Source organism: Burkholderia sp. AU32262 (genome assembly GCF_020419985.1).
GTDB lineage: Bacteria > Pseudomonadota > Gammaproteobacteria > Burkholderiales > Burkholderiaceae > Burkholderia > Burkholderia semiarida.
In genome coordinates this window covers 1-57,671 of record NZ_JAIZRS010000028.1, presented here as the reverse complement: position 1 = coordinate 57,671, position 57,671 = coordinate 1, and the positions used below count along the sequence as shown (strand labels likewise).

Below are 57,671 nucleotides of genomic sequence, written 5' to 3'. Positions count from 1 at the left end.
TGCCGGCGGCCGCTCGTCGCGTACGAGGCCGTCGCGGTATCGACGGTGGCGACGATGCTGATCGGCTTCGAGGTGTGGGTCCACCACATGTTCGCCACCGGCATCGCGCCGCTCGCGCTCGCGTTCTTCGGCGCCGCGAGCATGCTGATCTCGATCCCGAGCGCGGTCGCGGTGTTTGCGTGGATCGCGACGATCTGGACCGGCCGCCCGGTCTTTCGCACGCCGTTCCTGTATTTCGCGGGCTTCGTGCTGATGTTCGTGATCGGCGGTGTGTCGGGCGTGATGACGGCGGCCGTGCCGCTCGACTGGCAGCTCACCGATACGTACTTCGTCGTCGCGCACCTGCATTACGTACTGCTCGGCATCAACGTGTTCCCGGTGCTCGGCGGCGTCGCGTACTGGTTCCCGAAGTTCACCGGGCGGATGATGAACGAGCGGTTCGGCCGCTGGACCTTCTGGGTCGTGCTGATCGGCTTCAACCTCGGCTTCTTCCCGATGCACGTTTCCGGGTTGCTCGGAATGCCGCGCCGCATCTATACGTATCCATCTGGAATGGGCTGGGACACGTCGAACCTGCTGACGACGATCGGCTCGTTCGTGTTCGGGATCGGCATCGTGATGTTCGTCGTCAACGCGCTGGTGAGCGCACGGCGCGGCGTGCGCGCCGGCGACAATCCGTGGGGCGCGGCGGGCCTCGAGTGGTCGGTCGCGTCGCCGACGCCCGTGTACAACTTCGCGGTGCTGCCGCTCGTCGCGTCGCGGCATCCGCTGTGGGAAACGCGCGACGATCCGACGCGCACCAGCCTGCGGATCGGCTACCGGCTCGCACACGGGCGCGAGGCGCTCGCGGTCACGCCGCTCGCCGCGGCGCCGAGCGCGATCCTGAAGATGCCCGACGACAGTTGCGTGCCGTTCGTGCTCGCGCTGCTCGCGACCGCCGTGTTCGCGGCGATGCTCGCGCGCTCGCCAACGCTCGTGTGCGTGGCCGCGGCCGGTTGCGCGGTCGCCACCGCCGTGTGGCTGTGGCCGCGCCGCGCGCTCGGGCAACGTGCTCAACTGCCCGCTCGCGCGAACACGCAGGCACCTGCCGCGGCCGCCGGGGCGCGCCCGGCCGAACCGCCGTCGGCCACGGTGCCGGCCGGCGCGCCGGCCGCCTGCATCGACCCGCTGCCGGTCGGCAGTTGCGGCGAACGTGCGGGCGGCTGGTGGGGCGTGCTCACGCTGATCGTGACCGAGGCCGGGCTGTTCGGCTATCTGCTGTTCTGCTACTTCTACCTGCAGTCGCAATGGTCCGCGCCGTGGCCGCCCGAAGGGATGCCGAAGATCGGGCTCGCGGCCGTCAACACGGTCGTGCTGCTGTCGAGCAGCGTGTTCGTGTGGCTCGCCGAGCGCGCGGTGCGGGCCGAGCGGCAGGCCCGCGCGGTCGCGATGCTCGTCGTCGCGCTGGTGCTCGGCACCGCGTTCGCGCTGGTCCAGCTTCACGAATGGCGCGACCATCCGTATGGCCCGACCGCGCACCTGTACGGCAGCCTCTATTTCACGATCACCGGGTTCCACCTCGCGCACGTCGTGGCCGGCCTCGCGATCCTCGCGCTGCTCGCGGGGTGGACGGCCGCCGGTTTCTTCAGCCGCGAGCGACGCGTCGCGCTGACGGTCGGCGGGCTCTACTGGCACTTCGTCGACATCGTGTGGCTGTTCATCTTCACCGCGCTGTACGTATCGCCGTTCTGGCTGAGGAGCACGGGATGAGCGACGCCCGACGCGCGTGGACCCCGCTGCTCGCGATCGCGGCCGGCCTCGTCGGCGCGCCCGCGCTGTGGTTTGCGCAGATGCTCGTGTCCGAAACGCTCGCGTCCACCGCATGCTATCCGCTCGGCGTCGCGCAGGCCGCGCCGCGCTGGACGCATGTCGGCGTGTGGCTCGCACTGATCGCCGCGGGCGCGTTCGCACTGGCCGCGGCCTGCGCGACGTGGCTCGCGCGGGCGTGGCGGCACCGATATCGACGCGATGCCGATGCGCCCGCCGTGACGCGCGACGACAGTACGCGCTTTCTCGCGCGCTGCGGAATGCTCGCCGCGCTCGGCTTCGTGATCGGTCTCGTGTTCACGGGAATCGTCACGGCTTTCGTGGGGCCTTGCAGTCCATGGCGCTGATCTCGTTCGCTTCGTGCTGCGTGCCCGGCCGCCGTGCGGGTGTCGCGCTCGCGCTGTGTGTCATGCTCGGCGCGTGCGACATGCAGCCCGACGACAACGCAGCGGCAGCCGGCGATACGGCCGGCGCCGCGTCGGCGGCCGAAGCGCCCGAGCCCGCGTCGGGCTGGCGGTTCGTGCGGATTCACGCGTCGGCGGCCGATGCCGGTGCGTCGATGTCCGCTCGTGCGAGAGAGGATCCGCGGCTTTCACGCCAGCGGGAGGCGAGTGTCGCCAATTCGGCAGCGTCCGGCGCTTCCGCCCCGCCGCCGGACTCCGCTTCCGCGTCGACCGCCCGCCGCCCGGTCATTGCCGCGGCGGCGGCGAGCGCCGACGCCGCGACGATCGCGCGCGGCCGCTATCTCGCGCTGGCCGGCGATTGCGCCGCGTGCCACGACGCGGCCGACCATACGCCGTACGCGGGCGGCCAGCCGGTGAATTCGCCGTTCGGGCCGATCTATGCGCCGAACATCACGCCGGACCCGACGCACGGGATCGGCCACTACACGCTGCGCCAGTTCGACGACGCGTTGCGGCGCGGCGTGCGCGCGGACGGCAGCCGGCTGTATCCGGCGATGCCGTACCCGTCGCTCGCGCACCTGACCGACGACGACGTGCGCGCGCTGTACGCGTATTTCATGCGCGGCGTCGCGCCGTCCCCGAACGCGGCGAAGCTCACGCAACTGCCGTTTCCGTTCAACCAGCGCTGGGCCCTCGGGCTGTGGAGCCTCGCGTTCGCGAACCGCGACCGGTTCACGCCCCAGCCGTCGCAATCAGCGCAATGGAATCGCGGCGCGTATCTTGTGCAGGGGCTCGGCCATTGCGGCGCATGCCATACGCCGCGCGGGCCGGCCTACAACGAACGCGGCTACGACGAACGCAGCCCCGCGTTCCTGACTGGCGGTATCAACGATCACTGGTTCGCGCCGAACCTGACCGGCGCGGACCCGGACGGCCTCGGCCGCTGGTCGACCGACGACATCGCCGCGTTCCTGCGCAGCGGCCATGCGGCGCGCGGCTCGGTGTTCGGCGCGATGGCCCCGGTCGTCGGCGAAAGCACTGCGTTGCTGACGGAGGACGATCGTCGGGCGATCGCCGTGTACCTCAAATCGTTGCCCGCGCAACCGACCGCCGCGACGAATCCGCTGGGCGTCGGCGTGCCGCGGTTGACGCCCGCCGGCCCGCGCCCGGAAAGCGGCCAGCAAGCGCCCGGGGCCGGTGTGTATGCGGGGTTCTGTGCGCGTTACCACGGTGCGGACGGCACGGGCGTGCGCGATCACGGGCCGGCGCTCGCGAGCAGTTCGGTCGTGCTGGCCGCCGATCCGACGAGCACGATCCGGATCGTCGTCGAAGGTGCTCGGCCGGCGCCGGGTGAAAACGGCCCCGTGCAGCGGATGCCGGCGATGCGCGGCACGTTGACGAGCGGAGAAATCGCGGCGGTGGTCAGTTACGTGCGCGGCGCGTGGGGGAATCGGGCGGCGCCGGTGTCGGAGCAGGATGTGAGGCGGTTGCGGCGAGCGATCCATCGGTAGTCGCGTGCCGCATGCAGGGCTTCCCGAACGATGCCGATCAGAGGCTCCGGCGCTACCGCTACCGGCTCGCAACGGCCTCGGCCTCCGGCGCCTGCCATCCTCCACCGAGCGCCTTGAACGCCGCGACCGCCGCACGCGCCGATTCGGTTCGCGCCTGCACGCGTTCGTCGGACGCGCGCAGCAAGCTTTCGTCGGCCTGCAACACTTCGATCAGGCTGACGACGCCTTTCTGGTAAGCCGCGAACGACGCGGCCCGCGCGCGGCCGAGCGAATCGACGCCGCTGGCCAGCACGGCCGCCTGTTCGTCGCGCTTGACGAGCGCAGAGAACGCATTTTCGACATCCTCGGTGGCGTGCAGCGCCGCGAGCCGATACGCGGCCAGCATTTCGGCTTCCTTTCCTTTGGCGTCGGCGATCTGCGCATTGATCCGGCCGAAGTCGAACAGGCGCCAGCGCAGGCCGAGCACGCCGGCCGCCTGGTTCGCGCCGCCGGCAAACAGGTTGCCCGCGCCCATCGTCGTCGCGCTGCCGAGCAATCCGCTCAGCGAAAACTTCGGGTAATACTCGGCAATCGCCACGCCGATGCGCGCGTTCGACGCCGCAAGCCGTCGCTCGGCGACCATCAGGTCGGGCCGCCGTCTGAGCAATTCGCCCGGCGTGCCCGTCGCCGCGATCCGCGGCGCCACCGGCACGTCGCCGCCGTCGAGCAGTTCCGCGCGATGCGTGCCGGGCTGCGCGCCGAGCATCACGTCGAGCGCATTCATCGCCGTGTCCAGCGCCGCTTCGAGCACCGGCACCGTCGCACGAACCTGCGCGAGCGCACCTTCGGCCTGCCTGACCTGAAGCTCCGCCGCGAGCCCCTTCCCGTACAGCAGATTGATCGTCGACAACAGATCCTGCTCGGTCCGCACCTGATGCCGCGCGACCTTCAGCCGGCCCTGCAACCCGCGAATCGTGATGTAGATGTCGGCCGTCTGCGCGGCGACGGCCAGGCGCGTGGCGACCGCCGCCGCTTCGGACGCCTGATAGTCGGCAAGGGCGGCTTGCCGCCCGCGGCGCAGCCCGCCGAACACATCCAGTTCCCAGCTCGCGTTGAAATCGGCTTCGTAGGCGCTCCCGTGACGGTCGAAACCGGGCGTCGAATCCAGAACGCGCCCCAACGGCGTTTCGACCGACTGATAGACGCGCGCGGCCTGGCCCGTCACATTGCCAGACGGCAACAGCGCCGCATTGGCCGCCCCGAGCCCGGCACGCGCTTGCGTGACGCGGGCCGCGGCCTGCGCGAGATCGAGGTTCCGTGCAAGCGCGAGCGTGACGAACCGGGTCAACTGCGGATCGCCGAAGCCCGTCCACCACGTCGCGAGTTCGGCGTCGGCCGCCGCGCGCCGCTGCTCCACGGCGCTCTGGCCCTGGAAGCGCTGCGGCATGGCGACGTCCGGCCGCACGTAGTCGGGACCGACGGCGCATCCGGCAGACAGGAGCGCGGCGAGCAGCGCGGCAACGATGGGTTTCGGTAGCATGACGGTTTCAGTCAAGATCAGGCGGTGACTATAATACCAAATAGTCACTCGTTGTCCATCCCTGCCAGCCGCAACCCATGAAAGAAAACACCGCTTCCCCCGCGCCCGCACGCGGCCCGGCCGATCACGACGTGCGCGACCAGATCGTGGCCGCCGCCACCGAGCACTTCAGCCGGTACGGCTACGAGAAGACGACCGTGTCCGACCTCGCGAAGTCCATCGGCTTCTCGAAGGCCTATATCTACAAGTTCTTCGAGTCGAAACAGGCGATCGGCGAGATGATCTGCTCGAACTGCCTGCATGAAATCGAGACCGACGTGCGCGCCGCCGTCGCCGAAGCGGAACGGCCCACCGAAAAGCTGCGGCGCATGTTCAAGGTCTCTACTGAAGCGAGCCTGCGGCTGTTCTTCCGCGACCGCAAGCTGTACGACATCGCCGCGTCGGCCGCCACCGGCAACTGGCAGTCGGTGCAGGCCTATGAGGCCCGCGTGCAGAAGCTGCTGCGCGAGGTGCTGCAGGCAGGCAGGCAAAGCGGCGAGTTCGAGCGCAAGACGCCGCTGGACGAAACCGCGACGGCGATCTACCTCGTGATGCGACCGTACCTGAATCCGCTGCTGCTGCAGTACAACCTCGACACGACCGACGCCGCGCCGGCGCAGTTGTCGAGCCTGGTGCTCCGCAGCCTCGCCCCATGAACCGACACCGTTTGTGACCATTGACTATTTTGGTCACTAGATACACAATGAAAGCCCCGATCACCTCGTCAGTGGGTCTTTCATGGTCCGGCGTCGCCTCGCTCTCCTTGCAGTCGCTTCCGCGCTGCCCCTCGCGCTAGCCGCCTGCAGCGGAAAAGCGCCTTCCGATCCGCGCACGGAAGCGCCGCTCGTGCGTACCGCCATCGTGCACGCAGCCGCGCCCGCGTCGCGGTCGTTTACCGGCACCGTCGCCGCCCGCGTGCAGAGCGACCTCGGGTTCCGGGTGTCCGGCAAGGTGCTGGAGCGGCTCGTCGATACCGGGCAAACCGTCCGCCGCGGCCAGCCGCTGATGCGCATCGACCCCGTCGACCTGAAGCTCGCGGCGCGCGCACGCGATGAAGCGGTGGCCGCGGCACGGGCACGCGCGCGGCAGACCGCCGAAGACGAAGCGCGCTACCGCGACCTGCGCGGCACCGGCGCGATATCGGCATCGGCCTATGACCAGGTCAAGGCCGCGGCCGACGCCGCGAAAGCCCAGTTGAGCGCCGCCGAGGCCGACGCCGACGTCGCGCGCAATGCGACCGGCTACGCGGAACTGGTCGCGGACGGCGACGGCGTCGTGATGGAAACGCTCGCGGAGCCCGGCCAGGTCGTCAGCGCCGGCCAGCCGGTCGTGCGGCTCGCGCACGCCGGCAGCCGGGAAGCGGTGATCCAGCTGCCGGAAACGCTGCGCCCCGCGGTCGGATCCATCGCGCAGGCAGAGCTGTTCGGCAAGCCGGGCGCGAGTGTCCCCGCGACGCTGCGCCAGTTGTCCGACACCGCGGATGCGCGAACGCGCACGTTCGAAGCGCGCTACGTGTTGCAGGGCGCGCTGGCCGCCGCACCGCTGGGCGCGACCGTCACGATCCGCATGCCGGACGACGCGCGCGCGGCGCCGCAAGCCGGCCTGCAGGTACCGATCGGCGCGCTGCTGGATGCAGGCAAAGGGCCCGGCGTGTGGGTCGTCGCGGGCGATCCGGCCAAGGTGGGATGGCGGCCCGTCACGGTCGAGCATCTGGACGACGACAGCGCACGCGTGTCCGGCGCACTGAAGCAAGGCGAGCGGGTCGTCGCGCTCGGCGCGCAGTTGCTGCGCGACGGCGAAGCGGTTCGCGTGGCCGCCACGGCCGCACACGAAGGAGCACGGCCGTGAGCGAACGCCGCTTCAACCTGTCGGCGCTCGCGGTGCGCGAGCGCGCGATCACGCTGTTCCTGATCTGCCTGATTTCGCTCGCGGGGCTCGTATCGTTCTTCAAGCTGGGGCGCGCGGAAGACCCGGCCTTCACCGTCAAGGTGATGACCATCGTCACCGCATGGCCGGGCGCGACCGCGCAGGAAATGCACGACCAGGTGGCCGAAAAGATCGAAAAGCGCATGCAGGCGTTACGCTGGTACGACCGCACCGAAACCTACACGCGCCCCGGCCTCGCGTTCACGACGCTGACGTTGCTCGACAGCACGCCGCCGTCCGAGGTGCAGGAGCAGTTCTATCAGGCGCGCAAGAAAATCGGCGACGTCGCGAACGATCTGCCGGCCGGCGTGATCGGCCCGCTGGTCAACGACGAATACGCGGACGTCACGTTCGCGCTGTTCGCGCTGAAGGCCAAGGGCGAACCGCAGCGCCTGCTGGTTCGCGATGCGGAGACGCAGCGCCAGCGGCTGCTGCATGTGCCGGGCGTGAAGAAGGTCGACATCATCGGCGAACAGGCGGAGCGCATCTACGTGCAGCTGTCGCACGACCGGCTCGCGACGCTCGGCGTGAGCCCGCAGGACGTATTCGCCGCGCTCAATGGCCAGAACGCACTGACGCCGGCCGGCTCCGTCGAGACGCGCGGGCCGGAGATCTTCATTCGCATGGATGGCGCGTTCGACAAGCTGCAGAAGATTCGCGACACGCCGATCGTCGCGCAGGGCCGCACGTTGAAACTGTCGGACATCGCCACCGTCGAGCGCGGCTACGAAGACCCGTCCACCTTCATGATCCGCAACAACGGCGAACCCGCGCTGCTGCTCGGCGTCGTGATGCGCGACGGCTGGAACGGGCTCGACCTCGGCCGCGCGCTGGACCGGGAAGTCGGCGCGATCAACGCGGAGTTGCCGCTCGGCATGAGCCTGACCAAGGTCACCGACCAGTCCGTGAACATCAGCTCGGCCGTCGACGAGTTCATGGTCAAGTTCTTCGCCGCGCTGCTCGTCGTGATGCTGGTGAGCTTCGTCAGCATGGGCTGGCGCGTCGGCCTCGTCGTCGCCGCGGCCGTGCCGCTGACGCTCGCCGTGGTGTTCGTCGTGATGGCCGCCACCGGCAAGAACTTCGATCGCATCACGCTCGGTTCGCTGATCCTCGCGCTCGGTCTGCTCGTCGACGACGCGATCATCGCGATCGAAATGATGGTCGTGAAGATGGAGGAAGGCTACGACCGTGTGGCCGCGTCGGCTTACGCGTGGAGCCATACGGCCGCGCCGATGCTGGCCGGCACGCTGGTCACCGCGGTCGGCTTCATGCCGAACGGCTTCGCGCGCTCGACCGCCGGCGAATACACGAGCAACATGTTCTGGATCGTCGGGATCGCGCTGATCGCATCGTGGGCCGTCGCCGTCGCGTTCACGCCGTACCTCGGCGTGAAGATGCTGCCGAACCTCAAGAAGTTCGAAGGCGGTCACGATGCGATCTACGACACGCCGCGCTACAACCGTTTCCGACAGGTGCTGACGCGCGTGATTGCGCGTAAATGGCTGGTTGCGGCGTCCGTCGTCGGCCTGTTCGTACTCGCCATTCTCGGCATGGCCGTCGTCAAGAAGCAGTTCTTCCCGATCTCCGATCGCCCCGAGGTCCTCGTCGAGGTGCAGATGCCGTACGGCACGTCGATTTCGCAAACGAGCGCGGCCACGTCGAAGGTCGAAGCGTGGCTCGCGAAGCAGAAGGAAGCGAGGATCGTCACCGCGTACGTCGGCCAGGGCGCGCCGCGCTTTTATCTGGCGATGGGGCCGGAGCTGCCCGATCCGTCGTTCGCGAAGATCGTCGTGCGCACCGACAGCCAGGACGAGCGCGACGCGTTGAAGGCACGCCTGCGACGGGCCATCGCCGACGGCCTCGCGCCCGACGCGCGCGTGCGTGTGACGCAGCTCGTGTTCGGCCCGTATTCGCCGTTCCCGGTCGCGTATCGGGTCACGGGCCCCGATCCGGACACGCTGCGCGGCATCGCGGCCGACGTCGAGCGCGTGATGGCCGGCAGCCCGATGATGCGCACGGTCAATGCCGATTGGGGCACGCGCGCGCCGGCGCTGCATTTCACGTTGGAGCAGGACCGCCTGCAGGCCGTCGGGTTGACGTCCAGCGCGGTCGCGCAGCAGCTGCAGTTTCTGTTGACCGGAGTGCCCGTCACCGAGGTGCGCGAGGATATCCGGACCGTGCAGGTGGTCGCCCGCTCGGGCGGCGATGCACGGCTCGACCCGGCGCGGCTCGACGACTTCACGCTCGCCGGCGCGAACGGGCAGCGCATTCCGCTGTCGCAGGTCGGCAAGGTCGACGTGCGCATGGAAGAGCCGATCATGCGCTGGCGCGATCGCGTGCCGACGCTCACGGTGCGCGGCGACATCGCCGACGGCCTGCAGCCGCCGGACGTGTCGGCCGCGATCACGAAGCAGCTTCAGCCGATCGTCGCCGCGCTGCCGAGCGGCTATCGAATCGAGGAAGCCGGCTCGATCGAGGAATCGGGCAAGGCCACGAAGGTGATGCTGCCGCTGTTCCCGATCATGCTGGCGGTGACGCTGATCATCATCATCTTCCAGGTGCGCTCGATCTCCGCGATGGTGATGGTGTTCCTGACGAGCCCGCTCGGCCTGATCGGCGTGGTGCCGACGCTGATCCTGTTCCGGCAGCCGTTCGGCATCAATGCGCTGGTGGGCCTTATCGCGCTGTCGGGGATCCTGATGCGCAACACGCTGATCCTGATCGGCCAGATTCACCAGAACGAACAGGCGGGGCTGGATCCGTTCCACGCGGTCGTCGAAGCGACCGTGCAGCGGGCGCGCCCGGTGGTTCTCACCGCGATGGCGGCCGTGCTCGCCTTCATTCCGCTCACGCATTCGGTGTTCTGGGGCACGCTCGCGTACACGCTGATCGGCGGCACGTTCGCCGGGACGATCCTCACGCTGATGTTCCTGCCGGCGATGTATGCGATCTGGTTCAGGATCCGGCCCGGTCATTCCGCCGCCGCCCGCCACGGCGGCCATGAACCGGCAGCGCCTGCCACGACCGCACTTCAGCCCGCGCTGGATGCGCGCGATTGATATTCCCCATTCCCCGTATCGAAGGAAACAGCCATGTCGAATTCCACCGTTGTCGTCGTGACCGGCGTGTCGTCGGGCATCGGCCGCGTCGCCGCAGAACGATTCGCCAAACGGGGCTGCCGCGTGTTCGGCACCGTGCGCAGCATCGCGCGAACGGCGCCCGTCGCCGGCGTCGAGCTGATCGAGATGGACGTGCGTGACGACGCGTCCGTTCGATCCGGCATCCGGACGATCATCGACCGCGCCGCGCGTATCGACGTGCTCGTGAACAATGCGGGCATGAGCCTGATCGGCGCGGTGGAGGAGACGTCGGTGGACGAAGCCGAGGCGTTGTTCGACACCAATGTATTCGGCATCCTGCGTACGACCCGTGCGGTACTTCCGCACATGCGGGCGCAACGGCGTGGCCGGATCGTCAATGTCAGCTCGGTGCTCGGCTTTCTGCCGGCGCCGTACATGGGGCTTTATTCGGCGTCCAAACATGCGGTGGAAGGTTTGACCGAATCGCTCGATCACGAGCTGCGCCAGTTCGGCATTCGCGCGACGCTGGTCGAGCCGTCGTTTACGCGGACCAACCTGGACGTCAACGCGCCGCAGGCGAGCGCGCCGATCGCCGATTACGACCGCGAGCGCACGCTCGCGGCGCGCGCCGTCGGCGACAGCGTGAAAGCCGCGCCGCACCCCGAGGGCGTGGCCGCCACCGTCGTCGACGCGGCGCTCGGCGCATGGCGGATGCGGCGCACGCCCAACGGCGAGGCGTCGCTGCTGCGCAGGTTGCGGCGCTTCATGCCGGCCGGCCCGGTCGATGCGAGCCTGCGGAAAAAATTCCGGCTCGCGTGACGCGGCCAGCCGACGAAACGTCCGTGGACGAGGCACCCGCCATGGGAATCGGCATCATCGGAACCGGCAATATCGGCCGCACGCTTGCGCGCCGGCTGAGGGCGGCAGCCGGAACGCCGGGGCGCCTCGCGATGACGGCCGCCGGGGACGAAGGCGATGCGAAGCAAGCCGCGACGCCGACACTCACCGCTGCAACACCGCCACCGCCTTGATCTCGACGAGATAGCCGGGCGCGCCGCCCAGCATGTGCGCGCCGACCGCCGTCCACGCCGGCTTCGGATGCGCGCGGAGGTAGCGGTCGCGCACCTGCATGAACAGCGGCAGGTCGCGCATGTCGGTGTGGAAGGTCGTGAGATCCACGACGTCGTCGAGCGACGCACCGCCCGCTTCGAGCACGCGCTTCAGGTTCTCGAACGCCTGCACGATCTGTGCTTCACGGCCTTCGACCAGTTGCATCGCCGCGTCGCGGCCGATCTGGCCGGACACGTACAACGTATCGCCCACCTTGACCGCCGGCGCATAGCCGATTTTTTCGTACACGGCTTCCATGCCGGCCGGGATGATCGCTTCGCGTTGTTGCATGAGTGTCTCCGTGGCCGGACTCGCAGCGCCGGCCGATTGTTCGTGTGAGGATCGGTGCGCGCCGCGCCCTGTCGCGCGCGCATGCCGGAAGCGGCACGCGTGCCGCTCAACCCGTATCGCCGCCCGCCACCGGCAGCACCGTCCCGGTGATATAGCTCGCTTCGTCCGATGCGAGAAAGAGAATCGGCGCGATCTGTTCGTCGAGCGTGCCGTAGCGCTTGAAGTACGTCGAGTCGGTCACCTGCCGCACCGCTTCCCCCATCCACGCCTGTTCCTGCTCGGTGTCGCCGGCCGCATTGCGCGGCACGCGGCGCGGCGGCGCGCTGGTGCCGCCCGGCGCGGTAGCGACGACGCGGATGTTGTGTTCCGCGTACTCCATCGCGAGCGCCGACGTCAGCGCGTTTACACCGCCCTTCGCGGCCGAATACGGCACGCGGCGAATCCCGCGCGTCGCGTTCGACGAGATGTTGACGATCGTGCCGCCGCCACGCGCGACCAGGTGCGGCAGCACGGCGTGGCAGGTATAGAGCGTCGGCATCAGCGAACGGCGGATTTCCGCGTCGATCTGCGCGGGCTCGAACTCGGCGAACGGCCGCATGCGAATCGCGCCGCCGACGCCGTTGATCAGGATGTCGATGCCGCCGAACGTCCGCACCGCGTGCGCAATCGCCGCATGCGCGCCTTCGTACGTTTCGAGATCGGCGACGAAGCCCGCCGTGTCGCCACCCCTCGCTTCGGCCGCCACCTCGGCGACGAAATCCGCGCGATCGACGAACAGCACCCTGCCGCCCTCGGCCGCCGCCCGCAGCGCGACGCCGCGGCCGATGCCCTGCGCCGCGCCGGTGACGACGACGACCTTGCCGGAGAATCGTTGCATGATCATGCCGCCTTTGCCGTGACGTTGGGGGTGAACTTCTCGTAGTGGAAGCTGGCCGGCTTCACGCCCGCTTCGTCGAAGTACTGGCGCACCGCATCCACCATCGGCGGCGGCCCGCACAGGTAGACGTCGACGTCGCCGTCGTTCAGCGCGTCGGCCGGGATGTGCTGCGTGACCCAACCCTTGCGCGGATGGCTCGACGCGGCGTCCGCGACGACGGTGGCAAAGCTGAAGTTCGGCAGCTTCGCCGCAACCGCCTCGATCGCGTCGACCAGCACGAGATCGAGATCGCGCGTCACGCCGTAGACGAGGTGCACCTTCTGCCGCGACCCGCTGCGCGCGAGCACGTCGAGCATCGACAGGAACGGCGCGAGGCCCGTGCCTCCGGCGAGGAACAGCAGCGGCCGCTGCACGTCGCGCAGGTAGAAGCTGCCGAGCGGCCCGTTCAGTTCGAGCGTGTCGCCGGGTTTCGCCGATTCGAGCCACGTGCTCATCACGCCGCCCGGAATCTTCTTGATCAGGAATCCGACCTTCGTATCGCCCGGCGCGGACGAGAACGAATACGAGCGATGCTGGCCGCTGCCCGGCACACCGATGTTCACGTACTGGCCCGGCAGGAACGCCGGTGCGCTCGCGCCGACATCGAGCTCGAGCACGACGGCCGCATCGTTGTGCTGCTCGACCTTCGTGACCGTCGCGGCGAAGCTGCTCTGCCCGGTCTTGCACGCGACCGACGACGTCGGCACCGCGATCACGCAGTCGCTTTGCGGCACCATCTGGCACGTCAGCACGACGCCACCGTCCTTTTCGTCCTCGGTGAGCGCATCGTCGATGTAGTCGTCGCCGAGGTCGTAGCGGCCGCTTTCGGCGCGGCACTTGCAGGTGCCGCACACGCCGTCGGAACAATCCATCGGCAGGTTGATCTTCGCGCGGAAAGCCGCATCGAGCACCTTCTCGCCGGCCTTGCAGTCGATGAAGCGGGTTACCCCGTCCTCGAAATTCAATGCAATCTTGTAGCCGGACATCGCGTCACCTCCACTTCCTTTCATGGCAAACAACGGGCGTCAGACGTGATAGACGTCGAGCACCTGCCGGATGTAGTCGTTCTTCAGCACGATCTTCTTGTGCGAGATCAGCAGCGCGTCGCCCGCCTGCCGCAGCGTGACGAACACCGTGCCGAAGAAGTGGTCGGTGACGCGGTAGCGGTGATTCAGCGTATGAAAGTTGTAGCGCACGTCGACCTCGCCGTCGCGTTCGGCCAGCACCTCGACGTTCGTCACGTTGTGGCTGGTACGCGGTTCGGGCGTCGATGCGCCGCTGCGCTCGGTCTTGATCCGGAACACGCGATCCTCGAGCCCGCCGCGATCCGGGTAGTACATCAGCGAAATCTGGCGCTGCGGATCGTCGGTCGGCCGATCGTCGTCGTCCCACGCGGGCATCCAGTACGTGACGTCCTCCGTGTAGCAGGTCAGCCATGCGTCCCACTCGCGATCGTCGAGCAGACGCGCCTCGCGATACAGCGTCGCGCAAATCGTCCGGTAATCGAAGCTCATGCCGCCACCTCCCCGCGTTCCTTCTTCAGCGCATCGCGCATCACGTGCACCCAGTGTTCGTGCTGGCACACGAACAGCCCTTCGTCCTCGCTGCGCTCGCCCGAAATGCGCGGGTTCAGCCCCATCTTCCTCGCGTTCTCGTCGGGTCCGTCGATCCACAGCGGCGCACCGCGCGACAGGTCGTTCCACATCGCCGTGATGCCCGCATAGCCGGCCTGGCACGCGCGGAATTCCTCGAGATCGTCGGCCGTGCCCATGCCGGTCACGTTGAAGAAATCCTCGTACTGGCGGATGCGCGTCGTGCGGTCGGCTTCGCTCTCGCCCTTCGGCGCGAAGCAGAAGATGCTGACTTCGGTCTTGTCGACCGCGAGCGGACGCACCACGCGGATCTGCGTGCTGAACTGGTCCATCAGGAACACGTTCGGATACACGCACAGGTTGCGCGTCTGGTTCACGATGAAATCGGCCTGCACGTCGCCGACGCGCGCACGGATCTCGTCGCGGTGCCGGTACACGGGCCGCACTTCCGGGTTCATCGTCTTGGTCCACAGCAGGATGTGGCCGTGGTCGAAGCCGTACACGCCCGCGACCGACTTGCTCCAGCTGTTCGCGTCGACCGCCTTGGTGCCCTCTTCCTTGCGGCGGCCCATCGTCGCCGCATAGTTCCAGTGCACGGTGCTGACGTGATAGCCGTCGCAGCCGTTCTCCATCTGCATCTTCCAGTTGCCTTCGTAGATGTAGGACGAGTTGCCGCGCAGCACTTCGAGACCGTTCGGCGCCTGATCGACGATCTGGTCGATGATCACGCGCGCTTCGCCGAGGTAGTCCTCGAGCGGCAGCACGTCGGCGTTGAGGCTGCCGAACAGGAAGCCGCGATAGTTCGCGAAGCGCGCGACCTTCTTCAGGTCGTGCGAGCCGTGCGTGTTGAACTGCACCGGATACTCGGTCGTCTTCTCGTCCTTCACCTTCAGCAGCTTGCCGGTGTTCGAGAAGGTCCAGCCGTGGAACGGGCACGTGAAGCTGCCCTTGTTGCCGTGCTTGCGGCGGCACAGCATCGCGCCCTTGTGCGCACACGCATTGATCACCGCATGCAGCTCGCCGGTCTTGTCGCGCGTGATGACGATCGGCTGGCGGCCGATCCACGTCGTGTAGTAATCGTTGTTGTCGGGAATCTGGCTTTCGTGCGCCAGATACACCCAGTTGCCCTCGAAGATATGCTTCATCTCGAGCTCGTACAGCGCCGCGTTCGTGAAGATGTCGCGGCGGCAGCGGAAAATGCCGGCCTCCTTGTCATCCTGCACGGCGGTTTCCAGCAGGTTATCCAGTTCGTTCGTAGCGTCGATCTTGACGGACATGATGGCTCCTTCCATGCGCGTGCCGCGTCCTGCAAGCACGCTCGCATCGGTATCGGTTGAGTCTCGGGGGAACCGGCCGGCAGCGGCGGCGCATTTCGCGCCGCCGTGCCGCCGGCGGTCAGGCCGTGGCGGACGCGCGCAGGCGTTCGACGATCTGGTTGTCCTTGCCCTGTACGAGCGGCGTCAGCACGAAGTCGAATTCGATGTCCTGGTACGCGTCGGCCTTGAGCCCGAGCGCCGTGCCGCCGGTCTTCTGCGTGACGGGCGGAATCAATTCCTCGCGCGTCGCATACGCGAAGTCGTCCCAGATCAGCGGATCACCGTCGATGTTGAACTGCGTCGTGAGCTTGCGGTGGTCGTCGCTCGTCACGAAGAAGTGCACGTGCGCGGGACGGTTGCCGTGACGGCCGAGACGGTTCAGCAGTTGCTGCGTCGCGCCCTGCGGCGGGCAGCCGTAGCCGACCGGCATCAGCGTGCGGAATTCGTATTTGCCGTCCGCGCCCGTCCTCACCGCGCCGCGCAGGTTGAAGTCGGTCTGCGCGCCGGTCGGATCGAAGTGCGAATAGAAGCCGTGCGAATTCGCATGCCAGCATTCGACCAGCGCGCCGGCCACCGGCTTGCCGTCGAGATCCTTCACCGTGCCGTGGATCACGAGCGGGCCCGCGCCTTCGTCCGCGTCGAGGTCGATCTTCGCGACGCCGTCGCGCACCGGAGCGCCAGCCACGTACAGCGGCCCCTCGATCGTGCGCGGCGTGCCGCCGTCGAGGCCGACCGCCTCGTCCTCGGCGTCCATCCGGATGTCGAGATACTTCTCGAGACCGAGGCCGGCCGCGAGCAGCGCCGCTTCGCCATCCTGACCAAGCTTGTTCAGGTAGTTCACGCCGGCCCACACTTCGTCCGGCGTGATGTCGAGATCGTCGATCGCCTTGAACAGGTCGCCGAGCAGGCGCAGCACGATCTGCTGCGTACGTGCGTCGCCCTTCGCGCCATTTCCGCCATGCCCGCTCGCGTTCGATGCGGCCTTCAGCAGGTCCTGCACTTCCTTCGTGTCGAAAACCTTGACGCTCATGATGCTGTCTCCATGTGTATTGGGGGATGACGGTCTTGGCCTGACTCGATTACCGCACGACTTTCGTCAGCCCGTCGCGGGTGAAGCGCCTGACCTTGTCCTCGTCGAGCGCGATGCCGAGACCGGGGCCGTCCGGCACGGTCAGTTCGAAGTCGCTGTAGTCCAGCGGCTGCGTCAGGATTTCCTCGGTGATCAACAGCGGACCGAACAGTTCGGTGCCCCACTGCAGGTTCGCGACGCTCGCGAACAGGTGCGCGGACGCCACCGTGCCGAACGCGCCTTCGAGCATCGTGCCGCCGTACAGCTCGATGCCGGCCGCGTCCGCGATCGCCGCGACGCGTTGCGCGGCGAACAGGCCGCCACTCTGTTCGATCTTGATCGCGAACACGTCGGCGCCGTGATGCTTCGCGATCTCGAATGCGCTGTCCGGGCCTTGCAGGATTTCGTCGGCCATCAGCGCGACCGGGAAGCGGCGCATCAGGCGCGCGAGCGCCGCGGCCGACGCCACAGGCTGCTCGACCAGTTCACAGCCCGCATCGGCGAGCGCCGGGATCGCGCGCGCGGCCTGCGTTTCGCTCCACGCCATGTTCACGTCGACGCGCACCGACGCGCGCTCGCCGAGCGCCTGCTTGATCTCGGCCACGTGGCGGATGTCCGTTTCCGGCGCTCTCGCGCCGATCTTCAGCTTGAATACGTTGTGGCGGCGCAGGTCGAGCATGCGTTCGGCTTCGGCGATGTCGGCGGCCGTATCGCCCGACGCGAGCGTCCATGCAACCGGCAGGCGGTCGCGGCGGCGGCCGCCGAGCAGTTCGCTGACCGGCACGCCGAGACGCTTGCCGTGCGCGTCAAGCAGCGCGGTTTCGAGCGCGCTCTTCGCGAAGTGATTGACCTTCGCGAGCTTGCCGACATGCGCCATCAGCGCCTGGACGCGCGTCGCGTCACGGCCGACGATCGCCGGCGCGAGGTACGCGTCGATCGCGAGCTTCATCGCTTCCGGGCTTTCCGGGCCGTAGGCCATTCCGGCGATCGTCGTGCCTTCGCCGATACCGGTCACGCCGTCGCTGCAGAACACCTTCACGAGCATCAGCGTCTGGCCGTGCATCGTGGCCACCGACAGCTTGTGCGGGCGGATCGTCGGCAGATCGACGAGGCGGGTTTCGATGCGTTCGATGGTCGCGGAGGACATGGGGTGCGCTGCGTGGGGGTGGTTCATGGGACGGATTTATACGCGGCGGGGAAACGGGGCGTCCAATACTTTTAGGCGGGATTTTCGATACCTGGCAGGTATTGAAATCGCACTAGCATCGCGAAATATTGCGGTGCGCCATACCTGTTTTGGATAGGTATGCTGGCTGGGAGGCTTGCTGGCGCGCGGTCGCGCGGGTTCGGGGTGGTGTTTGAGCGGAAGCTTACCGCTACTGCTTTTGGCAGCCGGAAAGCCCGCTGAAACCGGTGGCCTGTCGAGGCGATCAGGGTTTTCCTGATGGGAAAAAGGGTGGGGCTGGTCGCCCGGTCTTCAGCTTCGGTGCCGGTTGCTGCGAATGATCGGAAGGAAGTGGGTAGGCGGATATCGACGTTCTTGAACGACCCTCGTCGTCTGTCAGAAGCCGACGGGCGCTATCGCCCAGAAAGCGACCTTCGTTCGCGGCCTAGATGCCACCGTGCGCGGCAATGAACATGGCGACGGCCGACCGGCAATAGGACTCGATTTCGTCGTCGTCCTCTGCGCGCGCCTCATCGAAGCGCGCGACAAGCAGAAGATCGGATCCTTTGAAAAGCGCGGCAAACAAGCGGGCGGACCGGTGAGCATCGGGCACGTTCAGAATCGCTTTCGCGTGCAACTGACGCAACACCGCCTCGATTTGAGCGATGACACGGGCCGGCCCGGCTTCGTAATGAAGCTTGCTCAACGACCTTTGATTCGTCTTGTCGGCCAAAACCATGGCTTCGACACTGCGGACGTCCGGGCTCAACAGCGTGCGAAGCAGCGATGATCCCACCGCCATGAGCTGATCTTCGACCGAACCGTCGACGCCTTCGGAAAGGGTCTGCGGTGCGAATTGATCGCAACGAGCCACCATGGCCGCGCTGAACAGCGCCTCCTTGTTCTCGAAGTGCCGATAGATGCTGAGCTTGGATATCTTCGCCCGCTGGGCGACCTTGTCCATGGTCGTCGCTTGAAAACCCAATTCCACAAAGAGTTCGGAGGCGGCGTCGACTATCGTTTGGCGAAGCGCTTCGTTCGCCGGCCGGCCGCGGCGGCCCGGGTTGTTTTCGGTCACGACAATTCCAGTACTTGACAGTATTCAAATTCCAGCATTACGATACCACGCAGTATCACAAATGTGCAAGCCAATGGGGTCGGCTTCGCGTATCGCTGGACGATATTGCGCATCAGCCCGCCCCCTCCATCCACGACACGGAGCCCATCACCATGAGCGACGTCATCATCATCGGCGGCAGCTTTGCCGGCCTCGCCGCCGCCCTGCAGCTCGGTCGGGCCCGCCGCTCGGTCACCGTGCTCGATACCGGCCGGCCGCGCAACCGCTTTGCCGGCCATTCGCATGGCCTGCTCGGCCACGATCACAAGCCGCCGCTGGACATCCTGGTCGAGGCGCGACGGCAACTGGCGCGCTATCCGACGATCAGGCTGGTCAATGCCCGGGCGGAGAGCGTGTCCGGCGCGATCGACGATTTCCGTGTCGTCACCGACGATAACGAAAGCCTGACGGCGCGCCGCCTGATCCTGAGCTATGGCGTCGCCGATCAGATGCCCGATGTTCCGGGCTTCGCGGAAAGCTGGGGCACGTCCATCGTACCCTGCCCCTATTGCGACGGCTTTGAAGCCGCCGGCCAGCATTGGGGGCTCGTTTGGTCCGGCCCGCAGTCGCACCAGTCTGTCAGGCTGTTCCGCGACTGGACCGACAAATTGACCGTCTTCGCCGATGGTCACGACATCGCGCCGGATATCCAGGCCGATCTGGCCCGCCGCAACATCCCTGTCGTCGATGGCCGGATCGTGGAGATCGCCCATCGCAATGGCCATATCACCACCGTCAATCTCGATACCCGCCGCCATGTCGCGGTCGACATCCTGTTCGCCCAGCCACGCAACAAGCCGTCCGCAAGCCTGCATGAATCGCTGGGCCTCGCCACGGTCGATACGCCCACCGGCATCGTCCTCGAGGTCGACGCGCGCCGCCAAACCAGCATGCCCGGTATCTACGCCGCCGGCGACCTCGCCACGCCATTCTTGCCCTCGGTCACCCAGGCATCGTCGCAGGGCGCGATGGCGGGTATCTTCGCCCAACAATCGATGCTGGTTTGAGCACGCGGATTCCGTTCTCCGGTTGCATCGACCCCTTCGAAGCGGCTGGCGTGGATCGGAGGTGAAGGACGGATTCGTCCAGTTTGACGGAATGGCAGGAGCGGTTGGTGTGCGTCGCGTTCCGGCGGCAGGCGGCGCCGGTCTCGACGCCTGAGACGATCACGCGCAAGTCTGGCGCCTTGTTGCTGGTGGAGGTGGCCTGGCTCGAGAAAAGCCGAGCATGGGCCTTGGCGCCGCTTTGCGCGCCGAGCCTTCGGATACGGCGCACGTCGCGCCGCACCCGCTCTACCTGCCGCGTCGTCGGCCGGCACGCCGCAACAATCCACCCACCGACTGTCCAGTTTCCGTACACCGAATCGCGGACGCCCTCCAAACCATGCGCGCGCCGCGCGTGGGAAGAAACCCGGATAGCCCCGTTTCCCCACACCGGCCTACCCTCGCGCGCACGCCGGTCGACGCCAGGCAACACCCGATCCGGCGATCCGAATTTCCCCAGGAGCGCACATGGATAGCAGCAGGAACCCCGCCCTCTTCGACGCCGACATCTGGCGCGGCAGGATCTTCACCGGACGCTGGCACGCGAGCCCGCACGCGGCCGACGTGATCGAACCGGCGACCGGCAACACGCTCGGCCGCATCGGTCTCGCGGATAGCGCGGCCATCGCCGACGCATCGGCCGCCGCACATCGCGCACAGCCCGCGTGGTTCGCCCTACCCTACGACGAGCGCGCGGCGGTGCTGCGCCGCGCAGCGGCCGTCGCCGAAACACACTTCGACGCGATCGTCGACTGGCTCGTGCGCGAAAGCGGCTCGACCCGCGCGAAGGCGTCATTCGAAACGTCCGTCACGATCAAGGCGCTGCACGAAGCGGCCGGACTGCCGTCGCGCGCGGCCGGCGAAGTGCTGCCGTCGACGGCCGGCCGGCTGTCGCTCGCGCGCCGCCGCCCGCGCGGGGTGGTCGGCGTGATCTCGCCGTTCAACTTCCCGCTGTACCTCGCGATACGCGCGGTCGCGCCGGCGCTCGCGCTCGGCAACGCGGTCGTGCTGAAGCCCGATCCGCGCACCGCCGTGTGCGGCGGCGTCGCGATCGCCCGCGTGTTCGAGCTCGCCGGCTTGCCCGAAGGCGTGCTGCACGTGCTGCCCGGCGACGGCGCGGCCGGCGCGGCGCTGGTCGCCGATCCGCACGTCGCGATGATCCAGTTCACGGGTTCCACCGCGGCCGGGCGCAAGGTCGGCGAAGCGGCGGGCCGCCATCTGAAGAAGGTATCGCTCGAACTCGGCGGCAAGAACTCGCTGATCGTGCTCGACGATGCCGACCTCGACCGCGCGGTCGCGAACACCGCGTGGGGCGCGTATCTGCATCAAGGCCAGATCTGCATGGCGACCGGCCGCGTGCTCGTGCAGCGCGCGATTCACGACCGCTTCGTCGCGAAGCTCGTCGAGAAGGCGCAAAGCCTGCGTGTGGGCGACCCGGCCACCGGCGACGTCGGCCTCGGCCCGCTGATCAACGCCGCGCAGCGCGACCACGCGGCGAACGTCGTCGACGCGGCCCGCCGCGCGGGCGCACGTGTCGAGACGGGCGGCGGCCATCGCGGCCTGTTCTTCGAGCCGACCGTGCTGAGCGGCGTCGCGCCGGGCAATCCGGCATTCGACGAGGAAATCTTCGGGCCGGTCGCGATCGTCGTGCCGTTCGATACCGACGAGGACGCGATCGCACTCGCCAATCAAACCGAATACGGGCTGTCGATGGCGATCCTGTCGGCCGACGTCGGCCGCGCGCTGCGGATCGGCGAGCGCTTGAACACCGGGCTGCTGCACATCAACGACCAGACGGTCAACGACGAAGCGATCAACCCGTTCGGCGGCGTCGGCGCATCGGGCAATGGCTCGAGCATCGGCGGTGCGGCAAACTGGGAGGAATTCACGCAGTGGCAGTGGCTGACGATCAAGGGCGAAGCGCCGCTGTATCCGATTTGACGAGGAGACCGATCATGTACACCGAACACGATACACGCGCCGTCACCGCGGCTGTCGCGCGCGCGGCCGGCGCACCCTTCTCCATTGAATCCGCCCGCATTCGCGCGCCGCGCGGCGACGAGGTGCTCGTGCGCGTCGTCGCGACCGGCTTGTGCCATACCGACCTGATCGTGCGCGACCAGTACTATCCGGTGCCGCTGCCGGCCGTGCTCGGCCACGAAGGCGCCGGCGTGGTCGAGGCGGTCGGCCCGAACGTGAAGACGCTCGCGGCCGGCGATCACGTCGTGCTGACCTACGGCGCGTGCGGCCACTGCGCGTCGTGCGTCGGCGGTCACGGCGCGTATTGCCGGCAGTTCTTCGCGCTGAATTTCGGCGGCGCCGACTCGGAGGGCCAGACGGCCATGCGGGACGAGGCCGGGCAACCGCTGCACGATCATTTCTTCGCGCAGTCGTCGTTCGCGAGCTACGCGCTCGCACGCGAGAACAACGCGATCAAGGTGCCGAAGGAAGCGCCGCTCGAACTGCTCGGCCCGCTCGGCTGCGGAATCCAGACCGGCGCGGGCGCGGTAATCAATTCGCTCGCGGTGCGCCCGGGCAGCAGCTTCGCGAGCTTCGGCGCGGGCGCGGTCGGCATGAGCGCCGTGATGGCCGCGCGCATCGCCGGCGCGACGACGATCATCGCCGTCGACATCGTGCCGTCGCGGCTCGCGCTGGCGCTGGAGCTCGGCGCGACGCATGCGATCAACAGCCGGGAAGTCGACGTCGTCGACGCGATCCGCGAGATCACCGGCGGCGGCGTCGACTACGCGCTCGAATCGACCGGGCTGCCGGCCGTGCTGTCGCAAGGGATCGACGCGCTCGGCTCGCGCGGCACGATGGGCGTGGTCGGCGCGCCGAAGCTCGGCACGAAGGGCGAATTCGACGTGAACAGCCTGCTGCTCGGCGGCCACACGATCCGCGGCATCGTCGAAGGCGACAGCGTGCCGCAGACGTTCATTCCGCAGCTCGTGCAGCTGTATCTGCAAGGTCGGTTTCCGTTCGACCGGCTGGTGAAGTTCTATCCGCTCGACCAGATCAACCAGGCGGCGGAAGACAGCAGCAACGGGAGCACGCTCAAGCCGATCCTGCGTTTGCCGCATTGAGCGGCGATGCGCCGCCGTCCGCGCGGTACATGGCGACCGCCGGGGGCCTCGCACGGCAGCGTAGCCGCCGCGAAAATACCGCGCCGGGGGCGCCGGGCTATATTACGCATTCGCGCGACACGGGGCCTGCACGTCCAGCCCCGACCTTCGACCCCAACTGGAGCGCAGCGTGAATACAGCCCCCGAATCCCCTGCACGGCCGGTCGACCTCGACCGGCTTCGCGCCCGCTTCGCCGCGGGCGAGCCGCTGCCGGAAACGGCGTTGCCGGCCAGCGTCGCGCGCTCGTGGCTGCGTTCGCGCGCGGCCGGGCTGCGGCCGTGGGAAGCCGCCCGCTATGAAATGCAGCGCGAGCGCGACGAATCCCGCGACGACCGGCGGCTCTATCGCTGCGTCGCGCAGGAGATCGAGCCGCTGTGGGCCGCGTTCGGCGGCCGCGAATGGGCGATCATGTGCGTCAACCCACGCGGCACGATCGTGCATGCGCGGCGCAGCCCGCAATGCGACGACGCGCTGCTGACGCCGATCGTCGCCGGCCGCCGGATCGTCGAGCCGAACATCGGCACGACCGCGCCGAGCTGCGTGATTCACGACGGCGCCGAAGCCGTCGTCGCGGGCGCGCAGCACTATCTCGACGAGTTCTCGCGGGTATTCTGTCTTGCGGTGCCGCTCGTCGGTTTCGACGGCGAAGTGATCGGCGCGCTCGATATCACCGGGATCGGCCGGCGCAACGTCGCGCAATTGCACGAGCCGTTCCGGCATGCATCGCTGTCGGCCGAGCAGCGGCTCTATGCGATGCTGCGCGACTGCCATCTGCTGCAGGTGCAATTCGATCCGCGCTGGCTCGGCACGCCGCTCGCCGGCGTCATCGCGCTCGACGAAGCGGGCCGCGTGCGTGCGGTGAGCCGCCTGGCGCGCCGGATGCTCGATCTCGCGCCCGAAGGGCCGGTCGCGCCGGTCGGTCACCGCCAACTGTTTCCCGGCGCGACACCCGCGCAGCAGCGTCGCTTGCTGACACCGTCGCGCACGCCGCAGCGGATCGCGCGCGACGATGGCAGCCACGTATGGGTGCGCACCGTGCGCGCCCCGCTCGATCGCACGACCGCGGCGCGGCACGCCGACGTACTCGCCGACGCGGATGACGTGTGCCACGCGGCGCCGGCCGGCCACCCTCACGCCAACGCCAGCCTGCGCGAACAGTCGCTCGACGCGATCCGGCACGCGCTCGACGAGCATGACGGCAACGTGTCGGCGGCCGCGCGGCAACTCGGCATTTCACGCACGACGCTGTATGCGAAGCTGCGACAGCGCGATGCGGCGGGGATCAGGCACGGCGGGGCGCATTGACCATGCGGGATGAAGTGCGGTGTGGCGATGGTGCTAAGCCACTGCCCGCCGCTCATGCAGCCGCAACGCGGCCCACGCGACACCGGCCGCGAAGATCGCGACCACGCCGCCGAAGGTGCCGATCCACGGCAGCCCGAAGTCGCCCGCGATATGGTTGCCGAGCAGCGCGCCGGCGCCGATCCCGACGTTGTACAGCCCGGAGTAGATCGACACGGCCAGGTCGGTCGCTTCGGGCGCCAGCTTCAGCACCCATGCCTGCATCGCCAGCCCGAAACAGACGATCGCGCCGCCCCACACCAGCGTGTGCACGGACAGCGTGACGATGTTCAGCGCGCACGGGAACAGGATCAGCAGGCAGCCCGACAGCGCGACGATCGACGCCAGCAGGAAATCGTCGGGCCGGTGCGGATAGACGCGATTGAAGCAGACCGCGGCCGGCAGGCCGGCGACGCCGAACAGGATCAGCACGTACGTGATCCGGCTGTTGCTCGCATGGTTGATGCTCTGCACGAACGGTTCGATGTACGTGTACGACGTGAAGTGCGCGGACACGACCAGCACGGTGATCGCGTACAGCGCGACCAGCGCCGGCTTGCGCAGGAACACGCCGATGCTGCTCAGCGACCCGGCGCCCTGGCTCGGCAGCAACGGCAACGTGGCGCGCAGCAACAGCAGCGTGACGCCGGCCGCGCCCGCGATGATCAGGAACGTGATGCGCCAGCCGAACGCCTCGCCGATCACGCGTCCGAGCGGAATGCCGGCCACCATCGCGATCGCCGAGCCCATCGCGATCAGGCTGAGCGCGCGGCTCTTGCGGTCGCTCGGCGCGAGCCGCACCGCGAGCGGGATCGAAATCGACCAGAACACCGCATGCGCGCACGCGATGCCGAGCCGGCCGATCATCAGCACCGTGAAATTCCACGCGAAGCCGGTCACGACGTGGCTGCCGACGAACACCAGCAGCGCGACGCTCAATAGCTTGCGGCGCTCGACGTGCCGCGTGACGAAGGTCAGCGGCAGCGACACGACCGCGACGGCCCACGCGTAGATCGTCAGCATCAGGCCGACGGCGGTCGGCTGCATCTGCAGGCTGTCGCCGATCGCGCTCAACAGCGCGACGGGCACGAATTCGGTGGTATTGAAGATGAAGGCGGAGAGTGCCAGGGCCAGAACGCCCCACCACGATTGCTCGGAACTGACGGCGTCGGAGGTTGCCATACGGGGATTCGACGAAGGTTGGGCGCGCGCGGGCGGCCCGCCCGGCGCATCGGCGCGATTGTACCAGCGCTGTTCGACACGCCGCCGCCGGGCGCGCCGCGTGCGGCGCGTGCGGCGCGGGACATGGCGGTGACACGGCCGCGCGCCGATAATGTGACGAATCGGGTTTTACCGACGATTTGCCCGATCACCATCAGGCCAGGAGAGTTACATGCGCATTGAAACGTCATTTCTGTTCGATCTCGACGGCACGCTCGTCGACAGCGTCTATCAGCACGTGCTCGCGTGGAAGGAAGCGCTCGATGCCGAGGGCATCGAACTGTCGGTATGGCGCATCCATCGCAAGATCGGGATGAGCGGCGGCCTGTTCCTGAACCAGCTGCTGCGCGAGACGGCCGGCGATATCGACGCGGAGCGCGTCGAGCGGCTCGCACGGCTGCATGCGGCCGCGTACCAGCGGCTGCGCGCGCAGGTCCGGCCGCTGCCGGGCGCGCGCGAATTGCTGGCCGCGCTGTCGAATGCCGGCATTCGCTGGGCGATCGCGACCAGCGGGCGAATGGAAACCGCGGCGATCAATCTCGAGGCGCTCGGCGTCGATCCGGCGAAGAACGTCGTCGTCACGCGCGATCAGGTGAAGTATGCGAAGCCGGACCCCGACCTGTTCCTGACCGCTGCCGCGAAACTGAACGTGCCGATCGAGCATACGGTGGTGGTCGGCGACAGCATCTGGGACATGCTCGCCGCCGCCCGCTGCCGCGCGCTCGGCGTCGGGCTGCTGTCGGGCGGCTACGGCAGCGACGAGCTGGAGCGGGCGGGCGCGCTGCGCGTGTACGACGATCCTGCGGATCTGCTCTGGCATCTGGACGAGGTCGCCGCGCGGCCGTAGGCGCAGTTGGGTCGCGCCCGGTCCGTCCGTGCGTGAGCGGCGTTTCAGTCGGGCCGGACGCCGTGTGTCCGCACGACCTCGTCCGGCCGAGGCAGCCGCGTGCGCGATTCGTTCGCGGCGCGGCTGCTTTTTCGATTCATCGAATCGAAACAATCCCCACCGTCATTGACGATTGATATTTCAATATCTTTGTCGGCGCCTGTTTTCCCGTGTTTTTAAAACAGACGGGAAGATTCTTGAAAAATCGAATCGCCTCTCATATAACAAATACACTTCGTTTCCGGATCACGATCGCAGTATCCGAATCGTGAAAATGCGAGTCACATACGGAGCCGAACCGGCCAGCCGGTGCGACCCGCGTCGCCAGGCGTCCCGCGCATGATCGGGCCTGCCTCGCGATGCCGCGTCACGGCGCCCTTTCCGCCATTTATCCGGGGATTCTATAAATGCGCACGGATCTTTCACCTTCATAACGTTTCAACGAAAGCATTACATCGTTTTATTCAATCGCACGATCGTACGTATCGGCACGCGCTTTTTTCGTTCCGGCGTTTCGTGAATACGTGTGCTGCCGCTCGATCGGCGGGTGTTGTTTTTGTCCAGTTTGACGAAAATAAACGACGCGAGGATTCCGATGAATCAGGTCAGCGAACAGGCGATCGTCGAAATGCGGGCAGCGCATCCGGCGCCCGCCCTGCCGATCCGGGTGCTGCACGGCGACACGGTGAGCGATTACGAGCGGAAAGTGCAGACGACCTACGCCGGCAGCCCGGACGACTGGCGCAAGGCGATCGGCGAATATCTGTTGTTCCAGTTCGGCGTCTACGACGATCCGCGCTCCACGCCGCCGATCTCGCTCGACGAGTCGGGCATTCGCTACTTCGAACGCCAGCTTGGCCTCGCCGGCTTCGACGATCCCGTTCCCGCGCGCGTCGAGCGCATTCTCGACATCGGCTGCGGCTGGGGCTACATCCTCAAGTATCTCGCCGGCCGTTTCCCGGGCTGCATCCGCCTCGACGGCGTCAACGTCAGTCGCGAACAGCTCGAGTACTGCGCACGTTTTCATGCGCAGCACGGGCTCGCCGGGCGCATCAACCTGTATCAGTGCAACGCACAGGACGTCGATCGGCTGCCCGATCCCGCGACGCCGTACGATCTCGTGATCATCCGCGGCGTGATCTCGCATTTCCCGAACGCGCTGTACGAAAAGACGATGCGCGCGCTGCATGCGCGTGTGCGCAGCGGCGGCTCGGTCGTCATCTCGGACAATCTGTACAACGTCGATCTGAACGAATACCAGTCCGACACGCCGGACGAGGTCGACCGGATCGCGTGCAAGCATCGCAAGACGCCCGACTATTTCAGGCAGGTGCTGATCGACGCCGGGTTCGCGATCCGCGACATGCGCGTGCTGCCGTCGAACATCGACGTCGCGCGCTGGCTGATGGATGCCAAGGCCAACATCGATCGCCATTTTCCGCACCGCGCGCCGGACACGCTGGAAGAATTGCGCGTGCTCGCCGAAAACTGGTCCGTCGCGCTGATCAAGAACAAGGTGTCGACCTACAGCATCGTCGCGGTCAAACCGGACGCGTAACCGGGAGATCCGCATGCAAGCATCCGGAACGCCACGCGCCGCGGCCGCCCCGTCGGGCGCGACGGACACGCTGGTGCTGCCGCTGCCGCGTCTGTCGCTGCCGCTCGCCCGGCACCCTCAGCATCAAGCGATCGAGCAGCAGCTTGCGATCGACGACTACCCGTACATCCTGCGGCACTATCGCAGCGACGCGGCGGCTCGCCGTTTTCTCGCGCAGCGGATTCCCGCATACGGCAGCCTGTGCTACCCGAACGCGCGGCCCGATCGCGTGTACGCGATCCATCGCATGATGAACGTCACGACGCTGATGGACGATGCCTTCACGCATCTCGCGCGCACCGGCGATCAGGCGGGGCTCGACGCGTTGCACGCTCATTTCCTCGCCGCGGTCGACGGCACGCCGCCGCCGGCCGATGCGCCTGCCGCGCAACTGCTGTACGACACGCTGCGCGCGATGCGCACCGTACTCGACGCGCGTCCGGCGTTCCGGCAGCGGCTCGTCGAATGCATCCGCGAACAGATCCGCACGCAGGCCGACCCGACGGCGACCGACGCGGCGCGCCTGTCGCTCGCCGATTATCTGGCGTTTCGCCGGGTGGAGGGCTTCGGACACTGGATAACGCTGCTCACCGAATATGCGCTCGACGTCGACATGGGGCAGCGCCTCGCGCAATACGCGGCACTGGCCGACGCGCGTAACGCCGCGATCGATTCGGTGATCCTCGTCAACGACCTGTTTTCGTTTCGCAAGGAACGGTCCGCGCGCGAGCGCTTCAACGCCGTCTGGATCCTGATGCGCGCGGAGGAATTGGACGTTCCGGCGGCGCTCGACCGGTTGGCCGCGCTCTGCACGGCGAACGAACGCCGCCTGATCGACGCGCAGCAGGCGGTAGCGACAGGCGTGCTGGCAGGCGACGCCGACGCGCACGCGTACGTGACGGAGCTCGGCTACATGAGTGCGGGCAATGCGGAGTTTCACGCGTTCAGCACCCGCTACCACGGCGACGATTTCGGTGGCGGGCGCTTCACAGGGGGCGAAATCGCGATGACGGCGCTCCCGACACTCGACGAAATCGCTGTGCGCGACCGTCGCGATTCGCGCTGGTGAACGGAGACATGCGCATGCATTCATCGATTCATTTCCCGCCCGACCCCGCCGCGGCGCGACCTCGCTACCCGGACGGCTGGTTCGCGCTGGCATACAGCCGCGACGTCAGATCCGGCGCGCTCGTCGTCACGCGCTTCATGGGCGAGGACGTCGTGCTCTATCGAACGGCATCCGACCTGATTCGCGCGGTCGCGCCGCATTGCCCGCACCTCGGCGCCCATCTCGGGCACGGCGGCATCGTGCGCGGCGAGGAGATCGTGTGCCCGTTCCATCATCTCGCGTTCGCGCCGGACGGCACTTGCGTGCGGGCCGGGCGCGACGGCAAGCCGCCCGCCGTCGTGCTGCGGCAGCGCCACGTGTGCGAATGGAACGGCGTCGTGCTCGCGTGGCAGGACCGTGCGGGCGCCGCGCCGCGGTGGTCGCTGCCCGAGCTGGACCTCACGGGCTATTCGCGGCCGCGCGGCCAGTGCCACACGCTGAACGGCAGCCTGCAGAATCCGGCCGAGAACGGCGTCGACGTCAACCATTTCAGCCCGGTGCACGGGTGGTCGAATCCCGTGCTGGAGCCGCCGGAAGCCGACGGCCACCAAATGACGATGCGTTCGACGCTCGTGCTGCTCGGGCAGCGGCTGCTGCTGGATATCACGATGCACGGCCTCGGCTGCATGGCCGCGCGCATGGAACTGCCGGACCTCGGGCTGCACGCGCGGGTCGTACTGTTCCCGACGCAGATCGAACCTGATCGCTGGACGTGCCGTGAATTCGTTGCGCTGCGCGTCGAACGCGCGTCGGCGTGGCCGTCGCCGCTGCGCCGGGTCGTGCACGAGATGCTCGTGAGCGCCGCGTACCGGTTGTGGTTCGTGCCGCAATTCAAGCGCGACCTGCGCATCTGGGATCACCGCGACTACGACGCGCGCCCGACGCTGATGGCCGGCGAGATGCCGATCATGACGTTCCGGCGCTGGGCCGCGCAGTTCTATCCGGAAGCCCGCGGCGACGCGCCCGACGGGCAACATGGGCAACACGGCGCCGTGCCGGCGGCCGTCGCCCACGCCGACCGGGCATTCGCGCGATGAACGCCATGCCGACGCAGGAGCGCGCGATGCATGCAGCCAGCCCCGTCGACGAAGCCGCCCCGCTGCCCTATCCGGACGGATGGTTCGCGCTGTGTTTCAGCCGCGAGCTGAAGCGCGGGGCCGTGCTCACGACGCCTTTCATGGGGCGCGATGTCGTGCTGTACCGGACGGCCTCGGGCGTCGCGTGTGCGGTCGACGCATATTGCCCGCATCAGGGCGCGCATCTCGGCCACGGGGGCACCGTCGACGGCGAGCAGATCGTCTGTCCGTTCCATCACTACGCGTACGGCCCCGACGGCCGGCGCACCACGGCCCGCTGCATGAAGGGTAGCCAGGAACTGGTGCTTCGCACATGGCACGTGCGCGAATGGAACGGCTTCGTGTTCGTATGGCAGAACGCCGACGGACTGGCGCCGACGTGGGAGTTGCCCGAAGTGGACATGACCGGCTTCTCGGCGCCGGTCGGCCAGGCATTCACGCTGCGCGGCGTGATGCAGAACCTGCCGGAAAACGGCTACGACCTCGAACATTTCGGCGCGCTGCATCGCTGGAAGGACATGAAGCCGCATGCTCCCGTGATCGACGGGCCGCGCATTTCGATGCAGGTGGACATGGCATGGAAGAACATCAGATGGAGCACGCTGATCGGCGTTCATGGCCTCGGCTGCGTGTCGTCCGACCATGAAATGAAGGCGATCGGCCTCGAAGCGAAGATCTTCGCGTGCGGCGTGCAGATCGCGCCGCTGCGCTGGACCTTCCGCGACGGCATCGCATTCCGCTTCTCGTGGCTGGCGAGGTGGCCGGCGCCGTTGCAGCGGCTCGTCTACGCCGTGCTCGGCCGCGTGCTGCACCGGCTGTGGCTGGTGCCCGTGTTCAAGGAAGACATCATGGTGTGGAACAATCGCGACTACACGGGCTACGGTACGCCGGGCGCCGGTGACGGACCGTACCCGGTGTTTCAGCGCTGGGCGCGGCAGTTCTATCCGGGCGTCGAGCGGCCCGCGGCGCGGCGCCCGGCCGCGCATGCGGACACGGTCGCCGAAAAATAGCCAAGGGAGGAATGTACGCGGCGCGCCCGCCGAACGCACGACCCTACACCGTCCGTCTGACCAGCATCGTCCGGATCTCCGAAATCGCCTTGGTCGGATTCAGCCCTTTCGGGCACACGTCCGTGCAATTCATGATCGTCCGGCAGCGAAACAGCCGGTACGGATCCTCCAGATCGTCGAGCCGCTCGGCCGTCGCGAGATCGCGCGAATCGGCGATGAACCGGTACGCCTGCAGCAGCCCGGCCGGGCCGACGAACTTGTCCGGGTTCCACCAGTAGCTCGGGCACGACGTCGAACAGCACGCGCACAGGATGCATTCATACAGCCCGTCGAGCTGGTCGCGCTCTTCCGGCGACTGCAGCCGCTCGCGCGCGGGCGGCGTCGTGTCGTTGATCAGGTAGGGGCGAATCGAGTGGTACTGATTGAAGAAATCCGTCATGTCGACGATCAGGTCGCGCACCACCGGCAGCCCCGGCAACGGCCGCAGCACGATCTCGCGCGGCAGCGTCTGCATGTTGGTCAGGCACGCGAGACCGTTCTTGCCGTTGATGTTCATCGCGTCCGAGCCGCAGATGCCTTCCCGGCAAGAGCGGCGATACGCGAGCGTCTCGTCGTCGCGCTTCACGCGGCCGAGCACGTCGAGCAGCATGCGGTCGGCCGGGTCCACGTCGATCTCGTAGCGCTGCAGGTACGGCTGCGCGTCGCGATCGGGGTCGTAACGATAGATATGCAGGGTGCGCGAATCGCTCATCGTTTCCTCCCGGCGCCAGCCGGCATGGGTTCTCGGAGTGCTGCGGGATACTGTCGCGGCACGCGGCGCCGCAAGCGCCATGCCGATCAGTCGTCGTCGACGCGCTTATCGATCAAATAGCGGCCGCGTTCGACGCCTGCCCGCAGCGCCTCCACCTCGGTCAGCCATTCGGGGCCGGCTGCCTCCGGCACCACCAGCTCGATGCGCGCGCCGTTGACGTATACCTGTACCTCGTCGCGCCATGCGCCGCGCTCGTTGGGTCGCGCCCACACGAGAATCTCGTGGCCGCGATACGGGTCCCGAACCTGTGCGTCCTGTTGATGTGCCAAGGTGGCCTCCTGTCTTATCTGCGATGGCGATGCAAAAAATGCGCGCCGCATGCACGCGGCGCACACCCCGGGCCTTGCGCGCACGGACCGTGCCCGGCCGGCACGCTGCTTGCGTCCCTTTTCCGCATCTAAGCGCTACCGGGCCCGCCTCGCGCAGGGCCCGAACGGATGCACATCATGATCGGTCACCTCGAATTGCTTGGACGCCTGCTGCTGGCCGCGCTGCTCGGCAGCGTGATCGGGCTCGAACGCGAGCGTCTGAACTGGGCCGCCGGGCTGCGCACGCACATGCTCGTGTGCGTGGGCTCCGCGCTCGTGATGCTGGTATCGACGTTCGGCTTCGAGGACGTGCGCGGGCAGAACGGCGTCGTGGTCGATCCGTCGCGGGTCGCCGCGCAGGTCGTGTCGGGCATCGGCTTCCTCGGCGCGGGCTCGATCCTGCTGCGCGGCGAAGTGGTGCGCGGGTTGACGACGGCCGCGAGCCTGTGGGCCGTGGCCGGCGTCGGGCTTGCCGCGGGCGGCGGCATGGTCGTTGCGTCGGTCGGCGCGACGGCGATCGTGCTCGTTATCCTCGCAGGCGTGAAGCCGCTCGAGCGCCGTTTCATTGCGCAGCGCCAGCAACGCACGCTGCTGCTGGTGGCCGAGCGCGGCGGCCTGACGCTCAACACGCTGCACGAAGCGCTCGGCCCCGGCCGCGTGCGCGTGAAACGGTTCATCGTCCAGCAGTCGGACGACGATCCGGACACCGACGACATCTCCGTCTCGTTCTCGCGCACGAGCGGGCCGGAATTCGCGGCGATCTGCGAGACGCTGCAAAACATCGCGTGCGTGCGGACCTGTCAACCCGACACCTCGTCAAGGAGTTTCGTGTGACCCAGACCGACCTGCTCTCCTATCTCGTGACGAGCCAGCTCGCCGCGCGCATGCGCACCGGCGCCTGGCTCACGACCAGCCAGCTGGTCGGCGCGTTGCGCGCGTGGCTCGCGTGCCGGCGCGCCGAATGCGACTGGCTCGACCGGATCAGGATCGCATACGCGTCGGCGACGATCGCGCAGGAGATCTACGACATCGCGGTCGTGCACGGCGAACGCGTGCGGCTCGACGCGCATTCGCCGGAACTGCAGGCGCTGCGTGCGCGCTGCGACGCACTGTTGCAGCGGATCGACGGCGACCGGGACGTCGGCGCACGATGATCGTGCCGGACCGCGTGACCCGCGCCGAGGACCGGCGCATCGACGCCGCGCCGGCGGACGGCCCGCCGCGGCACGGCCTGCTCGAGCGCGGGCGCAACTGCGACGCGATCCGCGGCGCGGACCGCTTCGCGATGCTCGTCGACGGCGACGCGTACTTCTCGACGCTGCGCGCGGCGCTGCTGCGCGCGCGCCATACCGTGTTCATCGTCGGCTGGGACGTGGACAGCCGGATGCGGCTCGCGCCCGCGGGCGCCGGCGACACGCTGCCCGACACGCTCGCCGCCTTCCTGCACGCGCTCGCGTCCGCCCGCCACAACCTGCGCATCTACGTGCTCGCGTGGGACTTCGCGATGATCTACGCGCTGGAGCGCGACTGGCCGCCCGTGTATCGGGCCGGCTGGCGCGCGCATCGCGGCATCCGGTTCCGGCTCGACGACGCACATCCGCGCGGCGCGTCGCATCACCAGAAGCTCGTCGTGATCGACGACCGGCTCGCGTTCGTCGGCGGCCTCGACCTGACGCGCGCCCGCTGGGACACGCCGGCCCACGCGGCCGACGACCCGCGCCGCCGCGACGAGCACGGCATGCCGTACGCGCCGTTCCACGACGTGCACGCGATGTTCGACGGCGACGCGGCCGCCGCGATCGGCGAACAGGCGCGCTCGCGCTGGCTGCAGGCGTGCGGGCGCCCGATCGCGATCCGCGCGCAGCGGCATCTCGAGCGGGCGGCCGACGACGATCCGTGGCCGCCCGATGCGCGCGTCGACGTGCGCGACGTGCGGCTCGGCATCGCGTATACGGCGCCGCGCCACGGCGGCCGCGAGCCGGTGCTGCAGGTGCGCGCGCTCGTCGAGGACACGATCCGCGCCGCGCACCGGCACCTGTATATCGAAAACCAGTACTTCACCGCGGCGGTGGTGCGCGAAGCGTTGTCCGCGCGCCTGGCCGACGCGCACGGGCCGGACGTGACGGTCGTCGCGCCGCGCGTGCAGAGCGGCTGGCTGCAGGAAGCGACGATGGGCGTGCTGCGCGCGCGGCTGCACGCGACGCTCGCGTCGGCCGACCGCTTCGACCGCTACCGGCTGCTGTATCCGCACGTCGACGGGCTCGGCGACGCGTGCGTGAACGTGCACAGCAAGGTCGCGATCGTCGACGACGAATGCATCGTGATCGGCAGCGCGAACCTGAACAACCGCTCGATGCTGCTCGACACCGAATGCTGCATCGCGCTCGTCGCGGCAGGCGATCCACGCATTCGCGCGGCGATCGCCGGCATGCGCGAGCGGCTGCTGGCCGAACATCTCGGCACGACGCCCGCCGCGGTGGCCGACGCGTTCGCGGGCGAGGAGCGGCCGAACGTCGTGCTCGACCGGCTGCGCGCGAAGCCGGGCCGCACGCTGCGCACGCTCGATCCGGCCGTGTCGCCGCAATTCGAGGCGCTCGTGCCGGTCAGCGCGCGGCTCGATCCCGAGCAGCCGATCGAGCCGGACCGGTTCGTGCGCGAATTCGTGCCGCACGAGCAGCACCGCTCGCTCACCGCGCGTTTTTTCGTGCTCGGAGCGATCGTGCTCGCGATCGCCGCGCTCGCGCTCGCGTGGCGCTTCACGCCGCTGGGCGCGCACCTGAACGTCGCGTCGCTGTCGCACGCGGTGGCCGCCATCGCCCGGCTGCCGGCCGCGCCGGCGCTGCTGCTCGCGGCCTACGTGGTCGCGGCGACCTTCGCGGTGCCGATCACGCTGCTGATCGCCGCGACGGGGCTCGTGTTCGGCGCGTGGCCAGGCTTCGCGTATGCGGGCGTCGGCTCGATGGCGGCGGCCGCCGCGACCTACGCGCTCGGCCGCTGGCTCGGGCGCGACGCGGTGCGCCGGCTCGCCGGCCCGCGCGCGAACCGGCTGAGCGAGCACATCGGCCGCCGCGGCGTGGTCGCGATGGCCGTGCTGCGGCTGCTGCCGATCGCGCCGTTTACCGTCGTGAACCTCGTCGCCGGCGCGTCGCACATCGGGCTGCGCGACTTCCTGATCGGCACCGCGCTCGGGATGCTGCCCGGCATCGTGCTGACCGTCACGTTCGCGCATCAGTTGACCGCGGCGCTCAGCCATCCCGGCCCTGGCGCGTTCGCGTGGCTCGCGGCGATCGGCCTCGCGCTGGTCGGCGTGTCGATCCTGCTCGTGAGGATATTGCGACGATGGCGTTGAGCAAACACGCGGCCCCGCCGCCGCACGTCGTCACCGCCGAAGCGGCGCCTGCCGCCGCGCCGGGCGGGCGCGACCTGCGGATCGCGACCTACAACATCCGCGGCGGCTACGGCGCGTGGCCGGCGCGCGCGGCCGACCGGATCGCGGCGGTGATCGACGAACTCGACGCGGACGTGATCGCGCTGCAGGAGGTGCCGCTCGGCGGCACGCGCGCGCCGGACGTGCTCGCGCATCTGCGCGACGCAACCGGCATGCACGCGGTGGCCGGCCCGACGATCGACACGCCGGAGCGCCGCTACGGCAACGCGGTGCTGTCGCGCTGCCCGATCCGCGCGGCGCGCACGCTCGACCTGTCGTTCCACCCGCGCGAGCCGCGCGGCGCGCTCGACGCCGACATCGAGTGCAGCGCCGGCCCGATCCGCGTCGTCGCGACCCATCTCGGGCTGTCGGCGAGCGAACGCAGCGCGCAGGTGCAGCGGCTGCTTGCGGCGTTCGACACGGGCGCGATGCCGGTGATCCTGCTCGGCGACATCAACGAGTGGTTCGTGCGCGGCCGCGCGCTGCAAGCGCTCGTGACCCGGTTCCGGCGCGCGCCGGCGCCGCGCACGTTCCCGACCGTGTGCCCGGTGTTCTCGCTGGACCGGATCTGGATTCATCCGGGCGAGCTGCTGGTCGACGTGGTCGTGCATCGCAGCGCGCGAGCGCGGCACGCATCGGATCACTATCCGCTGGTCGCGCGGATGCGCGCGACGCCCGCGACGGGCACGGCGCTTGCGCGGTGAGCCTTTTCTCGCTCCGACGGAGGCAGCCCATGCGAACCGACGCACTCGACGGAAAGGATCTCGACTACTGGTGCGCACGCGCGTTGTGCGCCGACGATGAAGACACGCTGCGTTTCACGGCCGTCGCGCCGACCGTCGTCGTGACGGCCGCCTGCGACGCGTTCCGGCATCTTGACGCGCCGTTTGCGCCGTCGGCCTCGTGGGCCGACGCCGGTGCGGTGCTCGATCGCGTGGAGGACCTGCGGATCGCGCGTCACGGCGACGACGTCGAATGCGACGCCACCTTCGTCGACGGCCCGTCGACCTGCGGCGCCCACGGCCGCGACGCGCGCGTGGCGCTGCTGCGCGCGTTCGTGCGTGCGCGTTTCGGCGATGACGTGGACGCGCCGCCGTCGTTCCCGCATCGGATCGAACACGGCAAGGTGGTGCGCTATGACCCCGGTGTGCCGATTCCGGATACGGACGATGATCCGGCGACGGGCGACAGCTCGGATATTCGGTCCATCCCGCGCATGTAATACAGGTGCGGCCTCGGCGGTCATGTAAAAACGACAGGCCCTTTCAAACCGCCTTTCCGTGCACGCCCTGTTCCGCCGGTGATCGCGCAGCAGGCACACCGATTGCGATGCCGCTGCGTTACCGCTCGCCGCCATCCGCCCGCGCCACGCCATGGACTCCACACCGCCGTTCGCTCCACACCTCTACTTCTGCGACGCCCGCCTCGTCGGGCCGCTCGACGCGTGGCCGCAGACCTTCGCGCATATCGCCGGGATGGGCTTCGATCACGTGCTGGTCGGCGCGTTCTGGGCCGCGAGCGTCGCCGGCTTTCCGCGCCACGTGGCCGATTTCCGGCGGCCGGCCCGGTCGTTCGAGACGCGCGCGAGCGCGCTCGAAACCTTCTCGCGGCTCGCGCAACTGGCGAAAGGCCACGGGCTGCGCCTGCTGCTCGAGGTCGTGCCCGATCGCATCGCACGCGAGAACCCGCTGCGCGCCGAGCATCCGGACTGGTACGTCGAGCACACGCACGACGACGCGCTGATCGATCCGCGCGGCACCGCGCACGCGCTGGATATCGCGCATGCGAACGCCGGCGACGAAGCGGTGCGCGACGCGCTGTCGGCATGGTGGTGCGCGCATCTCGCGGCGTTCGCCGACGCGGGCGCGGCCGGCTTCCTGATCGACGCGCCGCATCATCTGCCGGCCGACTGGTGGCCGGGGTGGCGCGCGGCGCTGCGCCGCGCACGCCCGGACGTCGCGGTGCTCGCCGGCGTGCCCGGCCATGCGCGCGACGCGCTCGCGCAGCTCGAAGGCGCCGGGTTCGACGCGGTGTTTTCATCGGTGCGCTGGTGGGACTTGCGCGCGCCGTGGTTCGCGGACGAACACCGGCTGCTGCGTCGGATCGGCGCGCCGATCGCGTTCCCCGATGCGCCGGACGGCCCGCGTCTCGCCGACGACTGGCCCGACGCGTCGGACGACACCGTCGCCCGCGCGTATCGCCGCGCGCTGTGGACGGCCGCGGCCGTCGGCACCGGCTGGCTCGTGCCGATGGGATTCGAGCGCGGCGTGACGGTGCCGCTGATGGCGCGCGACGCGGATGCCGAACGTTACCGCGCCGCATTCGAGCACGCGCGTTTCGACCTGTCGGGCGCGCTCGCCGATGCGAACGCGTGGCGCCGCGCCACCCCGGTCGCGGCGACGCGCGGCGAAATCGTGCAACTGAGCGCGCCGGCCGCGCACGCGACCGCGCTGCTGCGCGGTACGGGCCCGTCGCTCGACCATGACGACGCGGCGTTGCTGATCGCGTTGAATCCCGATCTCGACGCGCCCGCCACGCTCGACCCCGCGACGATCCTGCCCGGCGTGCCGGGCGGCTTCACGCGCGTCGTCACGCATGCCGGCGCGCACCCGCATCCGCCTGCCGCGCTCGAACCGTTCACGCTCGCGCCCGGCGCGTATGCGCTGCTGCATGCGTGGCGGGCGCCGCCCGTCACGACACGCCCGGACGCCGCGCGTGAGCGCACCGTGCTGTCGGCGGCGCTTGCAGCCGACCGGATCGCGATCGAGCGCGTCGAGCCGTCGGTCGACGGCGGCCGCTTCGCGATCAAGCGCGTGATCGGCGAGCCGCTCGTCGTCGGTGCGTCGATCTTCACCGACGGCCACGCGCATCTGGCGGCCGTGCTTCAGTGGCGCGCCGCCGACGACGATACCTGGCGCGAAGTGCCGTTCGAAGCCGAGCCGAACGACCGCTGGCACGCGCGCGTCACGCTCGACCGGCTCGGCCGTCATGAATTCCGCGTGGTCGCGTGGCGCGACGACTGGGCGTCGCTCGTCACCGATATCGCAAAGAAGCGCGCGGCCGGCCAGGACGTCACGCTGGAGGTGCGCGAAGCGCAACTGCTGCTCGCGACCGCGCTGAAGCAAGCCGAGCCGGTCGATCCGCGCGCGCGCAAGCAGATGGAACGGCTCGCCGCAGAGCTCAAGGACGCGTCGCCCGACGACCGCCTCGCACTGATCGGCGCGCCCGAACTCGCCGATGCGTACGCGGCGCTGCGCTACCGCCTGTTCGTCACGCACGACGCGACGACCTACCCCGTCGACGTCGAACGCCGCAAGGCGCGCTTCTCGAGCTGGTACGAGATGTTTCCGCGCTCGGCGAGCGACGATCCGCACCGGCACGGCACGTTCGACGACGTGATCGCGCATTTGCCGCGCATCCGCGACATGGGTTTCGACGTGCTGTATTTCCCGCCGATCCACCCGATCGGCATGTCGGCCCGCAAGGGCCGCAACAACAGCCTGACCGCGGGCCCCGACGACGTCGGCAGTCCGTATGCGATCGGCTCGCCCGACGGCGGGCACACGGCCGTGCATCCGCAGCTCGGCACGCTCGATTCGTTCCGCGCGCTGGTCGACGCCGCGCGCGGGCACGGGCTCGAGATCGCGCTCGATTTCGCGATCCAGTGCTCGCCCGACCATCCGTGGCTCGCCGCGCATCCGGGCTGGTTCGCGTGGCGGCCCGACGGCTCGCTGCGCTTCGCCGAAAACCCGCCGAAGCGCTACCAGGACATCGTGAACCCCGATTTCTACGCGCCGGACGCGCTGCCCGACCTGTGGCTCGCGCTGCGCGACGCGGTGCTGTTCTGGGTCGACGCGGGCGTGCGGATCTTCCGCGTCGACAACCCGCACACGAAGCCGCTGCCGTTCTGGGCGTGGATGATCGACGACGTGCGCGGCCGGCATCCGGACGTCGTGTTCCTGTCCGAGGCGTTCACGCGCCCGGGGATGATGTATCGCCTCGCGAAAGTCGGCTTCTCGCAGTCCTACACGTATTTCACGTGGCGCGAATCGAAGCGCGACTTCATCGATTACCTGACCGAGCTGACGGCCGGCCCCGCGCGCGAATTCTTCCGGCCGAACTTCTTCGTCAACACGCCCGACATCAACCCGCGCCACCTGCAGAACGCGCCGCGCTCGCAGTTCGTGATCCGCGCGGCGCTCGCGGCGACGCTGGCCGGCTCGTGGGGCCTGTACTCGGGCTTCGAGCTCGGCGAATCGGCGCCGCTGCCGGACAGCGAGGAATACGCGGATGCGGAGAAATACGAGCTGCGCGCGCGACTGGAGCAAGGCCGCGCACATCGGCGCGGAAATCGCGCGGCTGAACCGCGCGCGGCGCGATCACCCGGCGCTGCAGACGCATCTCGGGCTCACGTTCGTCGACGCGGACAACGATTCGGTGCTCGTGTTCATGAAGGCGACCCCCGCGTTCGACAGCGTGGTGGTCGTCGCGATCAGCCTCGACCCGTGGCATCCGCAGGCCGCCAACTTCACGCTCGATGCGGCGCTGTGGCGCGGCCTCGGGCTGGCCGACGGCGAGCCGCTCGATGCGCTCGAACAGGACGCCGCGCACGCGCAGACCTGGCGCGGCCAGCGCCAGTACGTGTCGCTCGATCCGCACGTGCGGCCGTACGCCATCTGGCGGCTCGCGCCGCCTCCGGGCGCCGCGCGGGCGGCGACGCCCGCGCCGGACGACGCCCGACCTTCCTCGGGAGCCCACGGATGATGAAACGCGAAGATTCCCTCGACGACGTGCGCCGCGCGCAATTCCCGTCGCTCGCGCCGGCCGGCACGCCGCGCCGGCGCCGCGCGCGCCGCCGCGAACCCGCGCTCTGCGCGGACGATCCGCTGTGGTACAAGGACGCGATCATCTACCAGGTGCACGTGAAGTCGTTCTACGACTCGAACAACGACGGCATCGGCGATTTCCCCGGCCTGATCGCGAAGCTCGACTACATCGCCGAGCTCGGTGTCGACACGATCTGGCTGCTGCCGTTCTATCCGTCGCCGCGCCGCGACGACGGCTACGACATCGCCGACTACCGCGACGTGCATCCCGACTACGGCACGCTGGCCGACGTGCGGCGCTTCATACGCGAAGCGCATGCGCGCGGCATCCGCGTGATCGCCGAACTGGTGATCAACCACACGTCGGACCAGCATCCGTGGTTCCAGCGCGCGCGCCGCGCGAAGCCGGGCTCCACGTATCGCGATTACTACGTGTGGTCCGACACCGATACGAAGTACGCGGGCACGCGGATCATCTTTCTGGATACCGAAACGTCGAACTGGACGCACGATCCGGTGGCCGGCCAGTATTACTGGCACCGCTTCTACTCGCACCAGCCCGACCTGAACTTCGACAACCCGGCCGTCGTGCGCGAAGTGATCCAGGTGATGCGCTTCTGGCTCGACCTCGGCATCGACGGGCTGCGGCTCGACGCGGTGCCGTACCTGGTCGAGCGCGAAGGCACCAACAACGAGAACCTGCCGGAAACGCATGCGATCCTGAAGCGGATCCGCGCGACGATCGACGCCGAATACCCGAACCGGATGCTGCTCGCGGAAGCGAACCAGTGGCCGGAAGACGTGCAGGAATATTTCGGCAACGAGGACGAATGCCACATGGCGTTCCACTTCCCGCTGATGCCGCGCATCTACATGTCGATCGCGAGCGAGGACCGCTTCCCGATCCTCGACATCATGCGCCAGACGCCGGCGCTCGCGCCGAGCAACCAGTGGGCCGTGTTCCTGCGCAACCACGACGAGCTGACACTCGAGATGGTCACCGATTCGGAGCGCGACCTGCTGTGGCAGACCTATGCGAGCGACCGGCGCGCGCGGCTGAACCTCGGGATCCGGCGCCGGCTCGCGCCGCTGATGGAGCGCGACCGGCGCCGCATCGAGCTGATCAATTCGCTGCTGCTGTCGATGCCCGGCACGCCGGTGATCTACTACGGCGACGAGCTCGGGATGGGCGACAACATCCACCTCGGCGACCGCGACGGCGTACGCACGCCGATGCAGTGGTCGTCGGACCGCAACGGCGGCTTCTCGCGCGCCGACCCCGAACTGCTCGTGCTGCCGCCGGTGATGGGCTCGCTGTACGGCTATGACGCGATCAACGTCGAAGCGCAGACGCGCGACCCGCATTCGCTGCTGAACTGGACGCGGCGCATCCTCGCGACGCGCCGGGCGTCGCAGGCGTTCGGGCGCGGCACGATCCGCTTCCTGCGCCCGGACAACCGCAAGGTGCTCGCGTATCTGCGCGAGCTGGACGGCCACGAGCCGCTGCTGTGCGTCGCGAACCTGTCGCGCGCATCGCAGGCGGTCGAGCTCGACCTGTCCGAATTCGCGGGCCGCGTGCCGATCGAGATGACGTCCGATTCGCCGTTTCCGCCGATCGGCCAGCTCCCGTATCTCCTCACCTTTCCGCCGTACGGATTCCTCTGGTTCGTGCTCGCCGAGCACGGCCGCGAGCCGTCGTGGCGGCAGCCGCACGCGGAACCGTTGCCCGAATACGTGACGCTCGTGATGCGGCGCGGCGACACGCGGCCGGACGTCTCGCAGCTGCACACGCTCGCGCACGACGCGCTTGCGTCATGGCTCGCGCGGCGGCGCTGGTTCGCGTCGAAGGACCGCAAGATCGGCGACGCGTGGCTGAACGTCGTCACGCCGATTCCGGACGAGCCGTTCCAGTATGCGGAGGCATGGGTGTCGGCGAGCGACGGCGGCGTCGAACGCTACGTGGTGCCGCTCGCGGCCGCGTGGGGCGGCGAGACGTCCCATCCGCTGTTCGCGCAACTCGCGCTGGCGCGCGTGCGGCGTGGCCATACGGTCGGCTACCTGACCGACGCGTTCGCGCTGCCGGCGTTCGCGCGCGGGATGCTGCGCAAGCTGCGCGACGGCGCGACGGTGCCCACGTCCGACGGCGGCCGGCTCACCTTTCTGCCGGAAGACGCGCTCGCCGGGCTCGATCCGGGCGACGACGCGGAAGTGCGCTGGCTCGCGGCCGAGCAGAGCAACAGCTCGCTCGTGATCGGCGACGCGATCGTGCTGAAGCTGGTGCGCAAGGTCGCGCACGGCGTTCATCCGGAAGCGGAAATGAGCCGGCACCTGACGCGCATCGGCTATGCGAACACCGCGACGCTGGCCGGCGAAGTCGTGCACGTCGATCCGGACGGCACGCCGCATACGGTCGCGATCCTGCAGCGCTACGTCGACAACCAGGGCGATGCGTGGACGCGCTCGTTCGACTTCCTGCGGCGCGCGATCGACGAACTCGCGCTGCCGGCCGCGGACGAAGGCGAGGCGGCCGAAACGGACGAGGAACCCGATGCGCTGCTCGGCTACGCGGCGTTCGCGGGCATCATCGGCACGCGGCTCGGCCAGTTGCACGTCGCGCTCGCGCAGCCGTCCGACGATCCCGCGTTCGCGCCGGAGCGCGCGACGCCCGATCACATCGACGGCTGGTGCATGGACGCGATCGCATCGTTCGAGCGCGCGCTCGACGTGCTGCGCACGCGGCTCGATGCGATCGATGCGCCCACCCGCGCGTCGGCCGATGCGCTGCTCGCGTCGCGCGACGCGGCCGTGCTCGCGCTCGGCGAGCTCGTGCCGCGCACGCTCGACGCGCAATGCACGCGGATTCACGGCGATTTCCATCTGGGCCAGGTGCTCGACGTGCAGGGCGACGCGCTGCTGATCGACTTCGAAGGCGAACCGGCGCGCCCGCTCGAGCGGCGTCGCGCGAAATCGCATCCGCTGCGCGACGTGGCCGGCCTGCTGCGCTCGCTGTCATACGTCAGCGCGACCGCGCAGTTCGCGATCGAAAAAGCGCCGCCCCAGGCCGCCGGCCGCAAGCGCGCGCTGTTCGACCGCTTCGGGCAGGCCGCCGCCGACCGTTTCGTCGAATGCTATCGCGCGGCCGCGGACCTCGCCCCCGCGCGCTTCGTCGATCCGCACTACGCGGACCGCCTGCTCGCGCTGTTTCTGATCGACAAGGCGTCGTACGAGCTGTGCTACGAAGCCGCGAACCGGCCCGACTGGCTGAGCGTGCCGGTCGGCGGGCTCGCGGCGCTGGTCGACCGGCTGCTCGGCGACGGCGTGCTGCCCGACGACGGAGGACACCCATGACCGACACGCTGTTCGAACGCGCCGATATCGACGCGCTGCTCGCCGGCCGCCATCCCGACCCGTTTGCGTGCCTCGGCCCGCACGAACAGGCCGACCGGATCGTCGTGCGCGCGCTGCTGCCCGGTGCGGAGCGCGTGCGCGCGCTGTCGCCGGACGGCGCCGAGCTCGGCGCGCTCGCCTGCATCGATCGCGCCGGCTGCTTCGCGGGGACGATCGCGCACGACGGCGGCTGGCCGCATTACCTGCTCGCGATCGACTGGCCGAACGCCCACCAGGTCACCGACGACGCGTATGCATTCGGCACGCTGCTCGACGAAGCGGCGCTCGCGCGCTTCTCGGCCGGCGATCCCGATGCCGTGCTCGACTGCCTCGGCGCGACACCGGTGCGCATCGACGACACCGACGGCGTGCGCTTCGCGGTCTGGGCGCCGAACGCGCAGCGCGTATCTGTGGTCGGCGATTTCAATGCATGGGACGGGCGCCGGCATCCGATGCGGCTGCGGCGGCCGTCGGGCGTATGGGAGCTGTTCGTGCCGGGCATCGGCGCGGGCGAGCGCTATAAGTTCGAGCTGCGCGCGGCCGACGGGCGCGTGCTGCCGCACAAGGCCGACCCGTGCGCGCGCGCGACCGAGGCGCCGCCGAGCACGGCATCGGTGGTCGCCGACGTCGCGGCGCTCCACGCGTTCGCATGGCACGACGACGGCTGGATGCACGCGCGGCCGCGCAACGACGACCGCTATCGCGTGCCGTGGTCGATCTACGAGGTCCATCCGGAATCGTGGCAGCGCATCCCCGAACAGATGGACCGCAGCGCGACGTGGGACGAACTCGCCGAGCGGCTGATTCCATACGTGAAAGGGATGGGCTTCACGCACGTCGAGTTCATGCCGATCGCCGAATACCCGTTCGGCGGCTCGTGGGGCTACCAGCCGCTGTCGCAGTTCGCGCCGTCCGCGCGCTTCGGGCCGGTCGAGGGTTTCGCGCGGTTCGTCGATCGCGCGCATGCGGCCGGCATCGGCGTGATCGTCGACTGGGTGCCCGCGCATTTTCCGAACGACGCGCACGGGCTCGCGCAATTCGACGGCAGCGCGCTGTACGAGCATGCCGATCCGCGCGAAGGCATGCATCCCGACTGGAACACGTGCGTGTTCAACGTCGGGCGCACCGAAGTCAGTGCATTCCTCGTCGCGTCGGCGCTCGCATGGGCGCGCCGCTATCACGTGGACGGCATCCGCGTCGACGCGGTCGCGTCGATGCTGTACCGCGACTATTCGCGCAAGGAAGGCGAGTGGGTGCCGAACGTGTACGGCGGCCGCGAGAACCTCGAATCGGTCGCGTTCCTGCGCCGGCTGAACGACACGCTGCACGGTGCGTCCGCGCCGGCCGGCGTCGTCACGGTCGCGGAAGAATCTACCGCGTGGCCGGGCGTCACCGCGTCGACCGCCGACGGCGGGCTCGGCTTCGACTTCAAATGGAACATGGGCTGGATGCACGACACGCTCGCATACCTGCACGAAGACCCGATCCACCGCCGCTATCACCACGACCGGATGACGTTCGGGCTCGTGTACGCGTTCTCCGAGCGCTTCGTGCTGCCGCTGTCGCACGACGAGGTCGTGCACGGCAAGGGCTCGCTCGTCGCGAAGATGCCCGGCGACGCGTGGCAGCGGCTCGCGACGCTGCGCGCGTATTTCGGCTTCATGTGGGCGCATCCCGGCAAGAAGCTGCTGTTCATGGGCAGCGAATTCGCGCAATGGTCGGAGTTCGCGCACGATGCGACACCGCATTGGGACTTGCTCGACGCGCCCGCGCATCGCGGCGTGCAGCGGCTGGTGCGGGATCTGAACCGCACGTATGCGGCCGAACCGGCGCTGCATGCGCTCGACTGCCACGCGGCCGGGTTCTCCTGGCTGATCGGCGACGACCGCGACAACAGCGTGTTCGCGTTCGCCCGCCGCGACGATGCGGGGCACCTCGTCGTCGCCGTGTGCAACTTCACGCCCGTGCCGCGCAGCGGCTACCGCCTCGGGCTGCCCGCGCCCGGGCACTGGCGCGAACTGATGAACACCGATGCCGCGACGTACGGCGGCACCAACGCCGGCAACGACGGCGCCGTGTGGGCCGAAGCCGTGCCGGCCCACGGCGAGGCGTGGTCGGCGACCTTGCGCCTGCCGCCGCTCGCGACGCTGTGGCTTACCCCTGCCTGATCACTCGCTCGCGCCCTCGACACGGAGAACCGCCCCATGCCGACCGCCCTCCCCACCCGTCTCGAATCCGGCCGCAGCTATCCGCTCGGCGCGACCTGGGACGGCCTCGGGACCAATTTCGCGGTGTTTTCCGCGCACGCGCATCGCATTCAGCTGTGCGTGTTCGATCCGACCGGCCGCAAGGAACTCGCGCGCCTCGACCTGCCCGAATGCACCGACGAGGTGTGGCACGGCTACCTGCCCAACGCGCATCCGGGCACCGTGTACGGGTTTCGCGCGGACGGCCCGTACCAGCCGCAGAACGGCCATCGCTTCAATCCGACCAAGCTGCTGCTCGATCCGTACGCACGCAAGCTGGTCGGCCAGTTCCGCTGGTCGGACGCGCTGTTCGGCTATCGCGTGCATTCGAATCGGGCCGATCTGTCGATGGACCGCCGCGATTCGGCGCCCGCGATGCCGAAAGCCGTGGTCGTCGACGAAGCGTTCGACTGGAGCAACGACCGGCGCCCGAACGTGCCGTGGCGCAGTACCGTGATCTACGAGACGCACGTCCGCGGCGCGTCGATGCGCCGCGCCGGGCTGCGCCCGCCGGAGCGCGGCACGTTCGCGTCGCTCGCGCATCCGGCGTTCATCGATCATCTGCTGTCAATCGGCGTGACGACGGTCGAGCTGTTGCCGATTCACGCGTTCCTGCAGCAGCGCGAGCTCGTGAAACGCGGGCTGCGCAACTACTGGGGCTACGACACGGCGGCGTTCTTCGCGCCGGAGCCGTCGTATCTGACGACGCGGCGACTCGACGAAATGCGCATCGCGGTGCGCCAGTTGCACGCGGCCGGCATCGAGGTCGTGCTCGACGTCGTCTACAACCACACGTGCGAAGGCAACCAGCTCGGGCCCACGCTGTCGTGGCGCGGCCTCGACAACGCGAGCTATTACCGGCTGCGGCCCGACGATCTGCGCTACCACGTCGACGAAACCGGGTGCGGCAACACGCTGAACATGTCGCATCCGCGTGTCGTGCAGATGGTGATGGATTCGCTGCGCTACTGGGCCACCGCGTTCAACATCGACGGCTTCCGCTTCGATCTCGGCGTGACGCTCGGCCGCGAGGATCACGGCTTCGAACCCGGCGCGGGGTTCTTCGACGCGCTGCGGCAGGACCCCGTGCTCGCGCAGCGCAAGCTCATCACCGAGCCGTGGGATCTCGGCCCCGGCGGCTATCAGCTCGGCCGCCATCCGCCCGGCTTCGCCGAGTGGAACGACCGGTTTCGCGACACCGTGCGACGCTTCTGGCGCGGCGACGCTGGCCAGCGCCCGGAACTGGCGGCACGCTTGTCGGGCTCGGCCGACCTGTTCAATCACGGGCGGCGCCGCACCTGGGCATCGATCAATTTCGTCACCGCGCACGACGGCTTCACGCTCGCCGATCTGGTGTCGTACGCGGGCAAGCACAACGACGCGAACGGCGAGGACAACCGCGACGGCCGCGACGACAACTGCAGCGCGAACTGGGGCGCCGAAGGGCCGACCGACGACGCGGCGATCCGCGACGTGCGCCGGCGCGTCGCGCGCTCGATGCTCGCGACGCTGTTTACCGCGCTCGGCACGCCGATGCTCGTGGCGGGCGACGAATTCGGCCGCACGCAGCAGGGCAACAACAACGCGTATTGCCAGGATAACGAACTGTCCTGGCTCGACTGGGACTTGGCGCACGGCGACGAAGGCGTCGAGATGACCCGCTTCGTGTCGCGGCTCGCCGCGCTGCGGCGCATGTACCCGGTGATGTCGGCGCCGCGCTACCCGTCGGGCGACCGCGACGGCGCGCCGGGCATGCGCGAGATCGAATGGTTCGACGAACGCGGCCACGCGCTGACCGTCCCCGCGTGGGAAGACGGCGAACGCCGCGCGCTGACGATGCGGCGCGTCGGCACCGGCCGCACCGGACGCACCGAGGCGTTGCTCGTGATGCTGAACGCATCGGCCGACACCATCACGTTCATGCCGCCCGCGCCCGTACTCGACTACCGGATCCTGCTCGACACCGCGACGCCCGACTCGGGCCCGCGCTCGTGGCCGGAAGCGGGCCTCGACGTCGCCGCGCATGCGGCCGCGATCGCGGTCGCGGCCGTGCCGCCGCCCGATCAGTCTCCTTCCCGAGGATCGCCATGACATCCCGTTCCGCCCGCCCAACCGGCACGCATGCATTCGAATCGTCGTTCGGCGCGACCTGCGTCGATGCCGACCACACGCGTTTCCGGCTGTGGGCGCCCGCGAGCCGCACGGCCGCCGTCGAGCTGCAGGACGAAGGCGGCCGCGCGATTCCGATGACGCCGGCCGGCGACGGCTGGTTCGAGACGGTCGCGCCGTGCGGCCCCGGCACGCTGTACCGCTACCTGCTCGACGACGCGCTCGCGGTCCCCGATCCCGCGTCGCGCTTCCAGCCGTACGACGTGCACGGGCCGAGCCAGATCGTCGATCCAACCGGGTACCGCTGGCGTCACGACGCATGGCGCGGCCGCCCGTGGCACGAGACGGTGCTGTACGAGCTGCATGTCGGCGCGTGCGGCGGCTACGCGGCCGTCGAGCGGCGGCTGCCGACGATCGCCGAACTCGGCGTGACCGCCGTCGAGCTGATGCCCGTCAACGCATTCCCGGGCGCGCGCAACTGGGGCTACGACGGCGTGCTGCCGTTCGCGCCCGACGCGTCGTACGGGCGGCCCGAGGAGCTGAAGTCGCTGGTCGACACCGCGCACGGGCTCGGGCTGCAGGTGTTCCTCGACGTCGTCTACAACCACTTCGGCCCCGACGGCAACCTGCTGCCGCGCTACGCGCCCGAATTCTTCCGCGCGGACCCGCAGACCGCGTGGGGACCGGCGATCGACTTCTCCCGCCCGCAGACGAGCGCGTTCTTCATCGACAACGCGCTGTACTGGCTCGACGAGTACCGTTTCGACGGGCTGCGCATCGACGCCGCGCACGCGATCGGCGACGACGCATGGCTGCGCGAACTCGCGCGCCGCGTACGCGCGCACGCGGGCGGCGCGCGCCACGTGCATCTCGTGCTGGAGAACGAGCGCAATACCGCGAGCCTGCTCGGCCCCGGCGGCTTCGACGCGCAATGGAACGACGACTTCCACAACAGCGCGCACGTGCTGCTGACCGGCGAGCGCGACGGCTACTATCGCGCGTACGCCGACGCGCCGCTGCGCCATTTCGCGCGCACGCTCGGCGAAGGCTTCGCGTATCAGGGCGAACCGTCGCCGCTGCACGACGGCGCGGCGCGCGGCGAGCCGAGCGCGCACCTGCCGCCGACCGCGTTCGTCGTGTTTCTGCAGAACCACGACCAGATCGGCAACCGCGCGTTCGGCGAACGGCTGCGCGCGCTCGCGAACGACGACGCGGTGCGCGCGGCCACCGCGCTGATGCTGCTCGCGCCGTCGATTCCGCTGCTGTTCATGGGCGAGGAAGACGGCAGCACGCAGCCGTTCCAGTTCTTCACCGACTATCGCGGCGCGCTCGCCGACGCGGTGCGCGAAGGCCGGCGCCGCGAATTCGCCGCGTTTCCCGCGTTCGCCGATGCCGCGCATCGCGACGCGATTCCCGATCCGAACGACATCGCGACGTTCGTGCGCTCGTCGTTGCACCATCCGCCCGACGAATCGTGGCCCGACGCGGCCGCGTGGCGGCGCTTCTACCGCAGCGCGCTGGCCGTGCGCGCGGCGCTCGTGACGCCGCACCTGGCCGGCGCGCGGTCGCTCGGCGTCGATCTGCTCGCGGGCGACGGCGACCCGCCCGCGCTCGCCGCGCGCTGGCGCCTCGGCGACGGCAGCACGCTGACGATCGCGCTGAATCTCGGCTCGCACGACGCGACGCTGCCCGCGCTGCCGGTCGGCAAGATCGTGTTCGAGACGCCGCCGCGCGCGCGCGACCGGCTGCCGGGCGGGCACGTGCCGCCCCGCGCGTGCATCGCGTGGCGCGACGGCGCGGTCAACCAGGATGCGCGGCATCACCGCGCGAACGGACGGAGTTCATCATGACGACCGACGTTCCGATCGCGGCGCTCGCCCGTGCGGCCGGACTGGAGCCCGACTGGACCGACGCGGGCGGCGTCGCGCGGCGCGTGGACGACGACGCGCTCGTCGCGCTCGTCGATGCGCTCGGCTGGCCGTGTGGCACCGCGATCCAGCGGGTCGACAGCGCGGCGGCGCTCGCCGACGCGAACGCGGCGCCGCCGCGCACCGTGACCGGCGACGCCGGCCTGCCGCTGACGCTGCCCGCGACCGTCGCGGCGCCGGGCGCGCGCTTCAGGATCTCGCTCGAAAGCGGCGGGCACCTGGACGGGCGCGTGGGCGGCACGGGCGAACACGGCACGCTGCCGCCGCTCGCGATGGCCGGCTATCACGCGCTCGACGTCGGCGAGCAGCGTATCGGGCTCGCGATCGCACCACCGCGCGCGCGGCCGTTCGACGCGTTCGCGCGCACACGCGACGCGAACAGCCGCTGGGGCATCGCCGCGCAGCTCTACGGCCTGCGCCGCACCGGCGACGACGGCGCGGGCGACTACACGACGCTCGCGCGGCTCGCCGCGCACGCGGCGCGCCACGGCGCGCAGGCCGTGGCGATCAGCCCGACGCACGCCGGCTTTCCGGCCCTCCCCGCGCACGACAGCCCGTATTCGCCGTCGTCGAGGCGCTGGCACAACGTCGCGTATCTCGACTGCGACGCGGTGCCGGGCGCCGATGCCGCGCCGCGCGCATCGGCCGCCGTCGCCGACGCCGACGCCGCACCGATCGACTGGCCCCGCGTGCTGCCGGCGAAGCTGCGCCGTCTGCGTGCATGCTTCGACGCATGGCGAGCGAGCGACGACCCGTCGCGCGACACGTACCAGCGGTTTCGCGCGGCGGGCGGCGCGGCGCTCGACGCGCACGCGCGCTTCGATGCGCTGCAGGCGTTCTGCATCGAGCACGGGATCGGCGCGGATTGGCGGCAATGGCCGGCGCAATGGCGCATGCCGGGATCGGCGGAAGTCGACGCGTTCGCGCACGCGCATGCCGACACGATCGCGTTCCACACCTTCCTGCAATGGTGCGCGTCGCGCGCGCTGGGCGACGCGCAGCACGCGGCGCGCGGCGCGGGCATGGCGACCGGGCTGATCGCCGATCTCGCGGTCGGCTCCGATCGCGCCGGCAGTGACGCGTGGGCGCACGGCACGACGCTGCTGCGCGGCGTGTCGCTCGGCGCGCCGCCCGACCTGTTCAATGCGGCCGGCCAGGCGTGGGGCGTGACGACGTGGACGCCCGCCGCGCTGCGCGCGGACGGCTTCGTGCCGTTCATCGAGCTGCTGCGCGCCGCGTTCGCGCACGCGGGCGGCATCCGCATCGATCACGTGCTCGGCTTCGCGCGGATGTGGATCGTGCCGGACGGTGGCTCGCCGCGCAGCGGCGCGTACCTGCGCTATCCGCTCGACGATCTGGTGCGGCTCGTCGCGCTCGAGGCGGCCCGCCATCGCGCGATCGCGATCGGCGAGGATCTCGGCACCGTTCCGGCCGGATTGCGCGAACGGCTCGGCGCGCAGGGCGTCGCGGGCATGCGCGTGCTGTGGTTCGAGCGCGACGCGAACGGCGCGTTCCGGCCGCCGTCCGCATGGGATCGCGATGCGATCGCGACCACCTCGACGCACGACTTGCCGACCGTGGCCGGCTGGTGGCGCGGCGTCGATCTCGGATGGCGGCGCGTCGCAGCCGACGCCGAAGCCGGGAAACGGCGCGACGACACACCGCCGCGCGACGTGGCCGCCCCGGCGCCGGACGATGCGAGCACGCACGATTCCGACGAGATCGTGCAGCGCATGGCGTTCGGACACGACACCGTGCAGCGCCCCGAGCCGGGCAAGCCGACGCCGCCGCCGGCTTCGCCGCCCGAGCTGCTCGCCGCCCACGCGGAACGCGCCACCGAGCGCGCGGCGCTGTGGCACGCGCTGCAACAGGCCGGGTGCGCGCCGGCCGGCGCCGCGGCGCCGCCGGCCGACATGCCGCCGGTGAACGCGATCCTCGGCTACGTCGCGATCAGCCCGTCGCCGCTCGCGCTGCTGCCGCTCGAGGATTTGCTCGCGCTCGACGCGCAGCCGAACCTGCCGGGGCCGCCGTGCGGCCATCCGAACTGGCGGCAGCGTCTGCCGCGCACGGTCGACACGCTGTTCGACACCGACGTGCGCACGCGCATCGCCGCCGTCGTGCATGCGCGCCATTCGCGGGGGCGCCGCCCATGACGCCGCGCGCGACGCTGCGCCTGCAGTTGCACGCGGGCTTCACGTTCGACGACGCGGCCGCGCACGCCGACTACTTCGCGCGGCTCGGCGTGAGCCACCTGTACCTGTCGCCGGTGTCGACGGCCGAGCGCGGCTCGCTGCACGGCTACGACACCGTCGACTACGGCGCGCTCAGCGCGGAACTCGGCGGCGAAGCCGGCTTCCTGCGGCTCGTCGATGCGCTGCGCGCGCGCGGCCTCGGCATCATCATCGACATCGTGCCGAACCACATGGGCATCGGCGGGTCGTCGAACGGCTGGTGGAACGACGTGCTCGAATGGGGGCCGGCGAGCCCGTACGCACGCACCTTCGACATCGACTGGCATCCGCCGGACCCGGCGCTCGACGGCAAGGTGCTGCTGCCGTGCCTCGGCGCGCCGTACGGCGATGCGCTCGCGGCCGGCGACATCACGCTGCGCGCCGATCCGGCCGCGGGCCGCTTCTATATCGCGTGCCCCGGGCGGCGGCTGCCCGTGGCCGCCGCCACCTACGCGGAAATCCTGCGCATCGCGAACCGCGCGGACCTTAACGCGCTCGCCGAGCGCTTCGATGCCGCGCCGGCACGCGGCAGCGCGCGGCTGGCCGCCGCCCATGCGGCGCTGCGCGATCATGCGGCCGCGCACGGCCCGCTTGCGCTCGACGCGGTATTGCGCGGCGCCGATCCGCGCCGCGCCCGCTCGCGCGCCTGCCTGCACCGATTGCTCGAACGCCAGCACTACCGGCTCGCGTGGTGGCGCACGGCCGCCGACGAGCTGAACTGGCGGCGCTTCTTCGACATCGCGACGCTCGCGGCCGTACGCGTCGAAGACGACGCGGTGTTCGACGCCGTTCATGCGCTGCCGCTGCGCCTCCACGCGGCCGGGCTGGTCGACGGCGTGCGCGTCGATCACGTCGACGGCCTCGCCGATCCGCGCGCGTACTGCCGGCGGCTGCACGCGCGGCTCGCCGCGCAGCGCGACGCGCGGCCCTACGTCGTGGTCGAGAAGATCCTCGCGCCCGGCGAGGCGCTGCGCAGCGACTGGGCCGTCGACGGCACGACCGGCTACGACTTCATGAACGACGTCGGCGCGCTGCTGCACGACCCGGCCGGCGCCGCGCCGCTCGCCGCGCACTGGGCGGCCGTGTCGGGTTCCGCGCGCACGTTCGCGCAGGAAGCGTTCGACGGCAAGCGGCGCGTGCTGATGCGCCAACTCGCCGTCGAGCATGCGCGCGTCGCGCGGTTGCTGCACGGGATCGCGCGGGCGTCGCCCGCGACGCGCGACGTGAGCCGGCTCGCGATCCAGCGCGTGCTCGGCGAACTCGCGGTGCGGCTGCCCGTGTACCGGATGTATCCGGCGCCGGGCGAGGAACTCGCCGACGCCGACCGGCGCGTGCTCGCCCACGCGTATGACGGTGCGCATGCGGCCGTCGATCCGACCGACCGGTTCGCGCTCGAGCGCGTCGCCGCGTGGCTCGGCCTGCCGGTCGTGCGCGTACCGCGCGCGAACGCGGACGCGCTAGTCGCGGCGCGCGTCGCGTTCGCGCAGCTCACCGCGCCGCTGGCCGCGAAGGGTGTCGAGGATACGGCCAACTATCGCTATGGCCGGCTGCTGTCGCGCAACGAAGTCGGCGCCGACGCCGGCGACTTCAGCCTGTCGCGCGGCGCGTTCCATGCGCGCAACCGGCGTCGCGCGCGCACCGTGCCGCACGGGCTCGTCGCGACGGCCACGCACGACCACAAGCGCGGCGAGGACGCGCGTGCGCGGCTCGCGGCGCTCAGCGAGGCGCCCGATGCGTGGCGCGCGGCATCGCTCGACTGGTCGGCGCTGAACCTGCCGCATCGCGGCGGCGCGCACCGCGACCTCCCGTGGACGCCCGGGCCGGCCGCCGAGGCGATGCTGTACCAGACGCTCGTCGGCTGCTGGCCGCCCGCGCTCGCACCCGACGATGCGGCCGGCCTCGACGCGCTCGCGACGCGCGTCGTGCAATGGCAGACGAAGGCGCTGCGCGAAGCGAAGCAGCACACCGACTGGCTCGCGCCCGAGCCCGACTACGAGCGCGGCTGCGAGGCATTCGTTCGCGCGATCCTGACGCCGCGCGGCGCCGGGGATTTTCCGCATCGGCTGCATGCGTTCGTCGCGCGGATCGCGCCGGCCGGCGTCGTCAACAGCCTCGCGCAGACGGCGCTGCGGATCGCGTCGCCCGGCGTGCCCGATCTGTATCAAGGTACCGAGTCATGGGATCACTCGCTCGTCGATCCGGACAACCGGCGCGACGTACCGTTCGCGACGCTGGCGGCCGAAGCGGTCGATGCGCCCGTTGCGTCGTATCTGCCGACGTGGCCCGACGCGCGCGTGAAGCGCGCGCTGATCGAGCGGATGCTGGCGCTGCGGGCGCGATGGCCGACGACGTTCGCGGATGGCGTGTACGTTCCGCTGCGCGTGCGCGGCAAGTTGGCGCGGCATGCGGTGGCGTTCGCGCGGTGCGACGATGCGGCGACCGTGGTGGTGGTCGCGACGCGGCTCGCGTGCCGGTTGCTGGGCGAAGCGCCCGGATTGCCGCGCGTGGAACCGGGGCGATGGGGTGATACGGCCGTCGTGCTGCCGCGCGGCGTCGAAGGGCCCTGGACAGACGCGTTGAATGCCGGGGACGCGATCGATGCGCCGGATGGTGTGCTGGCGCTCGATCGCTGTCTGGCCGAGTTGCCTGTGGCGGTGCTCGTCGCGGCGCGGAGTGAAAACTGAAGGCGATGTCCGATTGACGGTAGTCCGCGAGCAGCCCGCGATCGATTTTGTGCAAAAACGTGCCGCGAATAATCGATCTTTCAAACGCGTGATCGGCTTTCACCCGAAACGTCCGATCGCTAGCCAGTTTGTTCAGCCGACGATCTGCGTCAACGACCTTACGACCACTCCTCCGGCGGCATCTCGCCGCGGTCGTCTTCCCACAGCGGTTTCGCCGCCTCTTCTCCGCGGCTCGGCGTCACCGGCCCGTTTCCGCTTGTGCCGCGGTCACCGCGCTCGGCCCGCCGCGCGCCGTCGCGCGGCACCGCCTGCGCTCGCACTCGAGCCCGCGTACGTGTCGGCGTCACGGTCCGCTGCCCGTCGCGGCGACGCTCGTCCGTCGAGCCTGCATCGTCTGTCTGTCGTGCGTTCGAAGCTGTAGCCATTCCGTTCTCCTGAGTCATCGAAAGAAACCGGTCGCCCGAACGCAGCAATTTCGGTGCCGCCCGCCGGGCAAGCATCTTGCTCCGCTGATTCGACCGAAACCGTTCCGGAGGTGACGATGCCGACGAATCGCAACACGCCGCCCGCCACACGCCGCCGCCTCGGCGGATGGATGGCCACCGAGGAATCCCGCATGGCCGCGTTCCGCGAAAAAATCGCGAACGAAGCCCGCGCGCATGCCGGCGAGCGGCTGCGCACGCCGGCCGTGCAGGACCTCGCGCGGCTGTTCGACGACAACGCGGTGCTGCGCATGAGCCTGACCCGCGCGATCGACGAAGCGTGCGAATCGGGATACCGGCTCGGCTACACGTCGATCGGCGAGCTGATGACCGTGCTCGACCATCTGATGACCTACACGCCGCCGTTCAGCGAGGAAAGCCTGATCGTGTGCCCGCTGAACGCGTTCTTCGACTGGCCGATGTGCATGCCGTCGGGCCACGCGGTGTTTCGCGACGCGGCCGTGAACGCGCAGTTGAAGCGCGTGCTGAACGTCTGGTGCGACTTCCTTGGCGGCCCGCACTCGCGCACGCATCTCGACACGTCCGCGCCCGACGGCTGGTTCTGCGACGCAGCACGCAAGCGTCTGGGGCTGTCGCAGTTCCAGTATCGCGAAGACCAGCCGCACTGGGGCTTCGATTCGTGGAACGACTTCTTCACGCGGCGCTTTCGCGATGGCGCGCGGCCCGTCGCGGCTCCGAACGATCCACACGTGATCGTCAGCGCGTGCGAAGCCGCGCCCTATCACGCCGAAACCAACGTGAAGCTGCGCGACACGTTCTGGATCAAGTCGCAGCCGTATTCGCTGCGCGACCTCTTCACGCCCGCGTGGCTGCCGCTCGCCGAGCGCTTCGTCGGCGGCGACGTCTATCAGGCCTACCTCAGCGCGTACAACTATCACCGCTGGCATGCGCCGGTGCGCGGCGTCGTCACGCACGCGTATCGGGTAGACGGCGCCTATTATTCGGTCGCCGAAGCGGAAGGCCCGGACCCGGCCGGGCTCAACGACTCGCAGGGCTACATGACAGCGGTGGCCGCACGCGCGGTGATCGCGATCGCGAGCGACGATCCGGGCATCGGCACCGTGGCGGCCGTGTTCGTCGGGATGGGCGACGTATCGTCGTGCGTGGTCGAGGTCGTGCCGGGGCAGCGCGTCGACAAGGGCGACGAGATCGGTTACTTCCAGTTCGGCGGCTCGACCTACTGCCTGCTGTTCGAGCCCGGCGTGATCGACCGCTTCCTGTACGCGCCGCCATTCGAAGGCGAGCCGCCCGTCGTGCAGGTCAATGCGCCGGTCGCGGTCGCGCGGTGAGCGCGGCGCGCGGCCCTGCGCATCACCCGTCGGTCGCCTCGTTCAGGCCGATTGCGTGGGCACCGGCGGCGTCATGACGCTGCACGCATCGCAGCACCGACAGGCCGTCGGCCGTCAGCGCGGGTCGGTGCGCGCCCGACGCGTCGTCGTGCTTCATCACGATCAGGCGTCGTTCGACGAGCGCGACGACGTCGTCGCGATCGATCTGGATCTGTTCGGGCGCGTGATGCGCGAGGAACAGTGCGGCGAATTCGTGGGCGGTCAGCATGCTCGTTTCCCCGGTTGACGGCTGCGCTCGGTGCGACGACGGCGTCGCCTCGGCATGCGGCGCGTATCGTGCGCCGGCGACGTCAGGGGCATGCACGGACCGTGCCAAGTGGCATACTTCGGCCGGTATCCGTGCCGCGCCGATGCCACGTGATAGGGCACTTGGGGGCGATCGTGAACCGCTGCAAAGTTTTCAACGGCGTGTAACGTCGCCGCCGTTGGGTTCCGCGCTGCTGATATGACTACCGGTCGAATCACTGCCGGGGAGGTATCCGGAATTTAGTGTGTGAGGCGGGTTGAGATTCAGACTCCAATGTTGAATCGTTCTGGGTAAAGCAGTGCGAACTGAGTCATGGCGCTCTTCCAATCGTGCCGGGAACCCGTCCACT

42 protein-coding genes and 1 pseudogene (1 of these 43 running past the window's edge) are annotated in these 57,671 nt (G+C 69.4%); 30 read left to right on the top strand and 13 right to left on the bottom strand.

Annotated features, from left to right (window positions below; genetic code table 11):
* The 3 genes in view from ctaD to LGN10_RS27390 are tightly spaced (each overlapping or abutting the next) and all read left to right on the top strand, a layout consistent with a single transcriptional unit that may run on beyond the window.
* Window positions 1-1,749 carry the 3' portion of a cytochrome c oxidase subunit I gene (ctaD, locus tag LGN10_RS27400; RefSeq protein WP_226225659.1) on the top strand. Its footprint begins 891 nt before the window's first position, so only the last 1,749 of its 2,640 coding nucleotides appear in the window; the start codon falls outside the window, past its left edge; the stop codon is at window positions 1,747-1,749.
* The gene (locus tag LGN10_RS27395) at window positions 1,746-2,153 is read left to right on the top strand and encodes a hypothetical protein (protein ID WP_059575088.1); all 408 of its coding nucleotides are present in this window, start codon (window positions 1,746-1,748) and stop codon (window positions 2,151-2,153) included. The genes ctaD and LGN10_RS27395 overlap by 4 nt, the downstream gene beginning before the upstream one ends.
* On the top strand, window positions 2,144-3,721 hold the full coding sequence (locus LGN10_RS27390; protein ID WP_226225658.1) for a c-type cytochrome: 1,578 nt from the start codon (window positions 2,144-2,146) through the stop codon (window positions 3,719-3,721). Before LGN10_RS27395 ends, LGN10_RS27390 begins: the two co-directional genes overlap by 10 nt.
* A 58-nt stretch (window positions 3,722-3,779) precedes the next feature.
* Here the strand turns inward: LGN10_RS27390 and LGN10_RS27385 are convergent, their stop codons facing one another.
* Window positions 3,780-5,240, bottom strand: coding sequence for an efflux transporter outer membrane subunit (locus LGN10_RS27385; RefSeq protein ID WP_226225656.1), 1,461 nt, complete (start codon window positions 5,238-5,240; stop codon window positions 3,780-3,782).
* A 77-nt stretch (window positions 5,241-5,317) separates the two neighbouring features.
* Here LGN10_RS27385 and LGN10_RS27380 point away from each other — a divergent pair, with 77 nt between their 5' ends.
* From LGN10_RS27380 to LGN10_RS27365, 4 genes are all read left to right on the top strand, one after another.
* Complete coding sequence (locus tag LGN10_RS27380) at window positions 5,318-5,935, top strand: TetR/AcrR family transcriptional regulator (RefSeq protein WP_226225654.1); 618 nt, start codon at window positions 5,318-5,320, stop codon at window positions 5,933-5,935.
* Between the two features lie 82 nt (window positions 5,936-6,017).
* A complete protein-coding gene (locus LGN10_RS27375; protein WP_226225652.1) occupies window positions 6,018-7,127 on the top strand; it encodes an efflux RND transporter periplasmic adaptor subunit in 1,110 nt (369 codons plus the stop codon).
* Window positions 7,124-10,264, top strand: a complete 3,141-nt coding sequence (locus LGN10_RS27370) for an efflux RND transporter permease subunit (protein WP_226225650.1) — start codon at window positions 7,124-7,126, stop codon at window positions 10,262-10,264. The genes LGN10_RS27375 and LGN10_RS27370 overlap by 4 nt, the downstream gene beginning before the upstream one ends.
* Window positions 10,265-10,297: 33 nt before the next feature.
* Window positions 10,298-11,104, top strand: coding sequence for an oxidoreductase (locus tag LGN10_RS27365; RefSeq protein WP_124657438.1), 807 nt, complete (start codon window positions 10,298-10,300; stop codon window positions 11,102-11,104).
* A gap of 183 nt (window positions 11,105-11,287) precedes the next feature.
* Here LGN10_RS27365 and LGN10_RS27360 read toward each other — a convergent pair whose 3' ends face one another.
* The 8 genes from LGN10_RS27360 to LGN10_RS27325 all read right to left on the bottom strand — a co-directional run bounded on the left by LGN10_RS27360 (window position 11,288) and on the right by LGN10_RS27325 (window position 18,822).
* A complete protein-coding gene (locus LGN10_RS27360) occupies window positions 11,288-11,686 on the bottom strand; it encodes a RidA family protein (protein ID WP_226225648.1) in 399 nt (132 codons plus the stop codon).
* 106 nt (window positions 11,687-11,792) lie between these two features.
* Window positions 11,793-12,569 carry a benzoate diol dehydrogenase BenD gene (gene benD, locus LGN10_RS27355; protein ID WP_226225646.1) on the bottom strand — a complete coding sequence of 259 codons (777 nt, stop codon included), beginning with the start codon at window positions 12,567-12,569 and terminating at the stop codon, window positions 11,793-11,795.
* Window positions 12,566-13,588, bottom strand: coding sequence for a benzoate 1,2-dioxygenase electron transfer component BenC (gene benC / locus LGN10_RS27350; RefSeq protein WP_226225644.1), 1,023 nt, complete (start codon window positions 13,586-13,588; stop codon window positions 12,566-12,568). The genes benD and benC overlap by 4 nt, the downstream gene beginning before the upstream one ends.
* Window positions 13,589-13,627: 39 nt before the next feature.
* A complete protein-coding gene (gene benB / locus LGN10_RS27345) occupies window positions 13,628-14,116 on the bottom strand; it encodes a benzoate 1,2-dioxygenase small subunit (RefSeq protein ID WP_059637266.1) in 489 nt (162 codons plus the stop codon).
* Complete coding sequence (locus LGN10_RS27340; protein WP_226225642.1) at window positions 14,113-15,471, bottom strand: Rieske 2Fe-2S domain-containing protein; 1,359 nt, start codon at window positions 15,469-15,471, stop codon at window positions 14,113-14,115. Before LGN10_RS27340 ends, benB begins: the two co-directional genes overlap by 4 nt.
* A 118-nt stretch (window positions 15,472-15,589) precedes the next feature.
* Entirely contained in the window at window positions 15,590-16,540 is a 951-nt protein-coding gene (gene catA, locus LGN10_RS27335) for a catechol 1,2-dioxygenase (protein WP_226225641.1), read from the bottom strand.
* A 49-nt stretch (window positions 16,541-16,589) separates the two neighbouring features.
* Window positions 16,590-17,726 carry a muconate/chloromuconate family cycloisomerase gene (locus tag LGN10_RS27330; protein WP_059575063.1) on the bottom strand — a complete coding sequence of 379 codons (1,137 nt, stop codon included), beginning with the start codon at window positions 17,724-17,726 and terminating at the stop codon, window positions 16,590-16,592.
* A gap of 463 nt (window positions 17,727-18,189) precedes the next feature.
* Complete coding sequence (locus tag LGN10_RS27325; RefSeq protein ID WP_059575062.1) at window positions 18,190-18,822, bottom strand: TetR/AcrR family transcriptional regulator; 633 nt, start codon at window positions 18,820-18,822, stop codon at window positions 18,190-18,192.
* 152 nt (window positions 18,823-18,974) lie between these two features.
* Between LGN10_RS27325 and LGN10_RS27320 the strand changes: the two genes are divergently transcribed.
* The 4 genes from LGN10_RS27320 to LGN10_RS27300 all read left to right on the top strand — a co-directional run bounded on the left by LGN10_RS27320 (window position 18,975) and on the right by LGN10_RS27300 (window position 24,332).
* Window positions 18,975-19,868 (top strand): NAD(P)/FAD-dependent oxidoreductase, encoded by an 894-nt coding sequence (locus LGN10_RS27320; protein WP_226225639.1) that lies wholly within the window; start codon window positions 18,975-18,977, stop codon window positions 19,866-19,868.
* 504 nt (window positions 19,869-20,372) lie between these two features.
* Window positions 20,373-21,845 (top strand): benzaldehyde dehydrogenase, encoded by a 1,473-nt coding sequence (locus LGN10_RS27310; protein WP_060310408.1) that lies wholly within the window; start codon window positions 20,373-20,375, stop codon window positions 21,843-21,845.
* A 14-nt stretch (window positions 21,846-21,859) separates the two neighbouring features.
* On the top strand, window positions 21,860-22,987 hold the full coding sequence (locus LGN10_RS27305) for an NAD(P)-dependent alcohol dehydrogenase (RefSeq protein ID WP_226225637.1): 1,128 nt from the start codon (window positions 21,860-21,862) through the stop codon (window positions 22,985-22,987).
* Window positions 22,988-23,156: 169 nt separating this feature from the next.
* Window positions 23,157-24,332 (top strand): helix-turn-helix domain-containing protein, encoded by a 1,176-nt coding sequence (locus tag LGN10_RS27300; protein ID WP_226225635.1) that lies wholly within the window; start codon window positions 23,157-23,159, stop codon window positions 24,330-24,332.
* Between the two features lie 33 nt (window positions 24,333-24,365).
* Here LGN10_RS27300 and LGN10_RS27295 read toward each other — a convergent pair whose 3' ends face one another.
* Window positions 24,366-25,550 carry a sugar transporter gene (locus LGN10_RS27295; RefSeq protein WP_104013349.1) on the bottom strand — a complete coding sequence of 395 codons (1,185 nt, stop codon included), beginning with the start codon at window positions 25,548-25,550 and terminating at the stop codon, window positions 24,366-24,368.
* Between the two features lie 211 nt (window positions 25,551-25,761).
* Between LGN10_RS27295 and LGN10_RS27290 the strand changes: the two genes are divergently transcribed.
* The 5 genes from LGN10_RS27290 to LGN10_RS27270 all read left to right on the top strand — a co-directional run bounded on the left by LGN10_RS27290 (window position 25,762) and on the right by LGN10_RS27270 (window position 31,266).
* Window positions 25,762-26,436 (top strand): HAD family hydrolase, encoded by a 675-nt coding sequence (locus tag LGN10_RS27290; protein ID WP_027785977.1) that lies wholly within the window; start codon window positions 25,762-25,764, stop codon window positions 26,434-26,436.
* 634 nt (window positions 26,437-27,070) lie between these two features.
* The gene (locus LGN10_RS27285) at window positions 27,071-28,033 is read left to right on the top strand and encodes an SAM-dependent methyltransferase (protein ID WP_226225633.1); all 963 of its coding nucleotides are present in this window, start codon (window positions 27,071-27,073) and stop codon (window positions 28,031-28,033) included.
* Window positions 28,034-28,046: 13 nt separating this feature from the next.
* Window positions 28,047-29,141, top strand: a complete 1,095-nt coding sequence (locus tag LGN10_RS27280) for a terpene synthase family protein (RefSeq protein WP_226225631.1) — start codon at window positions 28,047-28,049, stop codon at window positions 29,139-29,141.
* Between the two features lie 14 nt (window positions 29,142-29,155).
* Window positions 29,156-30,217 carry a Rieske 2Fe-2S domain-containing protein gene (locus tag LGN10_RS27275; protein WP_226225629.1) on the top strand — a complete coding sequence of 354 codons (1,062 nt, stop codon included), beginning with the start codon at window positions 29,156-29,158 and terminating at the stop codon, window positions 30,215-30,217.
* A gap of 26 nt (window positions 30,218-30,243) precedes the next feature.
* Window positions 30,244-31,266 (top strand): Rieske (2Fe-2S) protein, encoded by a 1,023-nt coding sequence (locus LGN10_RS27270; protein WP_226225627.1) that lies wholly within the window; start codon window positions 30,244-30,246, stop codon window positions 31,264-31,266.
* A gap of 43 nt (window positions 31,267-31,309) precedes the next feature.
* Here the strand turns inward: LGN10_RS27270 and LGN10_RS27265 are convergent, their stop codons facing one another.
* Together LGN10_RS27265 and LGN10_RS27260 are read right to left on the bottom strand one after the other, a co-directional pair.
* Window positions 31,310-32,017 carry a succinate dehydrogenase/fumarate reductase iron-sulfur subunit gene (locus LGN10_RS27265; protein ID WP_060310414.1) on the bottom strand — a complete coding sequence of 236 codons (708 nt, stop codon included), beginning with the start codon at window positions 32,015-32,017 and terminating at the stop codon, window positions 31,310-31,312.
* 86 nt (window positions 32,018-32,103) lie between these two features.
* Entirely contained in the window at window positions 32,104-32,346 is a 243-nt protein-coding gene (locus LGN10_RS27260; protein WP_059637224.1) for a DUF6566 family protein, read from the bottom strand.
* A gap of 177 nt (window positions 32,347-32,523) precedes the next feature.
* Here LGN10_RS27260 and LGN10_RS27255 point away from each other — a divergent pair, with 177 nt between their 5' ends.
* The 14 genes and pseudogenes from LGN10_RS27255 (at window position 32,524) to LGN10_RS27195 (ending at window position 57,015) form a co-directional block, all read left to right on the top strand.
* A complete protein-coding gene (locus LGN10_RS27255; protein WP_059575219.1) occupies window positions 32,524-33,219 on the top strand; it encodes an MgtC/SapB family protein in 696 nt (231 codons plus the stop codon).
* On the top strand, window positions 33,216-33,539 hold the full coding sequence (locus LGN10_RS27250) for a hypothetical protein (protein ID WP_059575052.1): 324 nt from the start codon (window positions 33,216-33,218) through the stop codon (window positions 33,537-33,539). Before LGN10_RS27255 ends, LGN10_RS27250 begins: the two co-directional genes overlap by 4 nt.
* The gene (locus LGN10_RS27245; protein WP_226225625.1) at window positions 33,536-35,734 is read left to right on the top strand and encodes a VTT domain-containing protein; all 2,199 of its coding nucleotides are present in this window, start codon (window positions 33,536-33,538) and stop codon (window positions 35,732-35,734) included. The genes LGN10_RS27250 and LGN10_RS27245 overlap by 4 nt, the downstream gene beginning before the upstream one ends.
* A complete protein-coding gene (locus LGN10_RS27240) occupies window positions 35,725-36,516 on the top strand; it encodes an endonuclease/exonuclease/phosphatase family protein (RefSeq protein WP_226225623.1) in 792 nt (263 codons plus the stop codon). Before LGN10_RS27245 ends, LGN10_RS27240 begins: the two co-directional genes overlap by 10 nt.
* A 29-nt stretch (window positions 36,517-36,545) precedes the next feature.
* Complete coding sequence (locus LGN10_RS27235; protein ID WP_060310417.1) at window positions 36,546-37,034, top strand: phage protein NinX family protein; 489 nt, start codon at window positions 36,546-36,548, stop codon at window positions 37,032-37,034.
* Window positions 37,035-37,185: 151 nt separating this feature from the next.
* Window positions 37,186-39,063, top strand: a pseudogene (locus LGN10_RS33760) (maltotransferase domain-containing protein); the annotation flags it as partial.
* A 1,039-nt stretch (window positions 39,064-40,102) separates the two neighbouring features.
* Window positions 40,103-40,576, top strand: a complete 474-nt coding sequence (locus LGN10_RS33845) for a hypothetical protein (protein ID WP_413227166.1) — start codon at window positions 40,103-40,105, stop codon at window positions 40,574-40,576.
* Window positions 40,576-43,986 carry a maltose alpha-D-glucosyltransferase gene (gene treS, locus LGN10_RS27225; protein WP_226225684.1) on the top strand — a complete coding sequence of 1,137 codons (3,411 nt, stop codon included), beginning with the start codon at window positions 40,576-40,578 and terminating at the stop codon, window positions 43,984-43,986. The genes LGN10_RS33845 and treS overlap by 1 nt, the downstream gene beginning before the upstream one ends.
* Complete coding sequence (gene glgB / locus LGN10_RS27220; RefSeq protein ID WP_226225622.1) at window positions 43,983-46,193, top strand: 1,4-alpha-glucan branching protein GlgB; 2,211 nt, start codon at window positions 43,983-43,985, stop codon at window positions 46,191-46,193. The genes treS and glgB overlap by 4 nt, the downstream gene beginning before the upstream one ends.
* Window positions 46,194-46,229: 36 nt before the next feature.
* Window positions 46,230-48,362: a glycogen debranching protein GlgX gene (gene glgX / locus LGN10_RS27215; protein ID WP_226225620.1), complete on the top strand. Its 2,133-nt coding sequence runs from the start codon at window positions 46,230-46,232 to the stop codon at window positions 48,360-48,362.
* Window positions 48,359-50,230: a malto-oligosyltrehalose trehalohydrolase gene (gene treZ / locus LGN10_RS27210; RefSeq protein ID WP_226225619.1), complete on the top strand. Its 1,872-nt coding sequence runs from the start codon at window positions 48,359-48,361 to the stop codon at window positions 50,228-50,230. The genes glgX and treZ overlap by 4 nt, the downstream gene beginning before the upstream one ends.
* The gene (gene malQ / locus LGN10_RS27205) at window positions 50,227-52,461 is read left to right on the top strand and encodes a 4-alpha-glucanotransferase (protein ID WP_226225618.1); all 2,235 of its coding nucleotides are present in this window, start codon (window positions 50,227-50,229) and stop codon (window positions 52,459-52,461) included. Before treZ ends, malQ begins: the two co-directional genes overlap by 4 nt.
* Complete coding sequence (gene treY / locus LGN10_RS27200; RefSeq protein WP_226225617.1) at window positions 52,458-55,223, top strand: malto-oligosyltrehalose synthase; 2,766 nt, start codon at window positions 52,458-52,460, stop codon at window positions 55,221-55,223. Before malQ ends, treY begins: the two co-directional genes overlap by 4 nt.
* Before the next feature lie 541 nt (window positions 55,224-55,764).
* A complete protein-coding gene (locus LGN10_RS27195) occupies window positions 55,765-57,015 on the top strand; it encodes a phosphatidylserine decarboxylase family protein (RefSeq protein ID WP_226225616.1) in 1,251 nt (416 codons plus the stop codon).
* 22 nt (window positions 57,016-57,037) lie between these two features.
* Here LGN10_RS27195 and LGN10_RS27190 read toward each other — a convergent pair whose 3' ends face one another.
* The gene (locus tag LGN10_RS27190; RefSeq protein WP_226225615.1) at window positions 57,038-57,283 is read right to left on the bottom strand and encodes a hypothetical protein; all 246 of its coding nucleotides are present in this window, start codon (window positions 57,281-57,283) and stop codon (window positions 57,038-57,040) included.
* Between the last annotated feature and the right edge of the window lie 388 nt (window positions 57,284-57,671).

Excerpts from the sequence above, each read along its gene's own strand:
- LGN10_RS27255 (WP_059575219.1), top strand. The coding sequence starts at position 32,524 with ATGATCGGTCACCTCGAATTGCTTGGACGCCTGCTGCTGGCCGCGCTG.
- glgB (WP_226225622.1), top strand. The coding sequence starts at position 43,983 with ATGACCGACACGCTGTTCGAACGCGCCGATATCGACGCGCTGCTCGCC.
- benC (WP_226225644.1), bottom strand. The coding sequence starts at position 13,588 with ATGTCCGGCTACAAGATTGCATTGAATTTCGAGGACGGGGTAACCCGC.
- LGN10_RS27245 (WP_226225625.1), top strand. The coding sequence starts at position 33,536 with ATGATCGTGCCGGACCGCGTGACCCGCGCCGAGGACCGGCGCATCGAC.
- benD (WP_226225646.1), bottom strand. The coding sequence starts at position 12,569 with ATGATCATGCAACGATTCTCCGGCAAGGTCGTCGTCGTCACCGGCGCG.
- LGN10_RS27380 (WP_226225654.1), top strand. The coding sequence starts at position 5,318 with ATGAAAGAAAACACCGCTTCCCCCGCGCCCGCACGCGGCCCGGCCGAT.
- LGN10_RS33845 (WP_413227166.1), top strand. The coding sequence starts at position 40,103 with ATGCGGAGAAATACGAGCTGCGCGCGCGACTGGAGCAAGGCCGCGCAC.
- LGN10_RS27265 (WP_060310414.1), bottom strand. The coding sequence starts at position 32,017 with ATGAGCGATTCGCGCACCCTGCATATCTATCGTTACGACCCCGATCGC.
- LGN10_RS27330 (WP_059575063.1), bottom strand. The coding sequence starts at position 17,726 with ATGTCCTCCGCGACCATCGAACGCATCGAAACCCGCCTCGTCGATCTG.
- benB (WP_059637266.1), bottom strand. The coding sequence starts at position 14,116 with ATGAGCTTCGATTACCGGACGATTTGCGCGACGCTGTATCGCGAGGCG.
- LGN10_RS27190 (WP_226225615.1), bottom strand. The coding sequence starts at position 57,283 with ATGCTGACCGCCCACGAATTCGCCGCACTGTTCCTCGCGCATCACGCG.
- LGN10_RS27390 (WP_226225658.1), top strand. The coding sequence starts at position 2,144 with ATGGCGCTGATCTCGTTCGCTTCGTGCTGCGTGCCCGGCCGCCGTGCG.
- LGN10_RS27280 (WP_226225631.1), top strand. The coding sequence starts at position 28,047 with ATGCAAGCATCCGGAACGCCACGCGCCGCGGCCGCCCCGTCGGGCGCG.
- LGN10_RS27360 (WP_226225648.1), bottom strand. The coding sequence starts at position 11,686 with ATGCAACAACGCGAAGCGATCATCCCGGCCGGCATGGAAGCCGTGTAC.
- catA (WP_226225641.1), bottom strand. The coding sequence starts at position 16,540 with ATGAGCGTCAAGGTTTTCGACACGAAGGAAGTGCAGGACCTGCTGAAG.
- LGN10_RS27290 (WP_027785977.1), top strand. The coding sequence starts at position 25,762 with ATGCGCATTGAAACGTCATTTCTGTTCGATCTCGACGGCACGCTCGTC.
- LGN10_RS27235 (WP_060310417.1), top strand. The coding sequence starts at position 36,546 with ATGCGAACCGACGCACTCGACGGAAAGGATCTCGACTACTGGTGCGCA.
- LGN10_RS27340 (WP_226225642.1), bottom strand. The coding sequence starts at position 15,471 with ATGTCCGTCAAGATCGACGCTACGAACGAACTGGATAACCTGCTGGAA.
- malQ (WP_226225618.1), top strand. The coding sequence starts at position 50,227 with ATGACGACCGACGTTCCGATCGCGGCGCTCGCCCGTGCGGCCGGACTG.
- LGN10_RS27285 (WP_226225633.1), top strand. The coding sequence starts at position 27,071 with ATGAATCAGGTCAGCGAACAGGCGATCGTCGAAATGCGGGCAGCGCAT.
- LGN10_RS27240 (WP_226225623.1), top strand. The coding sequence starts at position 35,725 with ATGGCGTTGAGCAAACACGCGGCCCCGCCGCCGCACGTCGTCACCGCC.
- LGN10_RS27395 (WP_059575088.1), top strand. The coding sequence starts at position 1,746 with ATGAGCGACGCCCGACGCGCGTGGACCCCGCTGCTCGCGATCGCGGCC.
- LGN10_RS27365 (WP_124657438.1), top strand. The coding sequence starts at position 10,298 with ATGTCGAATTCCACCGTTGTCGTCGTGACCGGCGTGTCGTCGGGCATC.
- LGN10_RS27320 (WP_226225639.1), top strand. The coding sequence starts at position 18,975 with ATGAGCGACGTCATCATCATCGGCGGCAGCTTTGCCGGCCTCGCCGCC.
- glgX (WP_226225620.1), top strand. The coding sequence starts at position 46,230 with ATGCCGACCGCCCTCCCCACCCGTCTCGAATCCGGCCGCAGCTATCCG.
- treS (WP_226225684.1), top strand. The coding sequence starts at position 40,576 with ATGAAACGCGAAGATTCCCTCGACGACGTGCGCCGCGCGCAATTCCCG.
- treZ (WP_226225619.1), top strand. The coding sequence starts at position 48,359 with ATGACATCCCGTTCCGCCCGCCCAACCGGCACGCATGCATTCGAATCG.
- LGN10_RS27270 (WP_226225627.1), top strand. The coding sequence starts at position 30,244 with ATGCATGCAGCCAGCCCCGTCGACGAAGCCGCCCCGCTGCCCTATCCG.
- LGN10_RS27310 (WP_060310408.1), top strand. The coding sequence starts at position 20,373 with ATGGATAGCAGCAGGAACCCCGCCCTCTTCGACGCCGACATCTGGCGC.
- LGN10_RS27295 (WP_104013349.1), bottom strand. The coding sequence starts at position 25,550 with ATGGCAACCTCCGACGCCGTCAGTTCCGAGCAATCGTGGTGGGGCGTT.
- LGN10_RS27275 (WP_226225629.1), top strand. The coding sequence starts at position 29,156 with ATGCATTCATCGATTCATTTCCCGCCCGACCCCGCCGCGGCGCGACCT.
- LGN10_RS27375 (WP_226225652.1), top strand. The coding sequence starts at position 6,018 with ATGGTCCGGCGTCGCCTCGCTCTCCTTGCAGTCGCTTCCGCGCTGCCC.
- treY (WP_226225617.1), top strand. The coding sequence starts at position 52,458 with ATGACGCCGCGCGCGACGCTGCGCCTGCAGTTGCACGCGGGCTTCACG.
- LGN10_RS27305 (WP_226225637.1), top strand. The coding sequence starts at position 21,860 with ATGTACACCGAACACGATACACGCGCCGTCACCGCGGCTGTCGCGCGC.
- LGN10_RS27195 (WP_226225616.1), top strand. The coding sequence starts at position 55,765 with ATGCCGACGAATCGCAACACGCCGCCCGCCACACGCCGCCGCCTCGGC.
- LGN10_RS27385 (WP_226225656.1), bottom strand. The coding sequence starts at position 5,240 with ATGCTACCGAAACCCATCGTTGCCGCGCTGCTCGCCGCGCTCCTGTCT.